The sequence below is a fragment of the Mycobacterium sp. genome, assembly GCF_004298145.1.
Lineage (GTDB): Bacteria > Actinomycetota > Actinomycetes > Mycobacteriales > Mycobacteriaceae > Mycobacterium.
Genome location: NZ_SCRH01000010.1, coordinates 1 through 56,973, shown reverse-complemented (window position 1 = coordinate 56,973; position 56,973 = coordinate 1). Strand labels below are relative to the sequence as shown.

Below are 56,973 nucleotides of genomic sequence, written 5' to 3'. Positions count from 1 at the left end.
ACCTGGGTGACTCGCCGCTGATGTCGCTCGCCCACAAGGCGGTCAAGGTGGTGGCCGACCGGTTGGCCAACGACATCGACGAGGGCGCGGCGCCCACGCTGTACTGCATCAGCGAACCGATCCCGCCGGGCAGCTACGTCGGGGTCAGCGGCAGGTTCGGGCTGCGCGGCGGCCCGGTGCTCATCGGCCGGACCACGCTGGCCTGCGATTACGACGCGGCCGCGCGGCTGGTGGCCTTCGCCGAACACGAGACCGGCACGACACTGGAGGTCTGATCATGGGTGAATTCGACAACATCATCGCCGTCGTCACGGGCGCCGCGCGCGGCCAGGGCCGCAGCCACGCCGTCGCACTGGCCCAGCAGGGCGCCGACATCATCGCCGTCGACATCTGCGCCGACCTCGATGCGATTCCCTATGCCCTGGCCACCGAAACCGAGCTCGCCGAAACCGTGCAGCTGGTCGGGTCCGCGGGCCGCAAGGCGGTTCCGGTGATCGCCGATGTCCGCGACCTCGCGGGGCTGCAGGCCGGGGTGCAGGCGGGCATCGACGAACTCGGCGATGTCGACGTCGTCGTCGCCAACGCCGGGGTGGTGGCGATCGGCGTCACCGAGCCCGAGTCCGAACCGGTGTTCAACACGATCGTCGACACCAACCTCAAGGGTGTGTGGCACACGATGCTGGCGACGGTTCCCTCGATCGTGCGCAAGGGCCGGGGCGGCTCGGTGGTGCTGGTCAGTTCGTCGCAGGGCCTGACCGGCCGCGGCGGTGACGGAAGTGCGGCGATGTTCGCCTACGCCGCGTCCAAGCACGGCGTGGTGGGTCTGATGCGGTCGGCGGCGAATGCCTATGCGCCACATAAGATTCGAGTGAACTCGATTCACCCCAGCGGGGTCGCGACACCGATGATTCTCAACGAGTTCGTGGTGAACCGGATGCTGGAGAATCCCAACCCGGCCCTGTCGCAGACCCTGCTACCCGAGGTGCCGTTGGTGGAGGCGCAAGACGTCACCGAAGCGGTGCTGTGGCTGGCCGGGCCGCGGTCGCGCTATGTGACGGGCGTGGCCATCCCGGTGGACGCCGGCCACGTCGTCATGTGAGCGGCGGCGGGTGACAGCCCCGGACTAGCCCCTGACGACCTTGCCGGCCTTGATGCAGGACGTGCAGACGTTGAGGCGCTGCTTGTTGCCGCCCGGACGGGCGACGACGTGCACCGTCTGGACGTTGGGGTCCCACCGGCGGCTGGTGCGGCGGTGGGAGTGCGACACCGACTTGCCGAAGCCGGGGCCTTTCCCGCAGATGTCGCACACAGCGGCCATTGTTCAAGCTCCTCAGATCTCGGGGGTCCGGCTCGGCGGTTTGACACGTGGCCGGGGCAGCCCGGGTTCAGCCGGGCCCCACTGAGGATACCGATTGTCGCGGCAACCACCAAAACGGTCACCCCCGCTGTCGCCCCCTCTGGCTAGGCTCAATGGGCCGGTTCGGCCCGCCGGCGGGTGGTGGTCACCGGCGGCCGGCGCGCGTGTCGCCGGGCTACGCTGGCGCCCATCGGGTGCCGGGCGCCGGGAGGCACTGACGGGGCACTGAGGGGCGCAGAGGAGGTGGGTAACCCTGGCCACTTCGTGGACCACGCAGGATCGCCTGTTGGACGCGACGACTCTGCGGGACTGGGCGCACACGGTCGTCAGCGACCTGATCACCCACATCGACGAGATCAACCGGCTCAACGTCTTCCCGGTCGCCGACTCCGATACCGGCGCCAACATGCTGTTCACCATGCGTTCGGCGCTGGCGGAGCTGAACGCGCAGGGCGGCTCGGCGTGTACCGCCCGGGCCGCCGCGGCGCTGTCGGCCGGCGCGCTGAACGGCGCCCGCGGCAACTCCGGGGTGATCCTGTCGCAGATCCTGCGCGGCATCGCCGACGTCACCGCGACCGGCGCGGCCGACGCCGGTGGCGAGTTGGCCCGCATCGACGTCGTCGCCCTGGGCGCCGCGCTGCAGCGCGCCGTGGAGCTGGTCATCATCTCGATGGGGGGCGAGGAGGTCCCGGGGACCATCGTCTCGGTGTTGCGCGCCGCCGCCACCGCCGTCCAGCAGTGCGCCCGGACGGGGGACGGGCTCGCGCCGGCGGTCATCGCCGCCGGTGACGCGGCGGTGGTCGCCCTGGAAAAGACTCCCGAGCAGCTCGACGTGCTCGCCGACGCCGGTGCCGTGGACGCCGGTGGGCGCGGTCTGCTGGTCCTGCTGGACGCGTTGCGGACCACCATCACCGGGCAGGCGCCGGCCCGCCCGGTCTACGAGCTCTCGCCGCGGTCGCAGCAAACAGAGGTCTCCACGCCACGCCCGGCGCCCCAATTCGAGGTGATGTACCGGCTGGACGGCTGCGAGCCCGCGGCGGCGAACGCGCTGCGGGACCGGTTGGCGGACCTGGGCGATTCGGTGGGCATCGCCTCCGCGCCGTCGTCGGCCCGGCGCACTTACTCGGTGCACGTGCACACCGACGACGCCGGCGCCGCCGTCGAGGCGGGATTGGCGGCGGGACAACTCAGCCGCATCGTCATCTCGGCCCTGAGCTCCGGTGGCCCCGGATTACCCCCGGGCGGCTGGACGCGGGAACGGGCGGTGCTGGCCGTCGTCGACGGCGACGGCGCCGCCGACCTGTTCGCCGGGGAAGGCGCCTGCGTGCTGCAACGCGACCCCGCCGCGCACGAACCCGTGACCAACATCAGCGCGCACCAGCTGATGCGGGCCGTCGTCGACACCGGCGCCGCACAGGTGATGGTGCTGCCCAACGGCTATCTGGCTGCCGAGGAGCTGGTCGCCGGATGCACTGCGGCCATCGGCTGGGGGATCGACGTGGTGCCGATTCCGACCGGGTCGATGGTGCAGGGGCTGGCCGCGCTGGCCGTGCACGAAACCGGCAGGCAGGCCGTCGACGACGGCTACACCATGGCCCGCGCGGCCGGGGCGGCGCGGCACGGATCGGTGCGCATCGCGACCGAGAGCGCGTTGACCTGGGCGGGTCGTTGTCACCCCGGGGACGGCCTGGGGATCGCGGGAGACGAGGTGCTGATCGTGGCCGCCGACGCGGTCGGGGCGGCGATCGGCCTGCTCGATCTGCTGCTGGCCTCGGGCGGTGACCTGGTGACCGTGTTGCTGGGCGCCGGCATCGACACCGACGCCGTCGGCGACATCCTGGAAGAGCACATGCACGACCACCACCCCGGGACCGAACTGGTGACCTACCGCACCGGCCATCACGGTGACGCGCTGCTGATCGGGGTCGAATAGCGATGGTGTCGCTGAGCGACCGGCTGGACTACGCCGTTGGTGGCAAGGTGGTCGAGCTCCTCGACGAGGTGTTCGGCATCCGGACCGTCGACGACCTGTTGCGCCACTACCCGCGCAGCTACACCGAGGGCGCGAGCCGGTGGGACGCCGACGACGAACGGCCCCCGGCCGGTGAGCACATCACCATCGTCGACACGATCGCCGACACCGAGACGTTTCCGATGAAGAAGACCCCGAAGAAGGTGTGCCACCGCATCACGCTCGGCTCCGGGCGGGCCAAGGTGACCGCGACGTTCTTCAACGCGAACTACATCAAAAAGGACCTGACCAAGGGCGCCAAGGTGATGCTTTCGGGTGAGGTCGGGTTCTTCAGGAACGTCATGCAGCTCACCCATCCCGCGTTTCTCCTCCTCGACACGCCGGACGGGAAGAACCGCGGCACCGTGTCCCTGAAGAGCATCGCCAACGCCTCGCACGCCACCACCGGCGAAGACATCGCCGACGCGTACCAGCGCCACTTCTTCCCGATCTATGCCGCCAGCGCCAAGCTGCAGAGCTGGAACATCTTCGCCTCGGTGCGCCAGGTGCTCGACGTCCTCGACCCGGTGCCCGATCCACTGCCCGAGGACCTGCGCGCGAAATTCGGCCTGATCTCCGAGGATCAGGCGTTGCGCGACATCCACCTCGCCGAAAGCGAGTCCCGCCGGCAGCGGGCGCGCGAGCGCCTGACCTTCGACGAGGCCGTCGGGCTGCAATGGGCGCTGGTGGCCCGCCGCCACGGCGAGCTTTCGGAGTCGGGGCCCCCGGCGCCGCCCCGCCCGGATGGTTTGGCCGCGGAACTGCTGGGGCGGTTGCCGTTCGAGCTGACCGCGGGGCAGCGCGAGGTGCTCGGCGTGCTGTCCGACGGGCTCGCGTCGAATCGCCCGTTGAACCGCCTGCTGCAGGGTGAGGTGGGCTCGGGTAAGACCATCGTCTCGGTGCTGGCGATGCTGCAGATGGTGGACGCCGGCTATCAGTGCGCGCTGCTGGCGCCGACGGAAATCCTTGCCGCGCAACATCTTCGATCGATTCGCGACGTGCTCGGCCCGCTGGCGATGGCGGGCCAGCTGGGTGGCGCCGATCATGGCACCCGGCTCGCGCTGCTCAGCGGATCCCTGACGGCCGCGCAGAAAAAGCAGATCCGGGCCGAGATCGCCGGCGGCGAGGTCGGCATCGTCGTCGGCACCCACGCGCTGCTGCAGGACGCGGTGGAGTTCGACAACCTGGGCATGGTGGTGGTCGACGAACAACACCGCTTCGGTGTCGAGCAGCGAGATCAGTTGCGGGCCAAGGCCCGTCCGAGTGTGACGCCGCACCTGCTGGTGATGACGGCGACGCCGATTCCGCGCACCGTCGCGCTCACCTTCTACGGGGACCTGGAAACCTCGACGCTGCGCGAACTTCCGCGCGGGCGCCAGCCGATCACCAGCAACGTCATCTTCGTCAAGGACAAGCCCGCGTGGCTGGGCCGCGCCTGGCGGCGCATCGGCGAGGAGGTCGCCGCCGGTCGACAGGCCTACGTGGTGGCGCCCCGCATCGACGAGAGCGACGATGCGGGCACGCAGGAGCAGAACGCCAAGGCACCCGAAACCGCCGAAGGTCTCTACGCCCGACTGCGTTCCGGCGAGCTGGCGGACCTGCGGCTGGGGCTGATGCACGGGCGGCTGTCCGGCGACGAGAAGGACGCGGCGATGACGGCCTTTCGCGCCTGCGAGATCGACGTGCTGGTGTGCACCACCGTCATCGAGGTGGGCGTCGACGTCCCCAACGCCACCGTCATGCTCGTGATGGACGCCGACCGGTTCGGCATCAGCCAGCTGCATCAGCTGCGCGGCCGGATCGGCCGCGGCCAGCATCCGAGCCTGTGCCTGTTCGCCAGCTGGGCCTCGCCGGGCTCATCGGCCGGCCGGCGGCTGCGGGCGGTAGCCGGGACGCTGGACGGATTCGCCCTCGCCGACCTGGACCTCAAGGAGCGCCGCGAGGGAGATGTGTTGGGCCGCAACCAGTCCGGCAGGTCGATCACGTTACGGCTGCTGTCCCTGGCGGACCACCTGGAGTACATCGAGGCGGCCCGGGACTTCGCCATCCAGACCTATGCCGAGGACCGCTCGGACCCCGGATTGGCCGTGCTGGCCGCGCGATTCACCGAGACCGACCGCATCGAATACCTGGACAAATCTTGAACCGCAAAGTCTTGTTGTGGTTGGCCGCGGCGGCGACGCTCGCGGTGGTGGTGGCCTACCAGACGGTCGGGTCCTCTGCCACCAGGCACTCCGCCGAATACGCTGCGCGCGCTGATGTTCCGACGGTGCAGCCCGGCGCCGATGTGCTCGCGGGCATTGCGGTCGTGCCGGTGCGGCTGCACCGCTACGACTACCTGCGGGCGGCATTCGGCGACGCCTGGGATGACGACAACGACGCCCCGCTGGGGCACAACGGGTGCGACACCCGCGATGACATCCTGGACCGCGATCTCGTCGACAAGACGTATGTGTCGATCAAGCGGTGCCCGGACGCCGTGGCCACCGGCACGCTGCACGACCCGTACACCGACAAGACCATCGCCTTTGCGCGCGGACCCAAGGTCGGCGAATCGGTCCAGATCGACCACATCGTCCCGCTGGCCTACGCCTGGGACATGGGCGCTCACGGCTGGCCGAGGCCCGAGCGGCTGCGCTTCGCCAACGACCCGGCCAACCTGCTGGCCGTCGACGGACCGGCCAACCAGGACAAGGGCGATTCGCCGCCGGCGCAGTGGATGCCGCCGAACACGGCGTTCGCCTGCCAATACGCCATGCAGTTCATCGCCGTGCTGCGCGGCTATGCACTGCCCGTGGATCAGGCGTCGACCGGCGTCCTGCGTCAGGCCGCCGCGACCTGCCCCGCGGGGTAGCACCCGGCCACGAGCGGCTATGAGCCGCTATGAGCCTTCGTAGCTGTCCGGGTCCGGGCGCAGCCGGGTGCCGTCGTTGAGCCCGTTGATCACATCCATGTGCTCAGCGGCCAACTCGAAGTCGAAGACGTCCATGTTGCTGGCGATGTGCTCGGCCTTGGCCGACCGGAAGACGGCCGCATTGCCCAGCTGCAGGTTCCACCGCAGCAGGACCTGTGACGTGGTCTTGCCGTATTCGCCGGCGACCGAATTCACCGTCGGGTTGTCGATCAACTTGCCCAGCGCCAGCGGCGTGTAGGACTGGGTGAGGACGTTGTGCTCCGCGTTGGTCTTGCGCAGCGCCTCCTGGTTGAGCAGCGGGTGCAGCTCGATCTGGTTGACCACCGGGGTGACGAAGGTGAGATCGATGACCGTCGTCAGGTACTCCTCGTTGAAGTTGGCGACGCCGATCGAGCGGACATGACCTTCCCCGCGGGACTGGATCATGCCGCCGAAGGAGTTCACATAGTTACCCAGCGACGGAGCCGGCCAGTGAATCAGGTAGAGGTCGACGTAGTCCAGCCCGAGCCGTTCCAGGCTGGCGTTGCAGGCGTCCATCGCCCCCTTGAAGCCCTGATCGGGGGTGGCCAGCTTGGTGGTGACGAACAGCTCGGCGCGCGGAATCCCGGACGCGGCGATGGCGCGCCCGACGGCGGCTTCGTTCCCGTAGGCCGCGGCGGTGTCGATGAGCCGGCAGCCGATCTCCAGCGCCGCCGACACGGCGCGTTCGGTCTCGTCGTCAGACAATTCCGCGACGCCCAGGCCCAGGGCCGGCATCGTATTTTCGTCGTTGAGAGCAATTGAGGGTGCGGCGGAGCCCGACTCGCCAGTCAATTCATTCACCTGCCTGTGAGATTAAAGGTCTGAGGTTGTGCATTGAGCCGGGTTCCGTCATCGGGCGAGGAGATCGACGCTGTTTCGGCGCCGTGTTCGAGGCGCTGGGTTCGAAATCGAAACACGTCGAAGTCGCTCGCAATCCGTGAAGGCTTCACCGACATGGGGACCACGATATTACCGAGGGAGCAAATGCAACCTAGTCAACACCTGGGCAGGTGTCCATCCGCGCCCCTCGGTACCGAGTGCGCCACCACGTACAGTTAGTCGCGCGGCGCACCGGAATTGTCGGCCGCTCGGCCGGTCTTCCTCTCGATGCGGCGGGTGGCGGTGGGTGGAATAACCTACGCCGTCGAGCGGGTACCACGTTGTTCAAAAGGGGGTTGCCCATGACCAAGCCTCTGTCTGTCGCGCCAGGCGTTCACACCGGGGCGCCACGCGCATCGGTACCCCTGGCCAGTCGCATCCAGGGCGCCGTCACCAGCGTCGGAGTCAAGGTCATCCCGTGGATCCCGACCGCGGTGCGACGAGGGCTGGTCCGCGGTCGTTCGGTCATCATCGACGGCAACACCCTCGATCCGACCTTGCAGCTGATGTTGTCGGGCCTGCGCGCCGTCGGCATCGACGGGCTGGTGGTCGACGACGACCCGGAGGCGTCGCGCGCCCAGATGCGCGAGTCGACGGTGGGGTTCCCCGGTCCGCAGATCCACGTCGACATCAACGAGTTGTCGCTGCCCGGCCCGGCCGGTGACATCGCGGCGCGGCATTATCGTCCGGCCGACGGCGGAGCGGCGCCCCTGCTGGTCTTCTACCACGGCGGCGGCTGGTCGATCGGTGACCTGGACACTCACGACACGTTGTGCAGGCTGACCTGCCGTGATGCCGGCGTCCACGTGTTGTCGATCGACTACCGGCTGGCTCCCGAGCACCCCGCGCCGGCCGCGATCGAGGACGCGTACGCCGCGTTCACGTGGGCGTACGAGCACGCCGGCGAGCTGGGCGCGACCCCGGGGCGGGTCGCGGTCGGCGGCGACAGCGCCGGCGGTAACCTCGCCGCCGTTGTGAGCCAGCTGGCGCGCGACGAGGGCGGCCCGGCGCCGGTGCTGCAGTGGCTGATTTACCCGCGGACCGACTTCACCGCGCAGACCCGGTCACTGAGCCTGTTCTCGCGCGGCTTCCTGCTGACCAAACGGGACATCGACTGGTTCGGATCCCAGTACCTGCGGCGTTCGGATCTCGACCGGACGGATCCGCGCGTATCGCCGGCGCTGGCCGAATCGCTGGCCGGACTGGCCCCCGCGCTGATCGCGATCGCGGGTTTCGACCCACTGCGCGACGAGGGCGAAAGCTACGCCGAGGCGCTGCGCGCCGCCGGGACCGCGGTCGACCTGCGGTACCTGGGCTCGCTGACCCATGGCTTCGCCAGTCTGTTCCAGCTGGGCGGTGACAGCGCGGTGGCGACCACGGAGTTGATCTCGGCGCTGCGCGCGCACCTGAGCCGGGTCTGAATCGTTGAGCGGCCGGCGCCGGTAACCTAGAGGCGCCTTGTCCGACCGCTTGGTCGCCAGACCGACAACTCGAGTACCGAAAGATCAGGGAACCTGTGGCCGACAAACCCAAACGCCCCCCACGATTCGACATGAAGGCGGCCTCCGGCGGTAAGTCCGGCCGGCTCGTCCAGATCGGCGGTACCGCGTTCGTTGTGATCTTCGCGGTCGCCCTCGTCTTCTACATCGTGACGTCGCATCACAAGAAGGCCGCCGCCACCGGTGCGGGCGACACGGTGCGGGTGACGTCGAGCAAGCTTGTCACCCAGCCCGGCAGCGACAACCCCAAGGCCGTCGTGACGTTCTACGAGGACTTCCTGTGCCCGGCCTGCGGTAACTTCGAGCGCACCTTCGGGCCGACGGTGTCTCGGCTCATCGACGTCGGGGCTATCGCGGCCGACTACTCCATGGTGTCGATCCTGGACAGCTCGAGGAACCAGAACTATCCGTCGCGTGCCGGCGCCGCGGCCCACTGCGTCGCCGACGAATCCCTCGACGCCTTCCGCCGTTTCCACACCGCGCTGTTCACCACCGACATTCAGCCCAGCGAAACCGGCAAGAGTTTCCCGGACAACGCGCGGTTGATCGAAATCGCCCGTCAGGCCGGCGTCGTGGGCAAGGTGCCGGACTGCATCAACAGCGGTAAGTACCTCGACAAGGTCACCGGCGAAGCGGCCGCAGCGCACATCAAAGCCACACCGACCATCAAGATCAACGGCGAGGACTACGACCCGTCGACACCCGATGCGCTGGTCAGCAAGATCAAAGAGATCGTGGGCAACGTCCCGGGCCTGGACGGCGCGGTCGCACCGGCCGCCATGTGACCGGTGCGGTGTCGACAGAATCCGCCGATCCCGGCGGGGATCTGACCCCGGCCCGGGTACCGGCGCTCAGCGCCTGGTGGCTGCTGATCGCCGGGGTGATCGGCCTGGTTGCGTCGATGGCGCTGACGGTCGAGAAGATCGACATCCTGCTCGACCCGTCGTATGTGCCGTCCTGCAACATCAACCCGATCCTGTCGTGCGGCTCGGTGATGATCACGCCGCAGGCGTCGCTGCTGGGATTCCCTAATCCGCTGCTCGGTCTGGTGGCCTTCACCGTGGTGATCGTCACCGGGCTGCTGGTGCTGACGAAAGTGACTCTGCCCCAATGGTATTGGGTGGGACTGACAGTCGGGGTGCTGGTCGGCGCGGTGTTCGTGCACTGGTTGATCTTCCAGAGCCTGTATCGCATCGGCGCGCTGTGCCCGTACTGCATGGTGGTGTGGGCGGTCACCATGTCGCTGCTGGTGGTGGTCGCCTCGATCGCGTATCGCCCGGCCCTGCGGGACCGGCGATCCGGTCTGGCGTGGGTGGTCCACGAATGGCGGTGGTCGATCGCCGCGCTGTGGTTCACCGCGGTGTTTCTCCTGTGCGTGGTGCGGTTCTGGGACTATTGGTCGACGCTGCTGTAGGTATTGGCACGTGACCCGGATCATCGGCGGCGTGGCCGGGGGCCGGCGCATCGCGGTCCCGCCCCGAGGCACCCGGCCCACCACCGACCGCGTCCGCGAGTCGCTGTTCAACATCCTGACCGCGCGCCGCGAGCTGAGCGGCCTCGCGGTGCTGGACCTGTACGCGGGTTCGGGCGCCCTGGGACTCGAGGCGCTCTCCCGTGGGGCCGCCACCGCGCTCTTCGTGGAGTCCGACCCGCGCACCGCGTCCGTCATCGCGCGCAATATCGACACCCTGGCCCTGAGCGGTGCGACGCTGCGCCGGGGAGCGGTGGCGGCCGTGCTGGCGGCCGGGACCGCGTCTGCCGTGGATCTTGTCCTGGCCGATCCGCCCTACGACGTCGGGGCCGCCGAGGTCGAAGCCGTACTGGCGGCGTTGACCGCACATGGCTGGGTGCGCGAGGGCGGCGTTGCGGTGGTGGAGCGTGCGGCCGGCGGTGCGCCGCTCACCTGGCCGGCCGGCTGGTCCGTGTGGCCCCAACGGGTTTACGGCGACACCCGTTTGGAGCTGGCCGAGCGGCTGTGAGTGGACGTGTACCGTCATCGGCTATGAGTGGCGCGGTATGCCCGGGCTCGTTTGATCCGGTGACGTTGGGCCACATCGACGTTTTCGAGCGCGCGTCGGCTCAGTTCGATCAGGTGGTGGTGGCGATCCTGACCAATCCCGCCAAGAAGGGCATGTTCGACCTCGACGAGCGGATCGCGATGATCAACGAATCGACGACGCATCTGCCCAATCTGCGGGTGGAGGCCGGACAAGGTCTGGTCGTCGACTTCGTCCGGTCGCGGGGGATGACCGCCATCGTGAAGGGGTTGCGCACCGGCACCGACTTCGAATACGAGCTGCAGATGGCCCAGATGAACAAGCACGTCGCCGGGGTCGACACCTTTTTCGTCGCGACCGCGCCCCGGTATTCGTTCGTGTCGTCGTCGTTGGCCAAAGAGGTCGCGATGTTCGGCGGTGACGTGTCGGAGCTACTGCCCGAACCGGTCAACCGCCGCTTGCGCGAAAAGCGTTACAGCCGGCCACGTTGAGCCCGGTCGACCGGAATACATCACCTACGCCGGCGCGGAACGTATCTTGAAGATCTGATTCGAAAAGGGGGGGTTCGCGGGGTCGCCTACGTCGATAGGAGAACGGCAGCCATGACGGTAGAGAATCTCTTCGACGTCCCCGAGGCCGCGACCGATCTGATCGCCCTGCTCGCCGACGAGGGAGTCGCGCACTTCTTCATCAATCCCGGAACGGATTCCGCTCCGATCCAGGAAGCGTTGGCGGCCGCGCGCGCGGCCGGCACGCCGAGCCCGCGGGCGGTGTTGTGTGTCCACGAGAGCATCGCATTGGCGGCGGCCATCGGCCATCACATGGCCAGCGGCCGACCGCAGGCGGTCATGGTGCACGTCGATGCCGGGACGCTGAACCTGGGTTGTCAGCTACACAACGCGCAGCGCAACGGGACTCCGGTGGTGGTGTTCGCCGGGCGCACCCCCTACAGCTCGGCGCCGGAGGTGCGCGGCCACCGTGACACCTACATTCATTGGCAGCAGGAGCAACTCGACCAGCCGGCGGTGGTGCGCAACTACGCCAAATGGCACATGGAGGTTCCGCGCGGCCGTGAGCTGGCCCCGATCGTCCGGCGGGCATTCCAGGTCGCGCAATCGAGCCCGTCCGGGCCCGCCTACGTCATGCTGCCGCGCGAAGCCTTGATGGAGCCCGGCAGCCGTGCGTTGCCGCGGCGGCTGCCCCCGGCGATACCGCCGGGCCCGGACCCGGGGGCGCTGGGGCGGTTGGCGGGCATCCTGGTCGCCGGGCAGCGGGTCGTCATCGTCACCTCCAGGACCGCCGCGGAACCGGGGGCCGCGACCGTGCTGGCCCGCATCGCCGAATTGCTCGGTGCGCCGGTGATCGATCAGGGCGACCGCGCCAACCTGCCGCTCGGGCACCCGCTGCACATGGTGGGCGACGCGACCCCGCTGGAAACCGCCGACACCGTGCTGCTGCTGGACTGCGAAGTGCCCTGGGTGCCCGCGCAGTTGGCCCCGCCCGCCGATGCGCGCGTGGTGCAGATCGACGCGGACCCGGTCAAGGCGAGCATGCCGCTGTGGTCCTACCCGGTCGAGATCGCGTTGACCGCCGACACCCGGGTGACGTTGTTGCTGCTCGAGCAGACCCTGCTGCGGCTGGCCACCGACAAGCTACGCGAGAAGTGGAGTGCCCGCCGGCAGACGGCCGAATCCGATGTCGCGCAACGCCGCCGGGATGCGAGCCGCCGGGCCGCATCCGATCGCCCGGCGGACGCACCCGACGCGATGCTGGCCGCGCTGGGCGGCGCGCTGCCGGAAAACGCGGTGGTCGTCCAGGAGGCCGTGACCAATCGGCCCGCCGTTGCCCGACAGATTCAGCGGCCACCGGGGTATTTCTTCGACACGGGCGCACCGGCATTGGGCTGGGCGCTCGGAGGCGCCTTCGGGGTCAAACTCGCCCGGCCGGAGGCGCCCGTCGTCGCGATATGCGGTGACGGTTCGTTCAACTTCGGCGTGCCCACCGCCGCCTTGTGGTCGGCGCATCGCCATGGGGCGCCCTTCGTGACGGTGGTTTTGAACAATCACTCCTATCTGGCCTCCAAGCTGCCCGTGGTGGAGTTGTATCGGGATGGAATATCGGTGCGGGAGAACGATTTTCCCGAGACGCGGCTCACGCCCGACACCGACTACGCCGCCCTTGCGCGGGCCTGCGGAGGCAGCGGACGCGGCGTGACCACGGCGGCCGAGATGCGTGAGGCCATCGGATGGGCGCTCGCGGAGGCCGACGAAGGCCGGTGCACGGTGCTCGACGTGCGGTTGCCGCAAACCTGAGGCGCGTCAGTGGCGATGCGCGGGCTCCTCGGTGTCGGGGGAGCCGCCCATCATGCGCAGCATCGGTAGGCCCCCGGAGGTGACGAACCGGACGATCAGCAGGGCAGCGAGCGCCAGGAAGGCGATGTTGAGCCAGGTCGTGTAGTTCCACCTGATCGACGCCTCCAGCACGGTCGCGTTGCGCTGGGTGGGGATGAGATTGGTTGTGCCGAAGATTAATTCGACCAGGTATCCGGTGGCGACCATCGCGGCGTAGAAGGTGCCCAGCAATGTCAGCATCATTCTGGCGCCGTAATACTTGCGGTAGATGTTCAGGATCGGAAGGATCAACAGGTCGGCGTAGATGAACGCGATGACGCCGCCGAAGCTGATGCCCCCGTTCCACAACACCGCGGCCAGCGGGACATTGCCGATCGAGCACACGAAGGACGCGATCGCCACGACCGGGCCCACGATCGGACCCCACAGCGCCGACCACACCGGATGGTCCACCAAAAAGAAACTCTGCCAGAACTTTTCGGGCACCCAGGCCGCGACGGCACCCGCGATCAGCAAGCCCAGGATGAGGTCGCGCAGGATCGCCAGCCACTCCATCACGAACACGTGCGAGACCGAGGTGAAACCCGCCGGGGAGAAGAGCCGTCGCCAGAACGAGCCATCCCCTTTGATCGACATGTCCATGGCGGCATGGCCTTCCATCGACCCGGCGATTCCGCGCTCGGCCTGCTTGCGGGCGGTGTCGACGAGTCGCGAACGCACGAACAGCCGGAACAAAACGGCGAGCACGACGATCATCAAGGGGCCGCCGACGAACTCCGCGGCGGTGAACTGCCAGCCCATCAGCAGCGCCAGGATGATGCCCAACTCCACCACGAGGTTGGTGGAACCGATCTCGAACGCCATCGCGGCGGTGAAGTCGGCGCCCTTGCGGAACAGCGATCGCGCCAACGCCACCGCGGCGTACGAGCACGACGACGATGCCGCGCCCAACCCGGCGGATACCGCCAGGGTGCGCGGGCGATCGTCACCCATCAGGGCCACGATCGTCGAGCGCCGCACGACGGCCTGCACCACCGCCGAGAGGGCGAATCCCACGATCAGCGCCCACAGGATTTCCCAGGTCATCGACCCCGCAAGCGTCAAGGCGTGCCCGACCGCCGATAGCACCGTCATCACTGAGACCTCCTGCGGTGAGCCGCTGGCGTGAGGTGGGTCCGTTCCGACGTATCGGAGTATACCCCCAGGGGGTATGGTAGCGCGGGCCGCGATAGTGTGGCGACTACTCCCAGCCTAGAATCGCTGGCAAATAGTCGGGCCCGGGCGCGTCGACGCAAAACCCGCACCTGGGCAAACGCCGCAGCGGCGGGGCCCGGCGCCGAATATGGACGAACGATCGCACGCGGCCGTCGCTGCCGCGAAAACAGCGTGAACGGGCGCTTTCGCATGGAATTCACTCATCACGGCCACGCCGGGACCGGCGCGCCGGGGCGTTTGAGGTGCCGGGAACGGGCAAATACCCGACACACCGGCGTCGCCACCGCTGTCACAGAGACATCACCAGGCACACTGGTAACAACAGTTTTGCAGACGCCAGGAGGGTACGGCCGTGTATCGAGTGTTTGAAGCGCTGGATGAATTGAGCGCCATCGTCGAAGAAGCCCGCGGCGTCCCGATGACGGCCGGCTGCGTGGTGCCCCGCGGTGACGTGCTGGAGCTGATCGACGACATCAAGGACGCAATTCCGGGCGAACTGGACGACGCCCAGGACGTGCTGGACGCGCGCGATTCCATGCTGCATGACGCCAAGACGCACTCCGACTCCATGGTTTCCTCGGCGACCACCGAGTCGGACTCGATGCTCAACCACGCCCGGGCGGAGGCTGACCGGCTGCTGTCCGACGCGAAGGCGCAGGCCGACCGGATGGTGGGCGAGGCGCGCCAGCACAGCGAACGGATGGTCGGCGAGGCTCGCGAGGAGTCGATTCGCATCGCCACCGCGGCCAAACGCGAGTACGAGGCCAGCGTCGGTCGCGCCCAGGCCGAAGCCGACCGGCTGCTCGAAAACGGCAACATCTCCTACGAGAAGGCCGTGCAGGAGGGCATCAAAGAACAGCAGCGCCTGGTGTCGCAGAACAGCGTGGTGGAGGCGGCCAACGCCGAGGCCACCCGGCTCGTCGACTCGGCGCACGCCGAGGCCGACCGGCTGCGGGGCGAATGCGACATCTACGTCGACAACAAGCTCGCCGAGTTCGAGGAATTCCTCAACGGCACCCTTCGGTCGGTGGGGCGTGGCCGCCACCAACTGCGGACGGCGGCCGGGACGCACGACTACGCGGTCCGCTAGCGTTTCGCGGCCCGTTCACCGGGCGGGCGCGCCCTGGAATTGTGCGGCCGGCGCCGTAGGATTTCTGATATGACGCGCCAGTACAGCACCTCGTCGACTCGCGGCGCCGCGCCACGGCTGTCCGGGCCGATGATGTTCGACATCACCCGGCTCGGGCGGCGGCCCGGCGCGATGGTGACTCTGCGGAAAACCGTGCCCAGTCCGGCGCGCATCGGCTTGGACATGATCGCGATCGAGGCCGGCGCCCCCCTGGAGTTGGACCTACAAGTTCAGTCGGTGTCCGAGGGCGTGCTGGTGACCGGGACGGTGACCGCGCCCACCGCCGGCGAATGTGCGCGCTGCCTGACCCCGCTCGACGGCCAGGTGCAAGTGCGGCTGACCGAACTGTTCGCCTACCCGGACAGCACCACCGAGGCGACTACCGAGGAAGACGAGGTCGGCCACATCGTCGACGACGCCGTCGACCTCGAGCAGTCCATCGTCGACGCCGTGGGACTGGAACTTCCGTTCTCGCCGGTGTGCACGCCGGACTGTCCGGGGCTGTGCCCCGCATGCGGAGTTTCCCTGGCCGCCGAGCCCGGCCATCACCACGACCGCATCGACCCGCGGTGGGCCAAGCTGGCGGGCATTTTCACGCCCGACGCGGACGAGTCGCGGGGTGAGCGGTGACCTCACGGCAGGCTCTGCTCGACGCCCTGGGGGTTGAGCTGTCCGACGAGCTGCTGTCCTTGGCATTGACGCACCGCAGCTACGCCTACGAACATGGCGGGCTGCCGACCAACGAACGGCTGGAGTTTCTGGGCGACGCCGTGCTGGGCCTGACCATCACCGATGAGCTCTACCACCGCCACCCCGACCGTAGCGAGGGGGATCTGGCCAAGCTGCGGGCCAGCGTCGTCAACACCCAGGCGTTGGCCGATGTCGGGCGAAAGCTGTGCGACGGCGGCCTCGGGGTGCACCTGTTGCTGGGGCGCGGGGAGGCGAACACCGGCGGTGCGGACAAGTCGAGCATCTTGGCCGACGGCATGGAATCGCTGCTGGGTGCGATCTACCTCGAGCACGGGATCGACGTGGCGCGCGAGGCGATTCTGAGATTGTTCGGCCCGCTGATGGATGCCGCACCCACGCTGGGGGCCGGACTGGACTGGAAGACCAGCCTGCAGGAGCTGACCGCGGCCCGCAGCATGGGTGCGCCGTCCTACGTGGTCACCTCCACCGGGCCGGACCACGACAAGGAATTCACCGCGGTGGTCGTGGTGGCGGACACCGAATACGGCTCGGGGGTGGGCCGCTCCAAGAAGGAAGCCGAGCAGAAGGCGGCGGCGGCGACCTGGAAAGCGCTGGAGGCGCTGGACACCGCGGGGACGACGTCCGTTTAGATGGTGCCCGTCTAGATGCCCGAACTGCCCGAAGTCGAGGTGGTGCGCCGCGGCTTACACGCCCATGTCGTGGGCAAGACGATCACCGCCATCCGGGTGCATCACCCGCGGGCGGTGCGCCGCCACGAAGCGGGGCCCGCGGACCTTACCGCCCGGCTGCTGAATGAGCGGATCACCGGCACCGACCGGCGCGGTAAGTACCTGTGGCTGCTGCTCGAAAGCGACGCGGCGCTGGTCGTCCACCTCGGTATGAGCGGGCAGATGCTGCTCGGCGTGGTGCCGCGCGCCGACCACGTCCGGATCTCCGCACTGCTCGACGACGGGACCGTGCTGAGCTTCGCCGACCAGCGCACCTTCGGCGGGTGGATGCTCGCCGACCTGGTCGAGGTGGACGGCAGCGTGGTGCCCGAGCCCGTCGCACACCTGGCGCGCGACCCGCTGGACCCCCGGTTCGACGCCGATGCGGTCGTGAAAGTGTTGCGGCGCAAGCACTCCGAAGTCAAACGGCAGCTGCTCGATCAGCAGGTGGTGTCGGGCATCGGCAACATCTACGCCGATGAGGCGCTGTGGCGGGCCAAGGTGCACGGGGCGCGGATCGCCGCCACGCTGAGTCGCAAGCAGTTGGCCGCCGTCCTGGACGCGGCCGCCGACGTAATGCGTGATGCGCTGGCCAAAGGCGGGACCTCGTTTGATTCGCTGTACGTCAACGTCAACGGCGAATCCGGATACTTCGACCGATCACTGGACGCCTACGGTCGGGAAGGCGAAAGCTGCCGCCGTTGCGGCGCGGTGATGCGCAGGGAGAAATTCATGAACCGCTCGTCGTTCTATTGCCCGAAATGCCAACCGCGCCCGCGACGTTGAGTGGCCTTCGGCGGCGCTGGATCACTCGAAGATACCGCGGTGCAGCGTCCCCGTGGGCAACGTCGGGTCCACGAACCACTCGTGGCTGAACAGCGCGCCGAACACCTGGGGCGGCAATCGCACCAGTAGCCGGAACACGTGGGCGGCCAGACCGGAACGGCCGATCTGAGAACGGTGGGCGGCGAAAGCGTCTCGCTTCTGGCGGGCGAAGCGAAAGACGTTGACCCGGTGCGTGATTGTCGCGCGGGGGGCGTACACGCCGCGGACGATGTCGCGTTCGTAGGGTCCGGGAATGTGCAACAGATGCGCGAGATCGCTGACGCGAAGCAGCATTTCGCGCGGCATCGTCACCTCGAGAACCCGGGGGATCGCGGCGAGTTCGGCGGCCCGCTTGCCGACGTGATGCACCCGCACATGATCGCGGTGGCCGTAGCCGCCGTTGGGCTGGTAGCTGAGCAGCAGATCGGCGTCCTCGTCGCGAAGGATGGTGGCCAGCCGCCCCGCCGCCTCGTCGAGATCCGCCCGCCCGAATCGAATGCGCCCGGGCGGATCCGGGTAGAACAGCGGACCGTAGCCGCTATCGGCGTAGCCGAGGCACTCAACCCGCTGTGCCCCGAGAATCCTTGCGCTTGACAGCAATTCGTCCAGACGGTTGCCGTCGTCGTTATGGACCCGCCCGTCGGTCGCCGTGACCACCACGACGCGGTGCCCGGCGGCGGCCGCCCACGCGAGGGTGCCACCGGTGAGCACGACCTCGTCGTCGGGGTGGGCGTGGAATGCGACGACGGTGGCCATGCAAAGCAGTATGCCCGCGTGTCACGACATGAGCGCCCGGTAGAAATGAGCCATGGCCGAACTATGGGTGGAGCGCACCGGAACTCGCCGCTACACGGGATACAGCTCGCGTGGAGCGCAGGTGCTCGTCGGCTCCGAGGACGTCGACGGCGTGTTCACGCCCGGCGAGCTGCTCAAGATCGCACTCGCGGCCTGCAGCGCGATGTCCAGCGATGTGCCGCTGGCCCGCCGGTTGGGCGACGACTACAAAGCCGTCATCAGGGTGTCCGGCGCCGCCGACCGCGAGCAGGAACGCTATCCGCTGATCGAAGAGACACTGGAGCTGGACCTGTCGGCGTTGGCCGACGAGGACAAAAAGCGCCTGCTGGTGGTGGTCAACCGGGCCATCGATCAGGTGTGCACGGTCGGTCGCACCCTGAAGTCCGGCACCACCGTCACCTTCGAGGTCACCTCCGAGGCCAACAATGTCGGAACCTGACGCGCGGCTCACCGCGTGGGTGCACGGCATGGTCCAAGGGGTCGGTTTCCGCTGGTGGACGCGCTGTCGTGCGCTGGAGTTGGGCCTCACCGGCTATGCGGCCAACCAGGCCGACGGCCGCGTGCTGGTGGTCGCCCAGGGGCCGCGGGAGGCCGGCGAAAAACTACTGGAGCTGCTGCAGGGCGGTGCGACATGGCCCACCCAGCCCGGCCGCGTCGACAAGGTCGTCGTCGACTGGTCGCAGCCGCGGGAGCGTTTCGAGGGTTTCGTCGAGCGCTGACGCGGGCCGCAATGCCTCTTGTTCCCGTGGCTGATGTGACCACTGGGACCAGTGCGTCGCCCACCGAAACCGCGGGCAAATTTCGGGTCGGCCGACACCCCTCGGTGAACCTGCCCGGGGCGGTTTGAACGGTAGTCTGGCTCGCCGTGTACCTCAAGAGTCTGACGCTGAAGGGCTTCAAGTCCTTTGCCTCGCCGACGACTCTGCGTTTCGAGCCGGGTATCACCGCCGTGGTCGGGCCCAACGGCTCGGGCAAATCCAACGTCGTCGACGCCCTGGCCTGGGTGATGGGGGAGCAGGGCGCCAAGACCCTGCGCGGCGGCAAGATGGAGGACGTCATCTTCGCCGGGACCTCGTCGCGCGCCCCGCTGGGACGTGCCGAAGTCACCGTCACCATCGACAACTCCGACAACGCGCTGCCCATCGAATACTCCGAGGTCTCGATCACCCGGCGGATGTTCCGCGACGGCGCCAGCGAATACGAAATCAACGGCAGCAGTTGCCGTTTGATGGATGTACAGGAACTGCTGAGCGACTCCGGGATCGGCCGGGAGATGCACGTCATCGTCGGGCAGGGCAAACTCGACGAGATCCTGCAGTCGCGGCCCGAAGACCGCCGCGCGTTCATCGAAGAAGCCGCCGGCGTGCTCAAGCACCGCAAGCGCAAGGAAAAGGCCCTTCGCAAGCTCGACGCGATGTCGGCGAACCTGGCCCGGCTCACCGACCTGACCACCGAGCTGCGCCGTCAGCTCAAACCGCTGGGCCGCCAGGCCGAGGTGGCCCGTCGCGCCCAGACGATCCAGGCCGATCTGCGTGACGCCCGGTTGCGGTTGGCCGCCGATGACCTGGTCAACCGCAAGGGGGAACGCGAGGCCATCTTCGAGGCCGAGGCCGCCATGCGGCGCGACCACGACCAGGCCTCCTCGCGGCTGGCCCTGGCCTCCGAGGAGCTCACCGCGCACGAAACGGCGGTGGGCGAACTCTCCGGTCGCGCCGAGTCGGTGCAGCACACCTGGTTCGCCCTGTCCGCGCTGGCCGAACGGGTTGCCGCCACGGTGCGCATCGCCAGCGAGCGGGCCCAGCACCTCGACGTCGAGCCCGTCGCGACCAGCGACGCCGACCCCGACGCCCTGGACGCCGAGGCCGAGCAGGTCGCGATCGCCGAGCAGCACCTGCTGGCGGAATTGGGCACGGCGCGCACCCGGCTGGACGGCGCCCGTGCCGAGTTGGTCGAGCGCGAGCGTGAAGCCGCCGAGGCCGATCGGGCCCACATGGCGGCGGTGCGCGCCGAGGCGGATCGGCGTGAAGGCCTGGCGCGGCTGTCCGGCCAGGTGGAGACGATGCGGGCGCGCGTCGAGTCGATCGATGACAGCGTCGCACGCCTGTCCGAACGCATCGAACAGGCCGCCGCCCGCGCGCAGCAGGCCAAGGCAGAGTTCGAAACCGTGCAGGGCCGCGTCGGTGAGCTCGATCAGGGCGAGATGGGTCTCGACGAGCATCACGAGCGCACTGTGGCCGCGTTGCGGTTGGCCGACGCGCGGGTGGCCGAGCTGCAGTCCGCCGAGCGGGACGCCGAACGCCGGGTGGCCTCGCTGCAGGCCCGCATCGACGCGCTCGCGGTGGGGCTCGAACGCAAGGACGGCGCCGCCTGGCTTACCCAAAATCATTCGGGCACCGGGCTTTTGGGTCCGATGGCCAAGCTGGTCAAGGTTCGCTCGGGCTACGAGGCGGCGCTGGCCGCGGTGCTGGGATCGGCGGCCGACGCGCTGGCCGCCGAAAGCTTCGGCGCGGCCCGGTCCGCCGTCGCCGCGCTCAAACAGGCCGACGGCGGCCGCGCCTCGCTGGTGCTGGGTGACTGGCCCGCCGATCACCCTGCGCCGCAGGCCGCCCCGGCGGGGGCGCTGTGGGCGCTCGACTTGATCGATGCTCCCGCGCGGCTGCGGGGGGCCGTCACGGCCATGCTCTCGAGTGTGGCCGTGGTCGACGACCTGGACCAGGCGCTGGCGCTGGTGGCCGTGCATCCCCGATTGCGCGCGGTCACTATCGACGGTGACCTGGTGGGTGCGGGCTGGGTGAGCGGCGGCTCCGACCGCAAGCTGTCCACGCTGGAGGTGACCTCGGAAATCGACAAGGCCGGCGACGAGCTGACCGCCGCGGAAGCCCAGGTGGCTCAGCTGAGCGCGGCGCTCTCCGGCGCGCTCACCGAGCAGGCGGCCCGTCAGGATTCCGCCGAGCAGGCGCTGGCAGCCCTCAACGAATCCGACAGCGCCATCTCGGGGATGTACGAGCAGCTGGGCCGGCTCGGTCAGGAAGCCCGGATGTCGGAAGACGAGTGGAGCAGGTTGCTGCGGCAACGCGAGGAGCTCGAAGCGGGCCGGACTCAGACCGTCGCCGAAGTCACCGAACTGGAAACCCGGCTGCGCAACGCCCAAGAGACCCGGCAGGCGCCGGCGGAAGAACCCGTGAACCGTCAGCAGATCGCGGCCGCCACCGAAAACGCGCGCAGCGTCGAAGTGGAGGCGCGGCTCGCGGTGCGCACCGCCGAAGAGCGCGCGAACGCGGTGCGCGGGCGCGCGGATTCGTTGCGCCGTGCGGCCGCCGCCGAACGGGAAGCCCGGCTCCGGGCCCAGCGGGCGCGCGAGGCGCGACTGCGCGCGGCCGCGGTGGCGGCGGCGGTGGCCGACGCAGGCAGGTTGTTGGCGCAGCGGTTGAACGGGGTCGTCGATGCCGCGTCCACGATCCGCGACGCCCTGGCCGCCGAACGCCAGCAGCGTGCGACGGCGATGGCGGCGGTGCGTGACGAGGTGAACGCGTTGAGCGCCCGGGTGGGGGCCCTGACCGACTCGCTGCACCGCGACGAGGTCGCCAACGCCCAGGCGGCGCTGCGGATCGAGCAACTCGAGCAGATGGTGCTCGAACAGTTCGGCATGGCGCCGGCCGATTTGATCGCCGAATACGGTCCGGAGAATCAGCTGCCGCCGACCGATCTGGAGATGGCCGAATACGAGCAGGCCAAGGAGCGCGGTGAACAGGTCTTCGCGCCCGCGCCGATTCCCTACGACCGGGCCACCCAGGAGCGGCGGGCCAAGCGGGCCGAGCGCGAGCTGGCCGAACTGGGCCGGGTCAACCCGCTGGCTCTCGAGGAGTTCGCCGCCCTCGAGGAGCGCTACAACTTCCTGTCCACCCAGCTCGAGGACGTCAAGGCCGCCCGCAAGGACCTGCTCGGCGTGGTCGACGAGGTCGACGCCCGCATCCTGCAGGTGTTCAGCGAGGCCTACACCGACGTGGAACGCGAGTTCTCCGACGTCTTCACCGTGCTGTTCCCCGGCGGCGAGGGCCGGCTACGGCTAACAGATCCCAACAACATGCTCGCCACCGGCATCGAGGTGGAGGCCCGTCCGCCGGGCAAGAAGGTCACCCGGCTCTCGCTGCTGTCCGGCGGCGAGAAGGCGCTGACCGCGGTGGCGATGCTGGTGGCGATCTTCCGGGCCCGCCCGTCGCCGTTCTACATCATGGACGAGGTGGAGGCCGCCCTCGACGACACCAACCTGCGTCGCCTGATCTCGCTGTTCGAGCTGCTGCGGGCGCGTTCGCAGCTCATCATCATCACGCACCAGAAGCCGACGATGGAGGTCGCCGACGCGCTCTACGGCGTGACCATGCAGGGCGACGGCATCACCGCGGTGATCTCCCAGCGGATGCGCGGCCAGCAGGTGGAGCAACTGGTCACGACCTGAGCGGCGTGGCCGGGCGAAGCGGGTCGGCGCCATCGAGCCGAGGGCCGGTGGCCGGCCGGCACCGTACCGCTTGAAACAATGTCAGCGTGTCCCAAGGTCTTTGGATCGCGCTCGCGGTCATCGCCGTCCTGGTTGTCATCACCGCGCTGGTCGCAGGCCTGCTGCGGTACCGCCGGCGCCGGATCAGCTTCTCGACCCGAACCGAGCCCGGTGCGATCGACCGCTCGGGCGGATACACCGCGTCCTCGGGCATCGCCTTCAGCCAGACACCGACCGCCCAGCCGGCCGAGCGGCTCGACACCACCGGGCTGCCCGCGGTGGGCGACGACGCCACAGTCCCGCGCGACGCGCCGCGGCGCACCATCTCCGACGTCGACCTCCCCGAACCCGAGCCCGAAACCCCGGCGGCCCCCGACATCGAGGAGATCGCGCCGCCCGAGGGCCGCCTGGAGCGGCTCCGCGGCCGGCTGGCCCGGTCGCAGAACGCGTTCGGCCGCAGCGTGCTGGGCCTGCTCGGCGGCGGCGACCTGGACGAAGACGCCTGGCAGGACGTCGAGGACACCCTGCTCGTCGCCGACCTGGGTCCGGTGGTCGCCGAATCGGTGATCTCCGAGCTGCGCAGCCGGCTGGCCGGCAGTGACGTGCGCACCGAGGCCGACGCGAAGGCCGTGCTGCGCGACGTCCTGATCACGGAGCTGCAGCCCGGCATGGACCGGTCGATCCGGGCGCTGCCGCACGCCGACCATCCCTCGGTGCTGCTGGTCGTCGGTGTGAACGGCACCGGGAAGACCACCACCGTCGGCAAGCTGGCCCGGGTCCTGGTCGCCGACGGGCGACGCGTTCTCCTGGGCGCCGCGGACACCTTCCGGGCCGCGGCGGCCGACCAACTGCAAACCTGGGCGGCGCAGGTGGGCGCGGAGGTGGTGCGCGGGGCCGAAGGCGCCGACCCGGCATCGGTGGCGTTCGACGCCGTCGACAAGGGCATCGCCGCGGGCGTCGACGTGGTTCTCATCGACACCGCGGGCCGGCTGCACACCAAGGTCGGGCTGATGGACGAACTCGACAAAGTCAAGCGCGTGGTAACGCGGCGCGCCGCGGTCGACGAGGTGTTGCTGGTGCTCGACGCCACCATCGGGCAGAACGGGCTGGCCCAGGCCCGGGTGTTCGCCGAGGTTGTCGAGATCACCGGCGCTGTCCTGACCAAGCTGGACGGAACGGCCAAGGGCGGCATCGTCTTTAGGGTCCAGCAGGAACTCGGGGTGCCGGTCAAGCTGGTCGGGCTGGGCGAGGGCCCCGACGACCTCGCGCCGTTCGAACCGGCCGCCTTCGTCGACGCGCTGCTCGGCTGACGCCCCTGACGCGGCGCGTGGGACGTTAATCCCGCTGAAACACGACGGCACTATCGCCGAAACAACCATTGCGCAATCTTCTGGATCAGGTCATCGGATGCATGTCTGACGTCCCGTTGCGGCCCGACCGGAGGAGATTGCGAGTGACATACCCGATACTGGGCCAGCCCAACACCGGCGATACCGCCTGGATGCTGGCCAGTTCCGCGCTGGTGCTGTTGATGACGCCGGGTCTGGCGTTTTTCTACGGCGGCATGGTGCGCGCCAGAAGCGTGCTGAACATGCTCATGATGAGCATCAGCGCGATGGGCGTGGTTTCCGTGCTGTGGGTGCTCTACGGCTATTCGGTCGCCTTCGGCGACGACGTCGGCAACTTCATGGGGAAGCCGACGTCCTATTGGGGCCTGAAGGGACTCATCGGCGTCAACGCGGCGGCCGCCGATCCGAGCAAAGGCACTGCGGCAACGGACATTCCGCTCGCCGGCACCCTGCCCGCCACCGTGTTCGTGGCATTCCAGCTGATGTTCGCGATCATCACGGTCGCGCTGATCTCCGGCGCGGTGTCCGACCGCCTGAAGTTCGGCGCCTGGCTGGTGTTCGCCGGCCTGTGGGCGACGTTCGTCTATTTCCCGGTCGCCCACTGGGTTTTCGCGTTCGACGGCTTCGCCTCCGAGCACGGCGGCTGGATCGCCAACAAGCTGCACGCAATCGACTTCGCCGGCGGGACCGCGGTCCATATCAACTCCGGTGTGGCGGGCCTGATGCTGGCCATCGTGCTGGGGAAGCGGCGTGGCTGGCCCACGACGTTGTTCCGGCCGCACAACCTGCCGTTCGTGATGCTCGGTGCCGGATTGCTGTGGTTCGGCTGGTACGGGTTCAACGCCGGATCGGCCACCAGCTCCAACGGCGTCGCGGGGACGACCTTCATGACCACCACGGTCGCGACGGCCACCGCGATGCTCGGCTGGATGCTCACCGAACGCATCCGCGACGGCAAGGCGACGACGCTGGGAGCGGCGTCCGGCATCGTCGCGGGCCTTGTCGCCATCACACCGTCCTGCTCGTCGGTCAATGTCCTGGGCGCGCTGACCGTGGGCCTGGTCGCCGGGGTGGTGTGCGCGCTGGCGGTCGGCCTGAAATTCAAGTTCGGCTTCGACGACTCGCTCGACGTGGTCGGGGTGCACCTGGTCGGCGGCTTGGCCGGCACGCTGCTGGTGGGCCTGCTCGCCGCCCCCGAGGCCCCGGCCATCAACGGCGTGGTCGGGGTATCCAAGGGCTTGTTCTACGGCGGCGGCTGGGCCCAGCTCGAGCGGCAAGCGATCGGCGCGTTCAGCGTCCTCATCTATTCTGGGGTGGTTACGCTGATCCTGGCTTTGATCCTGAAGTACACCATCGGGCTTCGTCTCGACCCAGAGGCGGAAGCCGCGGGTATCGACGAGGCCGAGCACGCCGAGAGTGGTTACGATTTCGCCGTGGCTACCGGCTCGGTTCTCCCGCCCCGGGTCGCTGTGGCGGATACCCGCAACGGCGTGAAGGAGGACCGAGTGGGCGACAAAGTGGAGGCAGAGCAGTCATGAAGCTGATCACCGCGATCGTTAAGCCGTTCACGCTCGATGACGTGAAGGCCAGCCTCGAGGAGGCGGGCGTCCTGGGGATGACGGTCAGCGAAATCCAGGGCTACGGACGCCAGAAGGGCCACACCGAGGTCTACCGCGGTGCCGAATACTCCGTCGACTTCGTGCCCAAGGTGCGGATCGAGGTCGTCGTCGACGACTCCATCGTCGACAAGGTCGTGGACAGCATCGTCAGGGCGGCGCGCACCGGCAAGATCGGTGACGGCAAGGTGTGGGTGAGTCCGGTGGAAACCATCGTGCGCGTGCGCACCGGCGAGCGCGGAACCGATGCGCTGTGACACCTTTCGTCAATTGCTGATTCGACCCGGGCGGGCCGCGCGGGCATGACCCCGAACGGCTCCGATCCGTCCGGGCGCATCGCGGGGACAGGAAGCGCCGGCGGGGCAGTCGATTTGGCCGCCTCGCGGCGCCAACTGCTGTCCGAGGGCAGCAAGCTGCACGCCGCCGAATTGCGACACGCGTGGCTGGATCTGCACGAATCGTGGTTGATGGCCAAGGCGGCCGAGATCGAGATCGACGACGACAGCGGCTTCGCGATCGTCGGCATCGGCGGGTTGGGCCGCCATGAACTGTTGCCGCATTCGGACCTGGATCTAATGCTGTTGCACGACAACAAGTCCGACGATGTGTTGCAGAAAATTGCCGACAGGCTGTGGTATCCGCTGTGGGACGCCAACGTTAGGCTCGACCACAGCGTGCGGACCGTCTCCGGAGCCCTGGGTGTCGCCAACGCCGACATGATCGCGGCCCTGGGCATGCTGGACGCGCGCCACATCGCCGGCGACGCGCGGCTGTCCGAGGAATTGATCGCCGGCGCACGACGGCAGTGGCGCAGCGCGATTCGCTCCCGGATGGACGAACTCGTCGCGATGACGCAGGCCCGCTGGCAGCGCTGCGGGCGGATCGCGCAGCGCGCCGAACCGGACCTGAAATCGGGCCGCGGCGCCCTTCGCGACGTGCAATTGCTGGACGCGCTGGGCGTCGCCCAGCTCATCGACCGCCACGGTATGGCCCGCCCGGAATCGCCGGGGGGCTCGCTGGACGACGCCCACCTGACGCTGCTCGACGTGCGCACCGAGCTGCACCGGGTGTCCGGGCGCGGCCGCGATCAGCTGCTGGCCCAGTACGGTGACGAACTCAGCGCCGCCCTGCACATCGGTGACCGATTCGACTTGGCCCGCAAGCTATCCGATGCCGGCCGTACCATCGCCTACCACGCCGAGACGGGGCTGCGCACCGCCGAGAACGCGCTACCGCGCCGCGGTGTGTCGGCGTTGGTGCGCCGGCCCAAGCGCCGCCCCCTGGACGAGGGCGTCGTCGAATATGCCGGAGAAATCGTGCTCGCCCGCGACGCGCGTCCCGACACCGACGTGGGCCTGGTGCTGCGGGTGGCCGCCGCATCAGCCGACACCGGGTTGCCGATCGGCGCCGCCACGCTGAGCCGCCTGACCGCAGGCGCGCCCGAGATGCCGGTGCCCTGGCCGCGGGAGGCGTTGGACGACTTGCTGGTTGTGCTGTCCGCCGGGCCGACGATGGTGGCCACCATCGAAGCGCTCGACCGCACCGGGCTGTGGGGCCGGTTGCTGCCCGAATGGGACGCGATCCGCGACCTGCCGCCGCGCGACGTCGCGCACAAATGGACGGTGGACCGCCATGTCATCGAGACGGCCGTCAACGCCGCGCCGCTGGCCACCCGCGTGGCACGGCCCGACCTGCTCGCGCTCGGCGCGCTGCTGCACGACATCGGCAAGGGCCGCGGCGTCGATCACAGCGTGCTCGGCGCCGGGCTGGCCCTGGATATCGGGCCTCGGCTGGGGATCTCGTCCGCCGATACCGAGCTGCTCGCGCAGCTGGTCCGCCACCACCTGCTGCTGCCCGTGGTGGCGACCCGATGCGACCTGAACGATCCTAAAACCATTGAGCGCGTGACGAAATCGCTGGACGGAGATCCGGTCCTGCTCGAGGTGCTGCACGCGCTGACCGAAGCCGACTCCAAGGCCACCGGGCCGGGGGTGTGGAGCGAATGGAAGGCGTCCCTGATCGAGGAGCTGGTTCGGCGCTGCCGGCTGGTAATGGCGGGGGAGCCGCTTCCGGAAGCTGAACCGGCCGCGCCCCAATATCTTTCGCTTGCCGCCGATGGTGCCGTCCACGTGGCGATCCAGCCCAGCGGTGGCGAGCGGCTGGACGTGGTGATGGCCGCGCCCGATCAGCGGGGGCTCGTCTCCAAGGCCGCCGCGGTGCTGGCGCTGAACTCGCTGCGCATCCATTCGGCGTCGGCCAGCACCGAGGCGGGTTTCGCGATCGTCGAATTCGTGGTGTCGCCGCTGTTCGGCTCACCACCGGAGGCGGGCCTACTGCGTCAGCAGTTCACCGGCGCGCTGGCCGGTGATGTCGACGTGTTGGGGACGCTGGAGAAGCGCGACAGCGACGCCGGCGGCGCGGGGGCGACGCGGGCCGGCGAGGTTCAGGTCGGGGTGCCCGTGACGCGCTCGACCGCCCCGCCCCGCATTCTGTGGGTCGATACGGCCGGCGTCGGTCAGTTGATCGTCGAAGTCCGCGCCATGGACCGCCTGGGGCTGCTGGCCCTGCTGACCCGGGCGCTCGAGCGCGCGGGAACCGACATCGTCTGGGCGAAGGTCAACACGTTCGGGTCGACGGCGGCCGACGTCTTCTGCGTGACGGCCGCCGACGACGACGGGCACGGCGCGCGAGACGCGGTCGAGCAAAGCCTGCTCGCCGCGCTGGGCGGCCCGGCGGTCGAAGTGCTCGAGGAACCCGTCGGCGACTGACCCCGATGACGACGGCGGTCGGGTAATCATCGCAACTTCTGGGCGAATTCGATGATGTTGCCATCCGGGTCGGCGATGTGGAGCGTCCTTTCATGCCATGGCCGGTCCATCGGTCCGCTGAGGATCTCGACACCGAGGTCGCTCATTCGTTCCGCCTCCTTATCGACGTCGTCGATCAAGAAGCCGATCTCGCTGCACGGCGGTCGACCGCCTTCGCGGCCGATGAGCTCCGGAAGCTTCGACCGTTCGAAAAGCGAGAACTTGGTGTTGGCCATCTCGAACTCGACGTAGCCGTCGCCTTCAATCCGCACCTTGAGCCCGATCACGTCGCGGTAGAACGTCACCGACTTTGTGAGCGATTCGACATATTGGATGACGTAATCCACGCGACGCATGAAATACATGGTATCGACCAATGATTCGGAAACACTGCGCTGCAGCCAGTTTCGCCGTCCCGTAGCGCAACCCGGACCGCAAAACCACTGCGTGTGTTCGGAGTTCGCCCGGCGCGCGCTAGCTCACCTGTCGCCGTCGGCCTCGACCGTATCGAGGCGAACGACCCGCACTTTGCCGTGCGTGAGGCAGGCAGCAAATCCGCGGTATTTGCTATACAGCTCCCACGCGGTGACGTCGTCGTTCGACCGCACCTCGATCTTGTGATCGTCGGAGAATTCGAGATGGAGATCGCCGGTGTCGTCCCAGACGGCACCCGTGCAGATTGACCCGGCGAAATCGAAGAGCGGGCGCAGTTGGTCCGCCGGGTCGTTCGGGTCGATAGCGATTACTTCGGCGGGTGAGGTTTCGATGGCGGGCAGCGTCAGACGCATCGGTGCCGTAATCACCAGCTCGCTGTAGTCCTCGAAATTCAGCACCAGCCCGTCGTGGAACATAATCCTCTGCACCGCACAGCCCTCGAGCCACTGCTCGATCACATTCTGCTCGGCCATGAATCCACTCTGGCCCCAATTTGTCACATGCACAAGCGGGTACGTCATGTGCGCACGGGCGGAAAATACCGCGCCTTGACGCGGCCGCGGCGGCACCGTTTAAGGGGCCCAGCCGGCCGATGGTTCACGCCTGCTCGGCGTTGAGCTGGCGCACGGCATCGATGCGCGCCCGCAGCTGTTCTCGGCTCGCCGCGGCGATCGGGGGGCCGCCGCAGCGGCGCCGCAGTTCGTTGTGAATCCAGCCGTGCGGCTTGCCGGTCCGGTGGTGCGCGATCGAGACGAGGGTGTTCAGCTCCCGGCGCAGCTCCCGAAGCTGGCCGTGCACCGTTGCCGACGGGGCGTCGCCGGTCGGCCCGGCACCCTTGCGCAGGTGGGCCCGCTTGTGCAGCTGCTCGTCCTGACGCTGGTGCAGCAGGGCGCGCATCTGATCGGCATCGAGCAGCCCGGGGATGCCGAGGTAATCCGCCTCCTCGTCGCTGCCGGCCGGAGCGGCGGTGCCGAACGATGACCCGTCGAAGATGACCTGATCGAGTTCCGCGTCGGCACCCAGCGAGGTGAACCCGTTGTCGAGTTCGCTCTTCTCGTTCTGCGCCCGGGTGGCGGGGTCGCCGTCGAGGGGGTCGCCCTCGGATTCCCGGTGCGGCTCGCCCAACACGTGGTTGCGCTGGGCCTCCAGCTCGCTGGCCAGCTGCAGCAGGCTCGGCACCGACGGCACGAAGATGCTCGCGATCTCGCCCTGGCGGCGCGACCGCACGAACCGGCCGACGGCCTGCGCGAAGAACAGCGGCGTCGACGCGCTGGTGGCGTAGATCCCGACCGACAGCCGCGGCACGTCGACGCCTTCGGAGACCATGCGCACCGCGACCAGCCAGCGGCCGGTGCTCGCGGCGTATTCGCTGATGCGCGCCGACGAACCGGGGTCATCGGAGAGCACCAGCGTCGGAGTCTCCGAGGTGATCTTGGTCAGCAGGGCGGCGTAGGCGCGGGCCGCGGTCTGATCCGACGCGATGATCATGCCGCCGGCGTCGGGGATGTGCATGCGCAGCTGACGCAGCCGCTGGTCGGCCGCCGCGATCACCGCGGGCATCCATTCGCCGGCGGGATCCAGCGCGGTGCGCCAGGCCCGCGCGGTCTGTTCGGCGGACAGCGGTTCACCCAACCGCGCGGCGTGCTCTTCGCCGGCGCTGTCCCGCCACCGCGCCTCCCCGGAGTAGGCGAGGAAGACCACCGGCCGGACCACACCGTCGGCGAGTGCTTCGGTGTAGCCGTAGATGTGATCGGCCTGCGAGCGCCGCACCCCGTCGGCGCCGGCCTCGTAGGTCACGAACGGGATGGGGCTGTCGTCGCTGCGAAAGGGCGTGCCCGTCAGCGCGAGCCGGCGGGTGGCGTCGCTGAACGCCTCGCGGATGGCATCGCCCCAGGTCTTGGCGTCACCGCCGTGATGGATCTCGTCGAAGATGACCAGCGTCCTGCGCTGCTCGGTGCGCACCCGGTGCAGCGTCGGATGCGCGGCGACCTGAGCGTAGGTGACCATGACGCCGTGATATTCCGGCGCGGTCCGCGGGTTGCTGTTGGAGAACCTCGGGTCCAGGGCGAGTCCGTGCCGCGCCGCGGCCTGCGCCCATTGCACCTTGAGGTGTTCGGTGGGCACCACGACGGTGACCTGCTCGACGGTGCGCTGCCCGAGCAGTTCGGCCGCCACCCGCAGCGCGAACGTCGTTTTGCCGGATCCGGGGGTGGCCACCGCCAGGAAGTCACGCGGCTGGCCGGCGAGGTAGCGCACCAGCGCCCTGCGCTGCCAGCCGCGCAGCGCCCCGCTGCCGTTGCGGTCGCCGTGGTCGGTGCCGGTGCGCGCCTGGATGCTGCCGGCCGGCATCGACACAGGCCCCCCAATCGTTGCTGTTCGACACGGCCAGCTCGGTTGAGTGGCGGCTGTGAAATCTAGCACGCCAACGCTTTTCGGTGTTGTAACGACTCGACTCGCTAGCGCGCGTGGGTCGCCGTTTCGTGGGCTTGCAGCCAGTCGCGGATGCGTTCGGCGACGTCGGCCCAGCCCGGTTCGAGCATCATATTGTGGCCCATGGAAAAGAATTCCGGCTCGGTTCGATAGGCCCGCGCTGTGGCGCGCACCTCGCGGACGCTGACGAAGCCGTCGTACTCGGCGCCCAGGACCAAGATCGGCGTCGTGACCCGCTTGGTTCGGACACGCCGGATGATCGGATCGGTCATGGCGGCGCGAACGCTCTCGGCCCCGGCCTGTTGCCGGCAGGCTTCGACGACGTCCTCGGGCGTGTCGGCGCAGAACAGGTACTCGCGGGCCAGCGCCGGGGTGGCGAGGAATTTCAGCAGCGTGGGATCGCTCCACGATTCCATCGTCATCGACGGCCGGCGGCGCCAGACGCGCAACGCCAGGGTGAGCACGCCCTGCGGCGGCACCGAGCCCACCAGCACCGCGGCCGGGGCGGTGCGGTCTTCGAGGTAACGCTGGATCACGAAGCCGCCCAGGGAGTGGCCGATCAGGATCGGACCGCCCCCAAGGTCGTCGGCCACCGATCGGACATCCTCGATGTAGTCGGCGATGGAAACCTTCCGCAACGGCTTGGGTGTCGGGCTGATGCCGTGCCCGCGCAGGCTGACCGCGACCGCGCGGTAGCCGGCGTCGGCGAAGAAGTCCAGGAAATGTTGCCAGCACCACGCGCCGTGCCACCCGCCGTGGACGAAGAGCAGGGGCACCGGATGCTCGGCAGTGCAGGACCCTTTGTCGATCAGCTCGAGCATCAGGTCATCCCTTCGCCATCCCCTCGCCGAAACATAAGCCACGACGACGCGCGCCGGCGGGTCTTGGGCGAGATTTTCGTGTCGCGACAGCGAGCCCTCCCGGCCGACCAACGTGACGCTGCTGTCACGTTCGTCGCCGAGCGTGACAGCAGCGTCACGCTCGCGCCGAAGTGCAGTGCCACTAGGCTGGCGGGGTGTTTGAATCGCTGTCCGATCGATTGACCGGTGCCCTCCAAGGGCTACGCGGCAAGGGCCGACTGACCGACGCCGATATCGAGGCCACCGCCCGCGAAATCCGGCTGGCGCTGCTGGAAGCCGACGTGTCGTTGCCCGTGGTGCGCGCCTTCGTCTCCCGGATCAAGGACCGCGCCAAGGGCGCCGAGGTGTCCGGCGCCCTCAACCCGGCGCAGCAGGTCGTCAAGATCGTCAACGAAGAACTCATCGGCATCCTGGGCGGACAGACCCGTCAGCTGGCGTTCGCGAAGACGCCGCCGACCGTCGTGATGCTCGCCGGTCTGCAGGGTTCGGGTAAGACGTCGCTGGCCGGCAAGCTGGCCGCCTGGCTGCGCGGGCAGGGGCACACGCCGCTGTTGGTGGCCTGCGACCTGCAGCGCCCGGCCGCGGTGAACCAGCTGCAGGTCGTCGGCGAGCGCGCCGGCGTGCCGGTGTTCGCGCCGCATCCCGGCGCGTCCCCCGAATCCGGGCCCGGCGACCCGGTCGCGGTCGCCGCGGCGGGGCTCGCCGAGGCGCACGCCAAGCACTTCGACGTCGTCATCGTCGACACCGCCGGCCGGCTGGGCATCGACGACGAGCTGATGGCCCAGGCCGCGGCCATCCGTGATGCCGTCGACCCCGACGAGGTCCTGTTCGTCCTGGACGCGATGATCGGCCAGGACGCCGTCACCACCGCGGAGGCATTCCGCGAGGGTGTGGGCTTCACCGGTGTGGTGCTGACCAAGCTCGACGGCGACGCCCGCGGGGGCGCGGCGCTGTCGGTCCGCGAGGTGACCGGTGTCCCAATCCTTTTCGCCTCCACCGGCGAGAAGCTGGAGGACTTCGACGTCTTCCACCCGGACCGGATGTCCAGCCGCATCCTGGGCATGGGCGATGTGCTGAGCCTCATCGAGCAGGCCGAGCAGGTCTTCGACGCCGAACAGGCCGAGGCCGCCGCGGTCAAGATCGGCACCGGGGAGCTCACACTCGAGGACTTCCTGGAACAGATGCTCGCCATCCGCAAGATGGGGCCGATCGGCAACCTGTTGGGCATGCTGCCCGGAGCCGGGCAGATGAAGGACGCGCTGGCCCAGGTCGACGACAAGCAACTCGACCGGCTGCAGGCCATCATCCGCGGCATGACCCCCGCGGAGCGGGCGGACCCCAAGATCATCAACGCATCGCGGCGGCTGCGTATCGCCAACGGCTCGGGCGTCGCGGTGTCCGACGTCAACCAGCTGGTCGACCGCTTCTTCGAGGCCCGCAAGATGATGTCGTCCATGCTCGGCGGCATGGGCATCCCGGGCATGGGCCGCAAGTCGGCGACGCGAAAGTCCAAGGGCGCGAAGGGCAAGAAGGGTAAGAAGGGCGGACGCGGCCCGACGCCGCCCAAGGCGAGGAACCCGCTCGCCGCCGGGCTGCCGGGCATGCCGGCCGGATTCCCGGACCTGTCGCAGATGCCCGAGGGCCTCGACGAGCTGCCGCCCGGGCTGGCCGACTTCGACCTGTCCAAGCTGAAGTTCCCGGGCAAGTCGTGACGATCGCGAGCGCGGCGGAGCCGGGCGAAGCGGGTCGTCACCATTGGACTAGTGCGATCGCGAGCGCGGCGGAGCCGGGCGAAGCGGGTCGTCACCATTGGACTAGTGCGATCGCGAGCGCGGCGGAGCCGGGCGAAGCGGGTCGTCACCATTGGAATAGTGCGATCGCGAGCGCGGCGGAGCCGGGCGAAGCGGGTCGTCACCATTGGACCGGGCGAAACTAGCCGCCTGGTGCGCATGCACGTGCGGGGCGTGGGCCTGCCCGACGAGACCGAGATCGACCTGTGGATCCTCGACGGCCGCATCAGCACCGAACCGGTCGCCGGCGCGGACACCGTCTTCGAGGGCGGCTGGATCGTGCCCGGACTGGTCGACGCCCACTGTCACGTCGGCCTCGGCCATCACGGCGAGATCCCGCTCGATGAGGCGATCACCCAGGCCGAGATCGAACGCGACGTCGGGGCGTTGTTGTTGCGGGACTGCGGCTCGCCCACCGACACGCGCAGCCTCGACGACCGCGACGATCTGCCCCGCATCATCCGCGCCGGAAGGCATCTGGCCAGACCCAAGCGTTACGCGACGGGCTTCTCGCGCGAGCTGGAAGACGAGTGGCAGCTGCCGGAGGCGGTGGCCGAGGAGGCGCGCCGCGGCGACGGCTGGATCAAGCTCGTCGGCGACTGGATCGATCGCGGCGTCGGCGACCTCGCGCCGCTGTGGTCCGACGACGTGCTCAAGGCCGCGATCGAGACGGCCCACGCGCACGGCGCCCGGGTCACCGCGCACGTCTTCAGTGAGGGCGCGCTGCCCGGCCTGATCAACGCCGGCATCGACTGCATCGAGCACGGCACCGGGCTTACCGACGACACCATCGAGCTGATGGTCGAGCGCGGAACGGTGTTGGTCCCCACGCTGGTCAACATTGTCGAGAATTTCCCCGGGATCGCCGAGGCCGCCGCGAAGTATCCGGCCTACGCCGCCCACATGCGCGACCTGCATGCGCGGGGCCTGTCGCGGATCGCGGCGGCCCGGGAAGCGGGCGTGCCGATTTACGCCGGAAGTGACGCCGGCACCATGGTGGCGCCCGGCCGCATCGCCGACGAGGTCGAAGCGCTCAAGGGCATCGGGATGAGCCCGACGCAGGCGCTGGGGGCGGCGTGCTGGGACGCGCGTCGCTGGCTTCACCGGCCCGGGCTCGACCACGGCGCCTCGGCGGACTTGTTGTGCTTCTCTCGCGATCCCCGGTCGGGGCCCGCCGTGCTGAACAGTCCCGATCTGATCGTGCTGCGCGGGAAAATTTTCCGTTCACCGGCGTAGCGAGCGCCGCGTCGCCGTCACCATCGCCGCTCGGTGACGCACACTAACCAGCAGGTTTGGTATTTTCGCGGCCGTGTCGAAAAGATTGCGAGTGATTGCTATCTATGTTAGCGTTCCGGCAACCCCACGACTTGGAGGACGCCATGCCCTACGACGTGATCATTCGCGACGGATTGTGGTTCGACGGCACCGGCGCCGCACCGCTGATCCGCACGCTCGGCATCCGCGACGGTGTCGTCGTGGCCGTATCGGCCGAGGCGCTGGACGAGACCGGTTGCCCCGAGGTGATCGACGCGGCCGGCAAGTGGGTCGTGCCCGGCTTCATCGATGTGCACACCCACTACGACGCCGAGGTGCTGCTGGATCCCGGCCTGCGCGAGTCGGTGCGCCACGGTGTCACCACGGTGCTGCTGGGCAACTGCTCGCTCTCGACGGTCTACGCCGATTCCGAGGACGCCGCCGATCTGTTCAGCCGGGTGGAAGCGGTGCCGCGCGAATACGTCTTCGGCGCGTTGAATTCGGCCAGGACGTGGTCGACGGCGGCGGAATACGTCAACGCGATCGACGCCCTGCCGCTCGGCCCCAATGTCGGCTCGCTGCTTGGTCATTCGGACCTGCGCACCTCGGTGCTCGGACTGGAACGGGCCACCGACGCCACGGTCAGGCCCACTGACGACGAGCTGAAGAAGATGGCGGCGCTGCTCGACGAGGCCCTCGACGCCGGGGTGCTCGGCATGTCCGGGATGGACGCGGCCATCGACAAGCTCGACGGCGAACGGTTCCGGTCCCGCGCCCTGCCGTCCACCTTCGCGACGTGGCGGGAACGGCGCAGGCTGATCAAAGTCCTGCGCAAGCGCGGCCGGATCCTGCAGAGCGCACCGAATCTGGAAAACCCGATCCTGTCGCTGATGTTCTTTTTGACCAGCAGCCGAATCTTCGGGCGCGGCAAGGGAGTCCGGATGAGCATGCTGGTGTCCGCGGACGCCAAGTCGATGCCGCTCGCCGTGCACACGTTCGGGTTCGGCACCCGGGTGCTCAACAAGTTGCTGCGGTCCAGTGTGCGGTTCCAGCACCTGCCGGTGCCCTTCGAGTTGTATTCCGACGGAATCGATCTGCCGGTGTTCGAAGAGTTCGGCGCGGGCACCGCGGCGCTGCATCTGCGTGATCAGTTGCAGCGCAACGAACTTCTGGCCGACGAGGCCTACCGCCGGCAATTCCGGCGCGAATTCGACCGCGTCAAGCTCGGTCCGTCGCTGTGGCACCGCGACTTCCACGACGCGGTCATCGTCGAATGCCCGGATAAGTCGTTGATCGGCAAGAGCTTTGGTGCGATCGCCGTCGAGCGGGGCCTGCACCCGCTCGACGCGTTCCTCGACGTGCTGGTCGAGAACGGCGAACGCAACGTCCGGTGGACCACCATCGTGGCCAACCACCGGCCCAAGGAGCTCAACAAGCTCGCCGCCGACCCCAGCATCCACATGGGCTTCTCCGACGCCGGTGCGCACCTGCGCAACATGGCCTTCTACAACTTTCCGCTGCGCATGCTCAAGCGCACCCAGGACGCGCACCGGGCGGGCGCGCCGTTCCTGTCGACCCAGCGGGCGGTGCACCGGCTCACCGGTGAACTGGCCGAGTGGTTCGGCATCGATGCCGGCACGCTGCGTCACGGCGACCGCGCGGACTTCGTGGTGATCGACCCGGCCGGTCTCGACGAATCGGTCGACGGCTACCACGAAGAGGAGGTGCCTTTCTACGGTGGCCTGCGCCGCATGGTCAACCGCAACGACGACGCCGTCGTCGCCACCGGAGTGGGCGGCGCGGTCGTGTTCGGCGGAGGCCGCTTCCGCGACGGCTACGGCAAAACGGTGAAGTCGGGCCGCTACCTGCGGGCGGGCGAGTGCGCCCGTCGGCGACAGGGCGTCCTGAGCCACGGCACCTGACATGGCCAGAACCCAGCAACAGCGCCGCGAGGAAACCGTCGGGCGCCTGCTCGACGCGTCCATCGCCACCATCATCGAGATCGGTTACGCCCGGGCGTCGGCGGCGGTGATCACCAAGCGGGCCGGGGTGTCGGTCGGGGCGCTGTTCCGGCACTTCGAAACCATGGGCGATTTCATGGCGGCCACGGCGTCCGAGGTGTTGCGTCGACAGTTGGAGTCGTTCACCGAGCGAGTCGCGGAAATACCGGCGACGCCGGCCTCCGGGGCGGCGCTCGAAGCGGCGCTGGTGATCCTGCGCGACATCACCAGTGGCCCGTCCAACGCCGTGCTCTACGAACTTCTCGTCGCCGCCCGCACCGACGAAAAGCTCAGGGAGACTTTGCAACACGAGCTGGGGCAGTATGCGGCGAAGATCCACGACACCGCCCGGGCGCTGCCGGGTGCCGACAGGTTCCCGGCCGACACCTTCCCGGTGTTCGTGGCGCTGATGACCAACGTGTTCGACGGGGCCGCCGTGGTGGAAGGGGTGTTGCCCCAGCCGGAGATCGCGGCCCAGCGGATTCCGGTGTTGATGGCGCTGCTGACCGCTGCCCTGCCGGACTAAGTGGCTCGCGGTGCTAAAGCGAGCCGATGCCGGACTGCGGGCTTTGCGCGAATCCCCAGTCGAACAACGTCGCCGCCTGATCCCAGTACGACGGTCCGCCCTCTTTGATCAGCCCGTACATCATGGCGATCACCAGTCGGCGCCCGCCGCGCGCGGCGGCCCCGACGAAGGTCTTGCGGGCGGCGTTGGTGAACCCGGTCTTGCCGCCGATCGCGCCGGGGTAGCGCTGCAGCAGTTCGTCCTGGTTGGTGATCGGGTGGTCGCCGTTATCGCCGGGGAACATGGCCGAGGGCTCGGCGGTGATCTGCGCGAACACCGGGTTGGCCATCGCCGCGCGGAAGATGACGGCCAGGTCGTGCGCCGTCGATGAGCCCGACCCGGCCGGCCCGTCCAGACCGGACGGCGTCGCCGCGTGGGTGTTGGTGGCGCCGAGGGAGGCCGCCTTGGCGTTCATCTTGGCGACCGCGATGTCCGGGCCGCCCAGCATGTGGGCCAACGTGTTGGCGGCGTCGTTGCCCGAGACCAGCAGCAGGCCGTCGAGGAGCTGGCGCGCCGTATAGGTGCGGCCCGGTTTGATGCCGACGCAGTTGCACTCGACCTGGGTGTCGGCGACGTCGGCGACCACGGTGGAGTCCAGGCTCACCGAATCCAGGACCACCTGCGCCAGCAGCGTCTTGATGGTGCTTGCCGGTGGATGGGCCACGTTCTGGTCGCGGCCGGCCAGCACCTGACCACTGTCCAGGTCGGCGATGATCCAGGTCTGCGCCGGGCCGTCGGGAATGGGGATCGAGCCGACCGGCTGGCTGCTGTCGGCCCGGGACGTGGGGACGGTGGCCCCGCACGCACCGACGACGAGCAGCGCCGCGGCCGCGGCCGTGAGCTTGCGCATGGGCGCAAAGTTTAACTTCCGGGCCTGCGTGATGCCTATTTCGTGAGCGCATCGACTACGCCCAGGTGGCTCCGCAGGGCGTGAGAGCGCTTGGCGGTGTTCATCTGTATCTGACCCAGTCGGGTCTGCCGCCGGCCCTGCTGGCCAGCGTGTACCTGCGGGTGTCGCTGATCAACGGGTGCGCCTACTGCATCGACATGCACTCGCGGGAATTGCGCGAATTGGGTGTCTCAACCGAAAAGATCGCTTTGGTTCCGGTTTGGCACGAAGCGGGTGAGCTGTTCGACAGCCGCGAGCAAGCGGCCCTGGCGTGGGCGGAAACCGTCACCCGGATATCGGCCACCGGCGCACCCGACAGCGCATACGCATCGGTATGGGAGCACTTCGACGACAAGGAACTGGTCGACCTGACGATCGCGATCGGGCTGATGAATGCCTACAACCGGTTGGCGATCAGCTTCCGCGCCCCACCGGCGGTGGTTAACACGAAACACGCTGAAACACAGGGAGATTGACGAGGCTATACCATGCGTCGGCGCACCCGGGCGAGGCGCCGCGGTGCCGACCACCACTCCGGTGTTGAATCGATGCATGTTGAGCCTGGCCGAAATCTCCGACCGCCTCGAGATCCAGCAGCTTCTGGTGGATTACTCCACCGCCATCGACCAGCGGCGATTCGACGACCTGGACGAGGTGTTCACCCCCGACGCCTACATCGACTACACGGCGCTCGGCGGCATCGAGGGCCACTATCCGGAGGTGAAGAAGTGGCTGTCCGAGGTGCTGCCCAACTTCCCGGTGTATGCGCACATGCTGGGCAACTTCTCGGTGCGCGTCGACGGGGACACGGCGTCGTCACGGGTGATCTGCTTCAACCCGATGGTGCTCGGCGGCGACAAGGATCAGGTGCTGTTCTGCGGGCTCTGGTACGACGACGAGTTGGTGCGCACGCCGCAGGGCTGGCGGATGACGCGGCGGGTGGAGACCAAGACCTTCCAGAAGGTGATGTGAGCGAATTTCAGATCACCACCCCTGGTCTGGCACAATGGGCGGCTGTCCGCCGAGCGATCACGCATCGCCGGTTGGTCAGAAACGCGAGGCAAAACCGGATCCGGGCATCCCGCCCGGATCGCTGAATTGCAGCGTGACACACACAGGAGAAATCGCTTAACCATGGCTGTGAAGATCAAGCTCACCCGGCTTGGCAAGATCCGCAATCCCCAGTACCGCATCGCCGTCGCCGACGCACGGACCCGGCGCGACGGCCGCTCCATCGAGGTCATCGGCCGGTATCACCCGAAGGAAGAGCCGAGCCTCATCGAGATCAACTCCGAGCGTGCCCAGTACTGGCTGTCTGTGGGTGCGCAGCCCACCGAGCCCGTCCTCAAGCTGCTGAAGATCACCGGCGACTGGCAGAAGTTCAAGGGTCTGCCGGGCGCCGAGGGCCGCTTGAAGGTCAAGTCGGCCAAGCCCAGCAAGCTGGAGCTGTTCAACGCCGCGCTGGCCGAGGCGGAGGGCGGACCGACCACCGAGGCCGCGAAGCCGAAGAAGAAGTCCCCGGCCAAGAAGACCGCGAAGGCCGCCGAGGCCGAGTCGGAAGCCGCCCCGGAGGCCACTGCTGAGACCGCTGCCGAGGCCAAGCCGGCCGAGACGCCCACCGAGGGCGGCGGGCAGGCCGAGTCGACGACCGAGAGCTGACCGCGGCGATGAGCACCGTTGTCGTTGACGCTGTTGAGCACCTGGTGCGCGGGATTGTCGACAACCCCGACGACGTCCGGGTGGACATGGTGACCAGCCGCCGGGGCCGGACCGTCGAGGTCCACGTGCACCCCGACGACTTGGGCAAGGTGATCGGCCGCGGGGGCCGCACGGCGACCGCCTTGCGCACGCTGGTCGCCGGTATCGGCGGTCGCGGCATCCGCGTCGACGTGGTGGACACCGACCAGTAGGCCGGCGCTGCTCATGGAACTCTTTTGGAGTTGACCGTCGGGCGCGTGGTGAAAGCCCACGGCGTCAGCGGCGAGCTGGTGGTCGAGATCCGCACCGACGATCCGGCCGCCCGGTTCTCGCCGGGTAACACGTTGCGCGCCAAGCCGTCTCGTGGCGGTGCGGAGCGCAGCTGTGTCGTCGAGAGCGCGCGCGAGCACGGCGGGCGGCTGCTGGTGCGGCTGGCCGGTGTCGCGGACCGCGACGCCGCCGACGCGCTGCGCGGCACCGTGTTCGTCGTCGATTCCGATGACCTGCCCGACATCGACGAGCCGGACACCTACTACGACCATCAGCTCGAAGGCCTGCGCGTCCGTACCGCCGGCGGCGAACAGGTCGGCGTCGTCGCCGAGGTGCTGCACACCGCGGCCGCCGAGCTCCTGGCGGTGCGGTGCGAGACAGGTGTGGCCGGCGACGAAAGGCGGGAAGTATTGGTGCCGTTCGTGACCGCGATCGTCACCTCGGTGTCGCTGGACGACGGCATCATCGAGATCGATCCGCCCGAAGGCCTGCTGGATCTCTAGGGGCCCTCGGAAGATGAGAATCGACGTCGTCACGATCTTTCCGGCCTATCTGGACCCGCTGCGGCAATCCTTGCCGGGCAAGGCGATCCAGTCCGGTCTGGTCGATCTGGCTGTGCACGACCTGCGGCGGTGGACGCACGACGTGCATCGCTCGGTCGACGACACCCCCTACGGCGGTGGCCCGGGGATGGTGATGAAGGCGCCGGTGTGGGGCGACGCACTCGATGAAATCTGCTCCGGTGAAACACTTTTGGTTGTTCCCACGCCAGCCGGTGCCCTGTTCACCCAGGCCACCGCCGCGCGCTGGAGCGCCGAGAAGCACCTGGCGTTCGCGTGCGGCCGCTACGAGGGCATCGACCAGCGGGTCATCGAGGATGCCGGGCGGCGGATGCGGGTCGAAGAGGTCTCGATCGGCGACTATGTCTTGCCGGGCGGGGAGTCGGCCGCCGTGGTGATGATCGAGGCCGTGCTGCGGTTACTCGACGGAGTCCTGGGCAATCCCGCGTCGCGCCATGATGATTCGCACTCACCGGCGCTGCACCGCCGCCTGGAGGGCCCCAGCTATACCCGGCCGCCGAGCTGGCGCGGGCTAGAGGTCCCCGAGGTGTTGCTCTCCGGTGACCATGCGCGAATCGCCGCATGGCGCCGGGAGATCTCGCTGCAGCGCACCCGCGAACGCCGCCCGGAGCTACTTGAGCCCGACGACGATGCGGTCCGCTAGAGGCCGCGCGCCGGCGCGTCGATGCGGCCCTCGGGAAATATCGTCTTGACCGCCCGGGTGATGGTGTCCCGCGCGGTGGCGTCGTCGGAGGGCTGCAACGACTGCACCACCATGATGTAGCGGCGATCGGCCCCGATCACGCCCGTCGACAGATGCATCCAGTCGCTGCCGATGCAGCACATCCAGCCCTGTTTGACCGCGACCGGTTCCGCGTACAGGCCGTCGGGAATGCCGAACCGCTGCGGGTACCCGTCGAGACCGTTCGGGGTGGACTGGGCCAGGTCGTTCACGATGATCTTGGCCTCGTCGGCGGGCAGGCCCCCCGACCCGTCCAGCAGCATCTCGTAATAGCGGATCAGGTCGGTCACCGAGCTCATCGTGTTCCACCAGCGTCCGTCGCTGGGCGGGGTGGTGGACGCCAGGCCGTAGCGGGCCGCCACCTCGGAGACGATGGCGGCCCCACCACCTTGGCCCCAGAACCTCTCGGCCGCGCCGTCGTCGGAGGACTGCAGCATGATGTCGAGCGCCTGGCGGTCGTCGGCGCTCAGGGCGGTCTTCCCCTCGGCCCCGCGCAGCAGCAGATCGTCGGCGATGAACAGCTTGGCCACCGACGCGGTGCCCACGATCTGGCCGTTGCCGTTGGAAACCAGCTGGTGGGTGCTGCGATCGAGGATGGCCACCGACAGGGCGGCGCCGCTGGCGGCGCCCTCGTCGACGGCCCGCTGGACGCGGGCCTGCAGCTGCGCGAATCCTCCGCCCGGCAGCGCCTGGGGTGGCTGCGGGGGCGTGGCGGCCTCGAGCATCAGCGCGGCAGACTGCGGTGGCGTAGGTGGTGGGGGTGGCGTCGGTGGTGGCCGCTGGGGGATGACCCGGACGGGTGGGCTGATCGGGACGCTGTACACCTTCGCCTGAACCAGCGCCTCGGAACCGGCGGCAATCAGCAACGTCACCGCCGCGGTGGCGGTGACCAGCGTCAGCGGCCGTGCTCGCATTCGTCTCCTCCGGCGTGACTTGGACCCAGTGGCCAGGGTGGGATCGCTCCCGGCCACCTGCACCCGGCATCGCGCAGGGTGCGGGCAGCGCGTTCTGACCCCAGTCATATGTACCATTCACCAGCGCGTTCGGCTCGTCGCGAACCGCCGACTTCGGGGGATTTTCGCGGCACGCGCACTGTCTGGCACAATTGACCAGTTGTCTCCAGCGGTTGCAGGCCGGCTGCGCCCCTTCCCGCCTGCTGCGAGATACGCCAGAAAGCCCGAACCATCGGCTCGGCGAGCGTCTCACACCTGCGTGTGTGTAGCTGCCGTCGGCCGCGACCTCAAGGAAGTGTCTCTCAGATGAACCGGCTGGACTTCATCGATCAGGCGTCGCTGCGCGACGATATCCCGGTTTTCGGCCCGGGCGACACCATCAACGTGCACGTCAAGGTCATCGAGGGCGCCAAGGAGCGCATCCAGGTGTTCAAGGGCGTGGTGATCCGCCGCCAGGGTGGTGGCGTCCGCGAGACCTTCACCGTGCGTAAGGAGAGCTACGGCGTCGGCGTCGAGCGGACCTTTCCGGTGCACTCGCCCAACATCGACCACATCGAGGTGGTGACCCGTGGCGATGTCCGCCGCGCCAAGCTGTACTACCTGCGTGAGCTTCGCGGTAAGAAGGCCAAGATCAAGGAGAAGCGCTGAGCCGGGACGCCTTGGCGGCGCTGCTGATTCGCCCCGCCGGTTGGGTAAGCGGATCGCTCGCCGGCTTGCCGGGCCGCAACCTGCGCTGGCTACGCTGATCTCGTGACCGACACCGCGGATTCCTCCGACCCCCAGTCTCACGCTGGCGAATCAGATCCGAAGGTCTCTACGCGCAATCCGGGGACGCGCCCCGACGACGCCGATACGGCGGGCGGACCGGGTTCTGAGGCAGGGCCGACGGGGGAGGCGCCCGACCCGGGCGAGCCCGAGCGCGCCAAGCACTCCGCGCTGCGCGAATTCGCCCTCCTGGCGGTGATCGCCATCGTGCTCTACTACGTGATGTTGACGTTCGTCGCGCGGCCCTACCTGATTCCGTCGGAATCCATGGAGCCCACGTTGCACGGATGCACGGGCTGCGTCGGCGACCGGATCATGGTGGACAAGGTCAGCTATCGGTTCGGCGCACCGAGCCCCGGTGACGTCATCGTCTTCAAGGGCCCGCCGCCGTGGAACCTCGGATACAAGTCGATCCGGTCGAACAACACCGTGCTGCGCTGGGTGCAGGATGCGCTGTCCTTCATCGGCTTCGTGCCGCCGGACGAGAACGACCTGGTCAAGCGTGTAATCGCGGTCGGGGGGCAGACGGTCCAGTGCCGGGCGGAGACCGGGCTCACGGTCGACGGCAAGCCGCTCAAGGAGCCGTACCTCGATCGCAACACCATGGCGGCCGACCCGTCGGTGTACCCGTGCCTGGGCAGTGAGTTCGGGCCGGTCGCTGTTCCGGCCGGACGGCTGTGGGTGATGGGCGACAACCGGACACACTCGGCGGATTCGCGCGCCCACTGCACGAGCGTGCCGGCGGAGGCGCTCAAGGGTGTGCTGTGCACGGGCGATCCGACGTCGGGAACCGTGCCGGTGTCCAACGTCATCGGCAAGGCGAGGTTCATCGTGTGGCCGCCGTCCCGGTGGGGTGGCGTGGAATCGGTGAACCCGCAGCAGACTCGGTAGCCATGGCCACGACGTGGCCGCCGCGGACGGTGATCCGGAAATCGTCAGGGTTGCGCACCCTGGAGTCGGCGCTGCACCGCAGCGGGCTGGGCCCCGTCGCCGGCGTTGACGAGGTCGGCCGCGGCGCCTGCGCCGGCCCGCTGGTGGTCGCGGCTTGTGTGCTCGGGCCGGGGCGAATGGAAAGCCTTGCCGCGCTTGATGATTCCAAGAAACTCACCGAGGCCGCTCGGGAGAAGTTGTTCCCGCTGATTCGCCGCTATGCGCTGGCCTACCACGTGGTGTTCATCCCGCCGGCCGAGGTGGACCGGCGCGGCGTGCATGTCGCCAACATCGAGGGGATGCGCCGCGCCGTCGCCGGGCTGTCCGTGCGGCCCGGGTATGTGCTGAGCGACGGTTTCCGGGTGCCCGGTTTGGCGGTACCGTCGCTGCCGGTCATCGGTGGCGACGCGGTCGCCGCGTGTATCGCGGCGGCCAGCGTGCTGGCGAAGGTCAGTCGGGACCGGCTGATGGTCGCGATGGATTCCGATCACCCCGGTTACGGCTTCGCCCTGCACAAGGGCTACGGCACGCCGGCGCACAGCACGGCGCTGGCGCAGCTGGGCCCCTGCCCCGAGCATCGTTATTCATTCATCAACGTGCGGCGCGTCGCGAACGGGTCGGGCGCCAAGCTGGTGGCGGACTGCGCGCCGGACCCACCGCTGCGGCGCGACGGACATCGGTGAGGAAAGATGGGATCAGGATTGCCGGACCATCGTGTGGGAGAAGGACGTCTGAGCAGATGAGTGCAGAAGATCTCGAAAAGTATGAAACCGAGATGGAGCTCTCGCTGTACCGCGAATACAAGGACATCGTCGGCCAGTTCAGCTACGTCGTGGAAACCGAACGGCGCTTCTATCTGGCCAACAGCGTGGAGATGACGCCGCGCAACGCCGACGGCGAGGTCTACTTCGAGCTGCGGCTGTCTGACGCCTGGGTGTGGGACATGTACCGGCCGGCACGGTTCGTCAAGCAGGTGCGGGTGGTCACCTTCAAGGACGTCAACATCGAAGAGGTCGAGAAGCCCGAACTGCGGCTACCCGAATAGCCGCCATTCAGGTGTTCGGCGGAAGCTCAGTCGCTGCGGGCTCGGGCAGCTCACCGCGCTGGTCGATGACCGCGCGTGCGACCTCGGCCAGCTTGATGTTCAGCGCCTGGGAGTGGCCGCGCAGCAGGTCGAACGCCTCGTCCTCGGACATGTCGTGCAGCATCATCAGCATGCCGACGGCCTTGCCGATCTCGCGGTTGCTCAGCAGCCCGCGCCGCAGGCTGGCGGCGTCTTCCCCCTTGGCGATCGCGTTGATCGCGACGCTGGCGAACGCCGCCAGCACCGCCGCTCGCCCGGCGGACTCGGCGTCGAACATGTTCGGGGTGTCGCTGAACAGATTGAGCGCCGCCCCCTTGCGTTTGTCGACCAGGAGACGAAACCCCATCGCCCCCCGCACCGGAGTCTCCGCGACCAGGACCGACGCCAGCTTGGGCCACAGCGACGGCGTGGTCAGGTCCGGGTCGATCTGGGGCGTCTCCTCCTCGATCGCGTCGATGCACGGGCCGTCGCCGGCACGCCGTTCCAGCTCGTCGATGTGCTGCGCCAGCCGGTCACTGGCGCCGACGGTGACGTATCGCTCGTTCTCACGCACCAACAGGCTGGCGTGGTCGCAGCCACGGATCGCCAGGGTGGCGGCGACGCAGATGGCGGCGTACATCTCGCTGGCGTCCGAGCCCCGATAGATGATCTCGGCCAGAGCCGCGAAAACCATCGCGGGGTCGGCTTTCCCCCCGCCCGTCGGGAGCGCGTCCGCGCCGGCGTTCGGGTCGTCCGCCATGCTGTTGCCTCGTTTCCTGCCGTGTCGGCCGGCGTGGCCTGTCGATCGCCGTAGATTATCGGCCGCAAACCCCACCCTTACACGCGGTTTGGTCCGGTGCAGCGAATCGGTGGGCGTCCCGCCGGTCGCCGTTGACCCCGGTCACCTTTCCCGGGCAGAGTTTCGGCTGGCAGCGGAAGGGAAGGACGTCTAAATGGGTATGACCGTCGCGGTGACCGGACCCACCGGGGAGATCGGGATCTCCGCGGTGACGGCGCTGGAGCGCGAACCCGCCGTCGACGCCATCATCGGGATGGCTCGCCGGCCGTTTGACCCGTCGTCACGCGGCTGGCTGAAGACCACCTATCAGCGGGGCGACATTTTGGACCGCGAGGCCGTCGACGCCCTGGTCGCACAGGCCGACGTGGTGATCCATCTGGCCTTCATCATCATGGGTTCGCGCGACGAGAGCGCCCGCGTCAACTTGCAAGGCACCCGCAACGTCTTCGAAGCGACGGTGGCCGCCCAGCGGCCGCGGCGCCTGGTGTACACCTCGTCGGTGGCGGCCTACGGCTACCACTCCGACAACCCCGTCCCGCTGACCGAGGACGTGCCGGTGCGGGGGTCCGCCGAGCACTACTACTCCGCGCAGAAGGCCGCATGCGAGGCGATGCTCGCCGACATCACCCAAGATTCGCCGCTGGAGGTCTTCGTCCTGCGGCCGTGCGTGGTCGCCGGGCCCAACGCCACCGCCCTGGCCGACGCCATGCCGTGGAATCGGCTGCCAGGCCCGCTGCGCGCCATCGTCAAGGCGCTCATGGCCGTTCCGATATTGAGGCCGGTGGTGCCGGATCCGGGTTTCCCGCTGCAACTGGTTCACCACGACGATGTCGCGTCCGCGATCGCGCTGGCGGCGACCGCCCCGGCACCGCCGGGCGCCTACAACATCGCCGGCGACGGTGTCGTGTCGGTGGCCGACGTGGCCAAGGCGCTCGGCGGGCGGCCGGTGCGGGTTCCCGCCGTGGCGGCCTCGGCCGCCTCGGCGGCGATTTCGCGGGTGCCGCGGGTGCCGTCCATGCTGGAATGGCTGCACACCGCGCGAACGTCGCTGGTCATGGACACCACCAAGGCCAAAACCCAACTGGGCTGGCGACCCGTCCACTCCTCGGCGCAGGCCTTGGCGGCGCTGGCCGCCGCGGTCTGAGGCGGGTCTGAGACGGGGGAGCGCGCCGCCGGCCCGCAAGGCGGTAATTTGATGCTGTGAGGTCTCACCGTTCGGCCGTGTCCCGGCCTGCCCCTGCCGATTACGACGAACACGCGGTCACCGTCACGCCGCGCAAGCGCGAGGCGGCGGGGGTTCGGGCGGTGCTGGTCTCGCTGCAGCGGGGGTTCGAGCAGATGGGCGCGCTGCGCACCGCGGCGGCGCTGGCTCGGCTCAACCAGCGCAACGGCTTCGATTGCCCCGGCTGCGCGTGGCCCGAGGAGCACGGTGGACGCAAGTTGGCCGAGTTCTGCGAGAACGGCGCCAAGGCCGTCGCCGAGGAGGCCACGAAACGTACCGTCACACCGGAATTCTTCGCCCGGTACTCGATCGCGGAGCTGTCGGCAAAGCCCGAGTATTGGCTGTCCCAGCAGGGCAGGCTCGCCCACCCCATGGTGTTGCACCCCGGTGACGACCACTACCGCCCGATCGGCTGGGACGCCGCCTACCGGTTGATCGCCGAGGAACTGGGCGGCCTGGACAGCCCCGATGAGGCGGTGTTCTACACCTCCGGCCGCACCAGCAACGAGGCCGCATTCTGCTACCAGCTGCTGGTCCGGTGCTTCGGCACCAACAACCTCCCGGACTGCTCCAACATGTGTCACGAGTCCTCGGGCTCGGCGCTCACCGAGTCGATCGGAATCGGAAAGGGTTCGGTCACCGTCGAGGACGTCGAGCTCGCCGACCTGATCGTCATCGCCGGGCAAAACCCGGGCACCAACCACCCGCGGATGCTGTCGGTGTTGGAGAAGGCAAAGGCCCACGGCGCCAAGATCATTGCGGTGAATCCGCTGCCCGAGGCCGGATTGATCCGGTTCAAGGATCCGCAGAAGGTGCACGGTGTCGTGGGGCATGGCATCCCGGTCGCCGACGAATTCGTGCAGATCCGTCTCGGCGGTGACATGGCGCTGTTCGCCGGGCTGGGCAGGCTGCTGCTGGAGGCCGACGAGCGCGCTCCGGGAACCGTCGTCGACACCGCATTCGTCGAGGCGCATTGCGCCGGGTTCGACGAGTACCGGCGCCGGACCGTCGACATCGACCTCGACGACGTGTTCGCCGCCACCGGCATCGAACGCCAGCAGCTCGAACGTGTCGCCGCCATGCTGAGGGCGTCGCGGCGGACGGTGGTGTGCTGGGCGATGGGCCTGACGCAACACACCCACGCGGTCGCCACCATCGGCGAGATCACCAACCTGCTGCTGCTGCGCGGCATGATCGGCAAGCCAGGCGCGGGAGTCTGCCCCGTCCGTGGGCATTCCAACGTGCAGGGCGACCGCACGATGGGCATCTGGGAGCAGATGCCCGAGGAGTTTCTGGCCGCCCTGGATCGCCGGTTCGGCATCACCACCCCCCGCAAGCACGGGTATGACACCGTGGCCGCGATCCGGGCGATGCGCGACGGGCGGGCGAAGGTGTTCGTGGGTATGGGTGGCAACTTCGCGTCGGCCACCCCCGATACCGTTGTCACCGAGGCCGCGTTGCGTAATTGCGCGCTGACCGTGCAGATCTCGACCAAACTTAACCGCAGCCACCTCGTGCACGGGAACACCGCGCTGATCCTGCCGACACTCGGGCGTACCGACCGTGACATTCGTGGTGGGCGGAAGCAAGTTGTCTCGGTTGAAGATTCGATGTCAATGGTGCATTTGTCACGCGGCAGCCTGCGTCCGCCGAGCGACCAGGTGCGCAGCGAGGTGGAAATCGTCTGTCAGCTGGCCCGTACGATTCTTGGTGCAGCGCACCCGGTTCCGTGGGAGGGCCTGGCGGCCGACTACGACACCATCCGCGATGCGATCGCCGCGGTGGTCCCCGGCTGCGCCGATTACAACCGCAAGGTGCGTCAGCCCGACGGGTTCCAGCTTCCGCACCCGCCACGGGACGCACGCGAATTCCACACCAGCACAGGCCGGGCCAACTTCGCCATCAACCCGCTGCAGTGGGTGCCGGTTCCCCCGGGACGGCTGGTGCTGCAGACAATGCGCAGCCACGACCAGTACAACACCACGATCTACGGGCTCGATGACCGTTATCGCGGGGTGAAGGGCGGGCGTCGCGTGGTGTTCATCAACCCCGCCGACATCGAAGCACTGGGCCTGACCGCGGGCGGGCGGGTCGACTTGGTGTCGGAGTGGACGGGCGCCGACGGTAAACTCCAGGAGCGGTACGCGAAAGACTTTCTGGTGGTTGCGTATTCCACTCCGGTCGGCAATGCCGCGGCCTACTACCCGGAGACCAATTCGCTTGTTCCGCTGGATCACACGGCGGCGAAATCGAACACCCCGGTGTCGAAAGCCGTCATCATCCGGGTTGAGCCAGCCGCGGCCGGGTCGCCCGTCGCCGGCGGTGAAATCGCGTCGTGGGGCACGTAACATCGCGTCGGCGGGTGACGCACCTGACCGCCGAGAAGGCGATCACCCGGCCGGAAACACTGGTTGTCGAGGAGCCTTTGGAGATCCGGGTCGACGGGGCGGCGGTCACCGTGACGATGCGCACACCGGGATCGGATATCGAGCTCGCGCAAGGGTTTTTACTCACCGAAGGGGTTATCGGCGGCCGCGACGACGTGCACAGTATCCGCTATTGCGCCGGACGTGGCGATGACGGCGCGAACACCTACAACGTTCTGGACGTGATGCTGGCGCCGGGTGTTCCCAAACCGGACCTCGATGTCACCCGCAATTTCTACACCACCTCGTCGTGCGGGGTGTGTGGCAAGGCTTCGCTGGACGCGGTGCGGTTGGTCAGCCGGTTCACACCGGGAGCCGATCCCGCCGCCGTCGCGGCGAGCACGTTGAAGGCGATGCCCAACCAACTTCGTTCCGCGCAAAAGGTTTTCGAAAGCACCGGGGGGCTGCACGCGGCGGCGCTGTTCGGGGTCGACGGCGAGATGCTGGTGGTGCGCGAGGACATCGGCAGGCACAACGCGGTCGACAAGGTGATCGGCTGGGCATTGGAGCATCAGCGGATACCGCTGGAAGCCTCGGTGCTGCTGGTCAGCGGGCGGGCGTCGTTCGAGCTGACCCAGAAGGCCGTGATGGCAGGGATTCCGGTGCTGGCCGCGGTGTCCGCGCCGTCGTCGCTGGCGGTGTCGCTGGCCGAGGAGTCCGGCCTCACGCTGGTCGCGTTCTTGCGGGAGGACTCGATGAACATCTACACCAGGGCCGACCGCATCACGTAGTCCCGTTCGGGTGCCGTGCCGTCGGCTGTGCATAAACGTCGCACTGGGGATAACCGGCCGCTGCGGACGCCCGCAGGTCGTGGTGGCGGCCCGCCCCGTCGGGGCCGCGGGGCACGGTGGCCCGCATGACAACCGAAACGACGATGACCCGGATCCAGCTGGGGGCGATGGGTGAGGCCCTCGCCGTGGATCATCTGACGCGGGCGGGATTGTGGATCCTGCACCGCAACTGGCGCTGCCGCTACGGCGAACTCGACATCATCGCCTGCGACGACACCGGCACGGTGGCGTTCGTCGAGGTCAAGACCCGCACCGGCGACGGTTACGGGGGGCTGGCGCATGCCGTCACCCCGCGCAAAGTCCGGCGGCTGCGCAGGCTCGCCGGACTGTGGCTGGCCGGCCAGGATCGGCGTTGGGCGGCGATCCGCATCGATGTGATTGGCGTACGGGTCGGACGCCGCCGCACCCCCGAGATCACCCACCTGCAAGGAATCGGCTGATGGCGCTGGGGCGCGCATTCTCCGTCGCGGTACGCGGCGTGGACGGAGAGATCGTGGAGATCGAAGCCGACATCACTTCTGGACTCCCGGGCGTGCACCTGGTGGGTCTGCCCGACGCCTCGCTGCAGGAGTCGCGCGACCGGGTCCGGGCCGCGGTCGCCAATTGCGGCAACGACTGGCCGATGGCGCGGCTCACGCTGGCGTTGTCGCCGGCGACGCTGCCGAAGATGGGGTCCGTGTACGACATCGCCCTGGCCGCGGCGGTGCTGTCGGCACAGCGAAAGAACCCGTGGGACCGGCTGGAGAAAACGGTGCTGCTCGGCGAGCTGTCACTGGACGGACGGGTCCGGCCGGTGCGCGGAGTGCTGCCCGCGGTGCTCGCCGCCAAACGCGACGGATGGCCGGCCGCGGTGGTCCCGGTGGACAATCTCGCCGAGGCCAGCCTGGTGGACGGCATCGATGTGTGGGGCGTGCGGACCCTGCGGCAACTGCAGAAATGGCTCGGCGGCACCGGCGCCCTGGACAACCGGATCCACGCGGACGACACCGCCGAGGAACCGGTGGTGGATCTGGTCGACGTGGTCGGGCAGACGCAAGCGCGGTTCGCGGTGGAGGTCGCCGCCGCCGGGGCGCACCACCTGATGCTCACCGGACCGCCGGGAGTGGGCAAAACGATGCTCGCGCAACGTCTTCCGGGCCTGCTCCCGCCGTTGATGGAGGGCGAGTCGCTGGAAGTCACCGCGATCCACTCGGTGGCCGGGTTGCTGTCGGGGGACACGCCGTTGATCACCCGGCCGCCGTTCGTGGCGCCCCATCACAGTTCCAGCGTCGCGGCGCTGGTCGGCGGCGGCTCCGGGATGGCCCGCCCGGGCGCCGTCAGCCGGGCCCATCGCGGGGTGCTCTTCCTCGACGAGTGCGCCGAGATCCGGGTCAGCGCGTTGGAGGCCCTGCGAACACCGTTGGAGGACGGTGAAATTCGCCTCGCCCGCCGCGACGGGGTGGCATGTTATCCGGCCCGATTCCAGCTCGTGCTGGCCGCCAACTTGTGCCCGTGCGCGCCGGCCGATCCGCAGGACTGCATGTGCCCCGCGGCGACCAAACGCCGTTACCTGGGCAAGTTGTCCGGGCCGCTGCTGGACCGGGTGGACCTGCGGGTGCAGATGGATCCGGTGCGGGCAAAGGCGTTCTCGGGTCGCGACGGCGAATCCACGGCACAGGTTCGTCAGCGGGTGGCGGCCGCGCGTGAGGCCGCCGCGCGGCGCTGGCTGCCGCACGGCGTCCGCACCAACGCCGAAGTCAGCGGGGCCCTGCTGCGCCGAAAGTTCCGTCCCAGCAACGCGGCGATGGAGCCGCTGCAAAGGGCGCTGGATCGCGGGCTGCTCAGCATCCGTGGCCTTGATCGCACGTTACGTGTCGCGTGGAGCTTGGCGGACCTGGCCGGCCGCACGTCGCCCGGGCTCGACGAGGTCGCCTTGGCGCTCAGCTTCCGCCAGCCCGGGGCGCAGCGATGAGCGCGACGGCCAACCGGCTGCCCGGGTCACCAGCGCACCATCGTCAGCCAATCGGTGTGCCCGCCCCGCAGTACGATCGCGACGCTCACCAGGATCGCGAACGCGCGGGCGAATTGTGCCATGGCACGCCCGCTTTCGCCCCGGTGCTCCATCTCGCGCAACGCGACGCAGGCGAGACCGATGCTGATGACGGGGATGGGAAAGCCGATCCAGCTGACCAGGCTCAGCACGAATGCCGCGACCGCCCAGGGGTTTTTGGGGCGCTCGGAGGCCGGGCACGCCATCGACTGGTCGAGGATCATGGTTCGCTCCGTTCGGTGCGGGCCGGCGTGCGGCGGCCGGCGGCTGACGACAACACGTTCGCGCGAGCGGCTGGTCGGATCCTTGGGGAATCCTTGGAGCTGGGAGCGCGACGATGAGCGCGACGGCCGACGGTGCCACGCTGGGCGCGTGGGCCTATCTGTCCCGGGTGGCCGAACCGCCCTGCGCCGGGCTCGCCGCCCTGGTGCGACGTGTCGGCCCGGTCGAGGCGGCCGAGCGGGTCCGGCGGGGATCGGTCGACGACGACCTGGCCCGACACACGGAGGCCAGGCGCGAGATCGACAGCTCAGCTGCCGATCTCGAGATGATCGCCCGGCGGGGCGGGCGGTTGATCACCCCCGATGACGACGAGTGGCCGCTGCTGGCGTTCGCCGCGTTCCACGGTGCCGAACCACGACGGCGCGGCGGTCCGCCCGTGGTTCCGCCCGTGGTGTTGTGGGCGCAGGGGCCCGCCCGACTCGATGAGGTCGCGCAGCGGGCGGCCGCGGTGGTCGGGACGCGCGCTGCGACGACGTATGGCGAGCAGGTGGCCGGCGAACTGGCGGCCGACCTGGCGCAGCGTGACGTCGCGGTCGTCTCCGGCGGCGCCTACGGCATCGACGGTGCCGCACACCGGGCCGTGTTGGACTGCGACGGGATCACCGTGGCGGTCCTCGCCGGCGGGCTCGACGTCCCCTACCCGAGCGGTCACACCGCGCTGCTGCACCGCATCGGCCAGCACGGGCTGGTTTTCACCGAATACGCGCCCGGCGTCCGCCCGGCGCGCCACCGGTTCCTGACCCGCAATCGTCTGGTGGCCGCCGCCGCCGGCGCCGCGGTGGTGGTGGAATGCGCAGCGGGGCGGCGAACACCGCGGCCTGGGCGCGGACGCTGGGGCGAGTGGTGGCCGCGGTGCCCGGGCCCGTGACGTCGTCGGCGTCGGCGGGCTGCCATGCGCTGCTGCGCGACGGCGCCGAGCTGGTCACCCGAGCCGACCACATCGTCGAACTCATCGGCCACATCGGCGAACTGGCCTCCGACGAGCCGCGCCCGGTCACGCCTCTCGACGGCCTCAGCGACACCGAGCGCCGGGTATACGAGGCGTTGCCGGGCCGCGGCGGCGCCACGGTCGACGAGATCGCGGTCGCGTCGGGGCTGATGCCCGAGCAGGCGCTGGGGCCACTGGCGATGCTCGAGCTGGCCGGGTTGGTGCGCCGCCAGGACGGGCGCTGGCGAATCGTGCGCGCTCAGGGGGCCGTGGCGGCGGTGCCGCCCGCGTGAACGGGATCAGGCGGAGAACCGCCCGCGCGGGGGAAGCGCAACCGCCCAGCTTGTTGCACAGTGACCGGATGCGCGCAATGGCCCGGCCCATTTGCCAGTCAGACTGCGGGAGTACTGAGGCTCGTTTGGTCGACGGGGGCCTGGAGCCGACAGGAGAACATTGGTCGACCCGTCACGCCGTCTGTTCAACCAGTTGGTACGGGAGGCGGCGTTGAACGGTCTCGTCGACGCTGACGGTGAAGACGTACGAGCCCAGCTTCTCCAACCGAAGTACCGGAACGTTGACTGCGAAGGCAACCGACCGGGTTTCGTCGGCCCCATGACGGTTCGATCTGCCAATGTTGAATTTGAATTGAGCGCGGAACGGTTCGTATTCGTCCAAACCCTTTTGAACCTCAACCGCACACCCGTCCGAGTCCAGTAGTTCAATGTCGACCGTGTGCTCTTGGTCGCTCGCCGCCCGCGGTACTTCGACGATAATTCCGAGGCCCACCGAGACCGTGAAGGGTACCGAGTGTCCGGCCGGAACGCGGACCTGATCTATGCCTCCTGCCGAGATGTACAACAAGTTGTTCTGCACCTCAGCGTGGTTACACAAAATCGCTGTCAACTCCATGTCGAGAACAGTACGCAGAAAGGCTTACCGCAGTGGGCAATTGGCTGCATCGATCGCCAAGCCGCCCCGTGACTGAAAGACGGGTAACTCAACGATTTCGCTGACTGCTGCTTTTCTGCGGTTCAAAGGCCAGATGTCGATCCGCGTTCACGGTTGACTGCAGCAGTGGTGACCAGGGCAAGCGCCGGCGCGCCAGGTCCACATATCCGTAGCGCGGAAGACGCCTGAATTCATCGACTTCTCCCGACGGCCCGGATGCTTACCTGGCAGTGCGACGAGGCTGGCTCGGCGCTTAGCTCGACCTCATTGCCGATCAGGGCAAAGCCGAGCCCAGGCCGGGTTCCCAGGGGCCGTCGCACGTTGGCGGTTCACCGGAAGTCCGCCCCTGGCCATTCTGCGACACCGTTCGGTTCCCGAAGCCAGTGGAAACTTCGGTTGATGCGCAACCAAATTCTGCAAAATTCACCCGAGCCAATACGACACGCGCATAATAGCAGTCATCGAGGTCAATACTCCCTGGGCGCAGTTAAGAGTCATCTGACTTTGGGTGTCGTCACTCAAACAACTCGGTGAGAAGGCTATGGATTTTGCTGAGCTGCCACCAGAGGTCAATTCCACGCGCATGTATAGCGGTCCCGGGGCGGGGCCGCTTCTTTCGGCCGCGGCGGCTTGGGACGCGCTGGCCGCGGCGCTGACGTCCACCGCCAGCGGCTACATCTCGGTGGTGTCGGAGCTCGCCGGCCAGGTGTGGTTGGGACCGGCATCGCTGGCGATGGTGGCCGCAGCGGCCCCCTATGCGGAGTGGCTGGCGACCACGGGTACTCAGGCCGCGCAAACCGCCGCCCAGGCGTATGCCGCGGCAGCGGCCTACGAGGGGGCGTTCATCGCGACGGTGCCCCCGCCGGCGATCGCCGAGAATCGGGCGGAGCTGGCGGCGTTGGTCGCGACCAATTTCCTGGGTCAGAACACGCCGGCGATCATGGCTACCGAAGCGCTGTACATGGAGATGTGGGCCCAAGACGCCGCCGTCATGTACGGATATGAGGCCGCCTCGGCGGCCTCGAGCGTTCTTGCCCCGTTCGGGGAGCCGCCGCGGACCACCAACCCTGCCGGGCAGGGAGCTCGCGCCGGCGCGATGGTCCGGGCCGTCAGCGACTCCACCAGCGCCCGGATCCAATCCCTCACGCAACTGAGCTCGCCCACCGCCTTGCAGCAGGCTGGTCCGACGCAGCAGGCTGCTTCGACTGCGGTCTCTCAGCAGTCTGCCTCGACTGCGGCGTCCCAGCAGGCCAGCTCATTCGCGGTGTCTCAACAGCTCAGCGCGTCTGCGATGTCTCAGCAATCCGCGTCGAACGCTGTCTCCTCGCAGCCGGGCGCGACAACGGTGTCTCAGCAGGCGGTGTCGACGACGTTGTCCCAGCAGCTTGGTTCGACCACTGTCTCGCCACAGTCAGCGCCGAGCGCCGTCTCCCCGCAGCCGACCACGACCGCCACCTATCAGGTGGCCTCACCCGCTGCGTCGAACCAGCCGGCCGCCACCGCCGTGACGCAGCAGGCGGCGTCGACCACGCTGACTCAGCAGGTCGGTTCGTCCGCGACCACTCAGCAGCTCAGTTCGAGTGCCGTGACGCAGCAGGCGGCGTCGACCACGCTGACTCAGCAGGTTGGTTCGTCCGCGACCACTCAGCAGCTCAGTTCGAGTGCC

General features: G+C 68.7%; 55 protein-coding genes and 1 pseudogene (1 of these 56 only partly in view). 43 read left to right on the top strand and 13 right to left on the bottom strand.

All coding sequences use genetic code 11. The annotated features are described in order from the left end of the window. Both EPN51_RS03385 and EPN51_RS03380 read left to right on the top strand, forming a co-directional pair. Positions 1–275, top strand: partial view of an SDR family NAD(P)-dependent oxidoreductase gene (locus EPN51_RS03385; RefSeq protein ID WP_293037126.1) — the final stretch only. The gene continues 628 nt to the left of window position 1, outside the view; 275 of the gene's 903 nt are visible here — the last part of the coding sequence; the start codon falls outside the window, past its left edge; its stop codon occupies positions 273–275. 2 nt (positions 276–277) lie between these two features. Beyond that, a complete protein-coding gene (locus EPN51_RS03380; protein WP_293037123.1) occupies positions 278–1,099 on the top strand; it encodes a mycofactocin-coupled SDR family oxidoreductase in 822 nt (273 codons plus the stop codon). 24 nt (positions 1,100–1,123) lie between these two features. On the opposite strand, the gene rpmB is transcribed toward EPN51_RS03380, so the two are convergent. Next, a complete protein-coding gene (rpmB, locus tag EPN51_RS03375; protein ID WP_064950728.1) occupies positions 1,124–1,318 on the bottom strand; it encodes a 50S ribosomal protein L28 in 195 nt (64 codons plus the stop codon). Between the two features lie 325 nt (positions 1,319–1,643). On the opposite strand from rpmB, the gene EPN51_RS03370 reads away from it, so the two are divergent. From EPN51_RS03370 to EPN51_RS03360, 3 genes are read left to right on the top strand one after another with little or no spacing between them, the layout of a single operon-like run. After that, entirely contained in the window at positions 1,644–3,290 is a 1,647-nt protein-coding gene (locus EPN51_RS03370) for a DAK2 domain-containing protein (RefSeq protein ID WP_293037107.1), read from the top strand. Between the two features lie 2 nt (positions 3,291–3,292). Then, positions 3,293–5,512, top strand: a complete 2,220-nt coding sequence (gene recG / locus EPN51_RS03365; protein ID WP_293037105.1) for an ATP-dependent DNA helicase RecG — start codon at positions 3,293–3,295, stop codon at positions 5,510–5,512. Beyond that, on the top strand, positions 5,509–6,222 hold the full coding sequence (locus tag EPN51_RS03360; RefSeq protein WP_293037102.1) for an HNH endonuclease family protein: 714 nt from the start codon (positions 5,509–5,511) through the stop codon (positions 6,220–6,222). Before recG ends, EPN51_RS03360 begins: the two co-directional genes overlap by 4 nt. 27 nt (positions 6,223–6,249) lie before the next feature. Here EPN51_RS03360 and EPN51_RS03355 read toward each other — a convergent pair whose 3' ends face one another. After that, positions 6,250–7,095, bottom strand: coding sequence for an aldo/keto reductase (locus EPN51_RS03355; RefSeq protein ID WP_293037190.1), 846 nt, complete (start codon positions 7,093–7,095; stop codon positions 6,250–6,252). A 389-nt stretch (positions 7,096–7,484) separates the two neighbouring features. Between EPN51_RS03355 and EPN51_RS03350 the strand changes: the two genes are divergently transcribed. The 6 genes from EPN51_RS03350 to EPN51_RS03325 all read left to right on the top strand — a co-directional run bounded on the left by EPN51_RS03350 (position 7,485) and on the right by EPN51_RS03325 (position 12,990). Continuing rightward, the gene (locus tag EPN51_RS03350; protein WP_293037099.1) at positions 7,485–8,603 is read left to right on the top strand and encodes an alpha/beta hydrolase; all 1,119 of its coding nucleotides are present in this window, start codon (positions 7,485–7,487) and stop codon (positions 8,601–8,603) included. A gap of 95 nt (positions 8,604–8,698) precedes the next feature. Beyond that, positions 8,699–9,466 (top strand): DsbA family protein, encoded by a 768-nt coding sequence (locus tag EPN51_RS03345; RefSeq protein WP_293037096.1) that lies wholly within the window; start codon positions 8,699–8,701, stop codon positions 9,464–9,466. Continuing rightward, on the top strand, positions 9,463–10,095 hold the full coding sequence (locus EPN51_RS03340; RefSeq protein ID WP_293037094.1) for a vitamin K epoxide reductase family protein: 633 nt from the start codon (positions 9,463–9,465) through the stop codon (positions 10,093–10,095). The genes EPN51_RS03345 and EPN51_RS03340 overlap by 4 nt, the downstream gene beginning before the upstream one ends. A 10-nt stretch (positions 10,096–10,105) precedes the next feature. Then, entirely contained in the window at positions 10,106–10,660 is a 555-nt protein-coding gene (gene rsmD, locus EPN51_RS03335; protein WP_293037091.1) for a 16S rRNA (guanine(966)-N(2))-methyltransferase RsmD, read from the top strand. A 23-nt stretch (positions 10,661–10,683) separates the two neighbouring features. Further along, positions 10,684–11,169: a pantetheine-phosphate adenylyltransferase gene (gene coaD, locus EPN51_RS03330; protein ID WP_293037088.1), complete on the top strand. Its 486-nt coding sequence runs from the start codon at positions 10,684–10,686 to the stop codon at positions 11,167–11,169. Between the two features lie 111 nt (positions 11,170–11,280). After that, on the top strand, positions 11,281–12,990 hold the full coding sequence (locus tag EPN51_RS03325; RefSeq protein ID WP_293037085.1) for a thiamine pyrophosphate-requiring protein: 1,710 nt from the start codon (positions 11,281–11,283) through the stop codon (positions 12,988–12,990). A gap of 6 nt (positions 12,991–12,996) precedes the next feature. Here EPN51_RS03325 and EPN51_RS03320 read toward each other — a convergent pair whose 3' ends face one another. Beyond that, on the bottom strand, positions 12,997–14,163 hold the full coding sequence (locus EPN51_RS03320) for a permease (RefSeq protein WP_293037082.1): 1,167 nt from the start codon (positions 14,161–14,163) through the stop codon (positions 12,997–12,999). 433 nt (positions 14,164–14,596) lie between these two features. Here EPN51_RS03320 and sepIVA point away from each other — a divergent pair, with 433 nt between their 5' ends. The 4 genes from sepIVA (at position 14,597) to mutM (ending at position 17,577) form a co-directional block, all read left to right on the top strand. Further along, a complete protein-coding gene (gene sepIVA / locus EPN51_RS03315; RefSeq protein WP_293037079.1) occupies positions 14,597–15,334 on the top strand; it encodes a cell division protein SepIVA in 738 nt (245 codons plus the stop codon). Positions 15,335–15,403: 69 nt separating this feature from the next. Beyond that, entirely contained in the window at positions 15,404–16,003 is a 600-nt protein-coding gene (locus EPN51_RS03310; protein ID WP_293037076.1) for a DUF177 domain-containing protein, read from the top strand. Further along, positions 16,000–16,713: a ribonuclease III gene (rnc, locus tag EPN51_RS03305; protein ID WP_293037073.1), complete on the top strand. Its 714-nt coding sequence runs from the start codon at positions 16,000–16,002 to the stop codon at positions 16,711–16,713. The genes EPN51_RS03310 and rnc overlap by 4 nt, the downstream gene beginning before the upstream one ends. 15 nt (positions 16,714–16,728) lie before the next feature. Continuing rightward, positions 16,729–17,577 (top strand): DNA-formamidopyrimidine glycosylase, encoded by an 849-nt coding sequence (gene mutM / locus EPN51_RS03300; protein ID WP_293037071.1) that lies wholly within the window; start codon positions 16,729–16,731, stop codon positions 17,575–17,577. 21 nt (positions 17,578–17,598) lie between these two features. Here the strand turns inward: mutM and EPN51_RS03295 are convergent, their stop codons facing one another. Beyond that, a complete protein-coding gene (locus EPN51_RS03295) occupies positions 17,599–18,372 on the bottom strand; it encodes a PIG-L family deacetylase (protein WP_293037068.1) in 774 nt (257 codons plus the stop codon). Between the two features lie 52 nt (positions 18,373–18,424). Between EPN51_RS03295 and EPN51_RS03290 the strand changes: the two genes are divergently transcribed. The 7 genes from EPN51_RS03290 to EPN51_RS03260 all read left to right on the top strand — a co-directional run bounded on the left by EPN51_RS03290 (position 18,425) and on the right by EPN51_RS03260 (position 28,639). Next, positions 18,425–18,850, top strand: a complete 426-nt coding sequence (locus EPN51_RS03290) for an OsmC family protein (protein ID WP_293037065.1) — start codon at positions 18,425–18,427, stop codon at positions 18,848–18,850. Next, a complete protein-coding gene (locus EPN51_RS03285; RefSeq protein WP_293037062.1) occupies positions 18,837–19,130 on the top strand; it encodes an acylphosphatase in 294 nt (97 codons plus the stop codon). The genes EPN51_RS03290 and EPN51_RS03285 overlap by 14 nt, the downstream gene beginning before the upstream one ends. 146 nt (positions 19,131–19,276) lie before the next feature. Next, a complete protein-coding gene (gene smc, locus EPN51_RS03280; protein ID WP_293037059.1) occupies positions 19,277–22,867 on the top strand; it encodes a chromosome segregation protein SMC in 3,591 nt (1,196 codons plus the stop codon). Positions 22,868–22,953: 86 nt separating this feature from the next. After that, complete coding sequence (ftsY, locus tag EPN51_RS03275) at positions 22,954–24,216, top strand: signal recognition particle-docking protein FtsY (RefSeq protein WP_293037056.1); 1,263 nt, start codon at positions 22,954–22,956, stop codon at positions 24,214–24,216. A gap of 101 nt (positions 24,217–24,317) precedes the next feature. Next, the gene (locus EPN51_RS03270; protein ID WP_293037053.1) at positions 24,318–25,793 is read left to right on the top strand and encodes an ammonium transporter; all 1,476 of its coding nucleotides are present in this window, start codon (positions 24,318–24,320) and stop codon (positions 25,791–25,793) included. Beyond that, positions 25,790–26,128: a nitrogen regulatory protein P-II gene (gene glnB / locus EPN51_RS03265; RefSeq protein WP_293037050.1), complete on the top strand. Its 339-nt coding sequence runs from the start codon at positions 25,790–25,792 to the stop codon at positions 26,126–26,128. Before EPN51_RS03270 ends, glnB begins: the two co-directional genes overlap by 4 nt. 45 nt (positions 26,129–26,173) lie before the next feature. Then, complete coding sequence (locus EPN51_RS03260; protein ID WP_293037047.1) at positions 26,174–28,639, top strand: [protein-PII] uridylyltransferase; 2,466 nt, start codon at positions 26,174–26,176, stop codon at positions 28,637–28,639. A gap of 26 nt (positions 28,640–28,665) precedes the next feature. Here EPN51_RS03260 and EPN51_RS03255 read toward each other — a convergent pair whose 3' ends face one another. The 4 genes from EPN51_RS03255 to EPN51_RS03240 all read right to left on the bottom strand — a co-directional run bounded on the left by EPN51_RS03255 (position 28,666) and on the right by EPN51_RS03240 (position 32,364). Then, entirely contained in the window at positions 28,666–29,034 is a 369-nt protein-coding gene (locus EPN51_RS03255; RefSeq protein ID WP_293037044.1) for a VOC family protein, read from the bottom strand. A 123-nt stretch (positions 29,035–29,157) separates the two neighbouring features. Continuing rightward, positions 29,158–29,586 carry a DUF6188 family protein gene (locus EPN51_RS03250; protein WP_293037041.1) on the bottom strand — a complete coding sequence of 143 codons (429 nt, stop codon included), beginning with the start codon at positions 29,584–29,586 and terminating at the stop codon, positions 29,158–29,160. A 124-nt stretch (positions 29,587–29,710) separates the two neighbouring features. Continuing rightward, positions 29,711–31,468 carry a DEAD/DEAH box helicase gene (locus EPN51_RS03245; RefSeq protein WP_293037038.1) on the bottom strand — a complete coding sequence of 586 codons (1,758 nt, stop codon included), beginning with the start codon at positions 31,466–31,468 and terminating at the stop codon, positions 29,711–29,713. A 101-nt stretch (positions 31,469–31,569) separates the two neighbouring features. Further along, positions 31,570–32,364, bottom strand: coding sequence for an alpha/beta fold hydrolase (locus EPN51_RS03240; RefSeq protein ID WP_293037035.1), 795 nt, complete (start codon positions 32,362–32,364; stop codon positions 31,570–31,572). A gap of 194 nt (positions 32,365–32,558) precedes the next feature. On the opposite strand from EPN51_RS03240, the gene ffh reads away from it, so the two are divergent. The 4 genes from ffh to EPN51_RS03220 all read left to right on the top strand — a co-directional run bounded on the left by ffh (position 32,559) and on the right by EPN51_RS03220 (position 37,973). Then, complete coding sequence (gene ffh, locus EPN51_RS03235) at positions 32,559–34,115, top strand: signal recognition particle protein (RefSeq protein ID WP_293037032.1); 1,557 nt, start codon at positions 32,559–32,561, stop codon at positions 34,113–34,115. 237 nt (positions 34,116–34,352) lie between these two features. Further along, on the top strand, positions 34,353–35,429 hold the full coding sequence (locus EPN51_RS03230) for an amidohydrolase family protein (protein ID WP_293037187.1): 1,077 nt from the start codon (positions 34,353–34,355) through the stop codon (positions 35,427–35,429). Positions 35,430–35,533: 104 nt separating this feature from the next. Next, a complete protein-coding gene (locus EPN51_RS03225) occupies positions 35,534–37,369 on the top strand; it encodes an amidohydrolase family protein (RefSeq protein WP_293037029.1) in 1,836 nt (611 codons plus the stop codon). A gap of 1 nt (position 37,370) precedes the next feature. Continuing rightward, the gene (locus tag EPN51_RS03220) at positions 37,371–37,973 is read left to right on the top strand and encodes a TetR/AcrR family transcriptional regulator (protein ID WP_293037026.1); all 603 of its coding nucleotides are present in this window, start codon (positions 37,371–37,373) and stop codon (positions 37,971–37,973) included. Between the two features lie 13 nt (positions 37,974–37,986). Here EPN51_RS03220 and EPN51_RS03215 read toward each other — a convergent pair whose 3' ends face one another. Next, complete coding sequence (locus EPN51_RS03215) at positions 37,987–38,862, bottom strand: D-alanyl-D-alanine carboxypeptidase family protein (RefSeq protein WP_293037023.1); 876 nt, start codon at positions 38,860–38,862, stop codon at positions 37,987–37,989. 80 nt (positions 38,863–38,942) lie between these two features. Between EPN51_RS03215 and EPN51_RS03210 the strand changes: the two genes are divergently transcribed. From EPN51_RS03210 to trmD, 6 genes are all read left to right on the top strand, one after another. Beyond that, positions 38,943–39,377, top strand: coding sequence for a carboxymuconolactone decarboxylase family protein (locus EPN51_RS03210; protein ID WP_293037020.1), 435 nt, complete (start codon positions 38,943–38,945; stop codon positions 39,375–39,377). A 76-nt stretch (positions 39,378–39,453) separates the two neighbouring features. Then, the gene (locus EPN51_RS03205; protein ID WP_293037185.1) at positions 39,454–39,873 is read left to right on the top strand and encodes a nuclear transport factor 2 family protein; all 420 of its coding nucleotides are present in this window, start codon (positions 39,454–39,456) and stop codon (positions 39,871–39,873) included. Between the two features lie 162 nt (positions 39,874–40,035). Further along, the gene (gene rpsP, locus EPN51_RS03200) at positions 40,036–40,560 is read left to right on the top strand and encodes a 30S ribosomal protein S16 (protein WP_293037018.1); all 525 of its coding nucleotides are present in this window, start codon (positions 40,036–40,038) and stop codon (positions 40,558–40,560) included. An 8-nt stretch (positions 40,561–40,568) separates the two neighbouring features. Continuing rightward, complete coding sequence (locus EPN51_RS03195) at positions 40,569–40,811, top strand: RNA-binding protein (RefSeq protein WP_003878715.1); 243 nt, start codon at positions 40,569–40,571, stop codon at positions 40,809–40,811. 24 nt (positions 40,812–40,835) lie between these two features. Then, positions 40,836–41,372: a ribosome maturation factor RimM gene (rimM, locus tag EPN51_RS03190; protein ID WP_293036779.1), complete on the top strand. Its 537-nt coding sequence runs from the start codon at positions 40,836–40,838 to the stop codon at positions 41,370–41,372. 13 nt (positions 41,373–41,385) lie between these two features. Then, positions 41,386–42,093: a tRNA (guanosine(37)-N1)-methyltransferase TrmD gene (trmD, locus tag EPN51_RS03185; RefSeq protein WP_293036776.1), complete on the top strand. Its 708-nt coding sequence runs from the start codon at positions 41,386–41,388 to the stop codon at positions 42,091–42,093. On the opposite strand, the gene EPN51_RS03180 is transcribed toward trmD, so the two are convergent. Then, entirely contained in the window at positions 42,090–43,085 is a 996-nt protein-coding gene (locus EPN51_RS03180) for a hypothetical protein (protein ID WP_293036774.1), read from the bottom strand. The two genes, trmD and EPN51_RS03180, sit on opposite strands and share 4 nt — an antisense overlap. Before the next feature lie 345 nt (positions 43,086–43,430). Here EPN51_RS03180 and rplS point away from each other — a divergent pair, with 345 nt between their 5' ends. The 4 genes from rplS to EPN51_RS03160 all read left to right on the top strand — a co-directional run bounded on the left by rplS (position 43,431) and on the right by EPN51_RS03160 (position 45,864). Next, positions 43,431–43,772, top strand: coding sequence for a 50S ribosomal protein L19 (gene rplS, locus EPN51_RS03175; protein ID WP_293036771.1), 342 nt, complete (start codon positions 43,431–43,433; stop codon positions 43,770–43,772). 102 nt (positions 43,773–43,874) lie between these two features. Next, positions 43,875–44,780: a signal peptidase I gene (gene lepB / locus EPN51_RS03170; protein ID WP_293036768.1), complete on the top strand. Its 906-nt coding sequence runs from the start codon at positions 43,875–43,877 to the stop codon at positions 44,778–44,780. Positions 44,781–44,782: 2 nt separating this feature from the next. After that, positions 44,783–45,502: a ribonuclease HII gene (locus EPN51_RS03165; protein WP_293036765.1), complete on the top strand. Its 720-nt coding sequence runs from the start codon at positions 44,783–44,785 to the stop codon at positions 45,500–45,502. Between the two features lie 56 nt (positions 45,503–45,558). Beyond that, positions 45,559–45,864 (top strand): DUF2469 domain-containing protein, encoded by a 306-nt coding sequence (locus EPN51_RS03160; RefSeq protein WP_003875077.1) that lies wholly within the window; start codon positions 45,559–45,561, stop codon positions 45,862–45,864. 7 nt (positions 45,865–45,871) lie between these two features. Here the strand turns inward: EPN51_RS03160 and EPN51_RS03155 are convergent, their stop codons facing one another. Then, positions 45,872–46,642: a GAF and ANTAR domain-containing protein gene (locus EPN51_RS03155; RefSeq protein ID WP_293036349.1), complete on the bottom strand. Its 771-nt coding sequence runs from the start codon at positions 46,640–46,642 to the stop codon at positions 45,872–45,874. Between the two features lie 193 nt (positions 46,643–46,835). Between EPN51_RS03155 and EPN51_RS03150 the strand changes: the two genes are divergently transcribed. From EPN51_RS03150 to EPN51_RS03130, 5 genes are all read left to right on the top strand, one after another. Continuing rightward, a complete protein-coding gene (locus tag EPN51_RS03150; RefSeq protein WP_293036346.1) occupies positions 46,836–47,825 on the top strand; it encodes an NAD-dependent epimerase/dehydratase family protein in 990 nt (329 codons plus the stop codon). Between the two features lie 56 nt (positions 47,826–47,881). Beyond that, positions 47,882–50,251: an FdhF/YdeP family oxidoreductase gene (locus EPN51_RS03145; RefSeq protein WP_293036343.1), complete on the top strand. Its 2,370-nt coding sequence runs from the start codon at positions 47,882–47,884 to the stop codon at positions 50,249–50,251. Then, positions 50,239–51,060, top strand: coding sequence for a formate dehydrogenase accessory sulfurtransferase FdhD (gene fdhD, locus EPN51_RS03140; protein ID WP_293036340.1), 822 nt, complete (start codon positions 50,239–50,241; stop codon positions 51,058–51,060). The genes EPN51_RS03145 and fdhD overlap by 13 nt, the downstream gene beginning before the upstream one ends. A gap of 125 nt (positions 51,061–51,185) precedes the next feature. Further along, positions 51,186–51,560 carry a YraN family protein gene (locus tag EPN51_RS03135; RefSeq protein WP_293036338.1) on the top strand — a complete coding sequence of 125 codons (375 nt, stop codon included), beginning with the start codon at positions 51,186–51,188 and terminating at the stop codon, positions 51,558–51,560. Further along, positions 51,560–53,071: a YifB family Mg chelatase-like AAA ATPase gene (locus EPN51_RS03130; protein ID WP_293036335.1), complete on the top strand. Its 1,512-nt coding sequence runs from the start codon at positions 51,560–51,562 to the stop codon at positions 53,069–53,071. Before EPN51_RS03135 ends, EPN51_RS03130 begins: the two co-directional genes overlap by 1 nt. A gap of 26 nt (positions 53,072–53,097) precedes the next feature. On the opposite strand, the gene EPN51_RS03125 is transcribed toward EPN51_RS03130, so the two are convergent. Then, on the bottom strand, positions 53,098–53,373 hold the full coding sequence (locus EPN51_RS03125) for a DUF4190 domain-containing protein (RefSeq protein ID WP_293036333.1): 276 nt from the start codon (positions 53,371–53,373) through the stop codon (positions 53,098–53,100). Between the two features lie 113 nt (positions 53,374–53,486). Between EPN51_RS03125 and dprA the strand changes: the two are divergent. Then, positions 53,487–54,652: pseudogene (gene dprA, locus EPN51_RS03120) on the top strand (DNA-processing protein DprA). A gap of 172 nt (positions 54,653–54,824) precedes the next feature. Here the strand turns inward: dprA and EPN51_RS03115 are convergent. Continuing rightward, positions 54,825–55,268, bottom strand: coding sequence for a hypothetical protein (locus tag EPN51_RS03115; RefSeq protein ID WP_293036330.1), 444 nt, complete (start codon positions 55,266–55,268; stop codon positions 54,825–54,827). Between the two features lie 580 nt (positions 55,269–55,848). Between EPN51_RS03115 and EPN51_RS03110 the strand changes: the two genes are divergently transcribed. After that, positions 55,849–56,973, top strand: a 1,125-nt coding sequence (locus EPN51_RS03110) for a PPE domain-containing protein (protein WP_293036327.1), incomplete at its 3' end; no start/stop codon positions are given.

Excerpts from the sequence above, each read along its gene's own strand:
- EPN51_RS03380 (WP_293037123.1), top strand. The coding sequence starts at position 278 with ATGGGTGAATTCGACAACATCATCGCCGTCGTCACGGGCGCCGCGCGC.
- rpmB (WP_064950728.1), bottom strand. The coding sequence starts at position 1,318 with ATGGCCGCTGTGTGCGACATCTGCGGGAAAGGCCCCGGCTTCGGCAAG.
- recG (WP_293037105.1), top strand. The coding sequence starts at position 3,293 with ATGGTGTCGCTGAGCGACCGGCTGGACTACGCCGTTGGTGGCAAGGTG.
- EPN51_RS03350 (WP_293037099.1), top strand. The coding sequence starts at position 7,485 with ATGACCAAGCCTCTGTCTGTCGCGCCAGGCGTTCACACCGGGGCGCCA.
- coaD (WP_293037088.1), top strand. The coding sequence starts at position 10,684 with ATGAGTGGCGCGGTATGCCCGGGCTCGTTTGATCCGGTGACGTTGGGC.
- EPN51_RS03325 (WP_293037085.1), top strand. The coding sequence starts at position 11,281 with ATGACGGTAGAGAATCTCTTCGACGTCCCCGAGGCCGCGACCGATCTG.
- EPN51_RS03320 (WP_293037082.1), bottom strand. The coding sequence starts at position 14,163 with ATGACGGTGCTATCGGCGGTCGGGCACGCCTTGACGCTTGCGGGGTCG.
- EPN51_RS03310 (WP_293037076.1), top strand. The coding sequence starts at position 15,404 with ATGACGCGCCAGTACAGCACCTCGTCGACTCGCGGCGCCGCGCCACGG.
- mutM (WP_293037071.1), top strand. The coding sequence starts at position 16,729 with ATGCCCGAACTGCCCGAAGTCGAGGTGGTGCGCCGCGGCTTACACGCC.
- EPN51_RS03295 (WP_293037068.1), bottom strand. The coding sequence starts at position 18,372 with ATGGCCACCGTCGTCGCATTCCACGCCCACCCCGACGACGAGGTCGTG.
- EPN51_RS03290 (WP_293037065.1), top strand. The coding sequence starts at position 18,425 with ATGGCCGAACTATGGGTGGAGCGCACCGGAACTCGCCGCTACACGGGA.
- EPN51_RS03285 (WP_293037062.1), top strand. The coding sequence starts at position 18,837 with ATGTCGGAACCTGACGCGCGGCTCACCGCGTGGGTGCACGGCATGGTC.
- EPN51_RS03270 (WP_293037053.1), top strand. The coding sequence starts at position 24,318 with ATGTCTGACGTCCCGTTGCGGCCCGACCGGAGGAGATTGCGAGTGACA.
- glnB (WP_293037050.1), top strand. The coding sequence starts at position 25,790 with ATGAAGCTGATCACCGCGATCGTTAAGCCGTTCACGCTCGATGACGTG.
- EPN51_RS03260 (WP_293037047.1), top strand. The coding sequence starts at position 26,174 with ATGACCCCGAACGGCTCCGATCCGTCCGGGCGCATCGCGGGGACAGGA.
- EPN51_RS03255 (WP_293037044.1), bottom strand. The coding sequence starts at position 29,034 with ATGCGTCGCGTGGATTACGTCATCCAATATGTCGAATCGCTCACAAAG.
- EPN51_RS03250 (WP_293037041.1), bottom strand. The coding sequence starts at position 29,586 with ATGGCCGAGCAGAATGTGATCGAGCAGTGGCTCGAGGGCTGTGCGGTG.
- EPN51_RS03240 (WP_293037035.1), bottom strand. The coding sequence starts at position 32,364 with ATGCTCGAGCTGATCGACAAAGGGTCCTGCACTGCCGAGCATCCGGTG.
- EPN51_RS03230 (WP_293037187.1), top strand. The coding sequence starts at position 34,353 with ATGCACGTGCGGGGCGTGGGCCTGCCCGACGAGACCGAGATCGACCTG.
- EPN51_RS03225 (WP_293037029.1), top strand. The coding sequence starts at position 35,534 with ATGTTAGCGTTCCGGCAACCCCACGACTTGGAGGACGCCATGCCCTAC.
- EPN51_RS03220 (WP_293037026.1), top strand. The coding sequence starts at position 37,371 with ATGGCCAGAACCCAGCAACAGCGCCGCGAGGAAACCGTCGGGCGCCTG.
- EPN51_RS03215 (WP_293037023.1), bottom strand. The coding sequence starts at position 38,862 with ATGCGCAAGCTCACGGCCGCGGCCGCGGCGCTGCTCGTCGTCGGTGCG.
- EPN51_RS03205 (WP_293037185.1), top strand. The coding sequence starts at position 39,454 with ATGTTGAGCCTGGCCGAAATCTCCGACCGCCTCGAGATCCAGCAGCTT.
- rpsP (WP_293037018.1), top strand. The coding sequence starts at position 40,036 with ATGGCTGTGAAGATCAAGCTCACCCGGCTTGGCAAGATCCGCAATCCC.
- EPN51_RS03195 (WP_003878715.1), top strand. The coding sequence starts at position 40,569 with ATGAGCACCGTTGTCGTTGACGCTGTTGAGCACCTGGTGCGCGGGATT.
- trmD (WP_293036776.1), top strand. The coding sequence starts at position 41,386 with ATGAGAATCGACGTCGTCACGATCTTTCCGGCCTATCTGGACCCGCTG.
- EPN51_RS03180 (WP_293036774.1), bottom strand. The coding sequence starts at position 43,085 with ATGCGAGCACGGCCGCTGACGCTGGTCACCGCCACCGCGGCGGTGACG.
- rplS (WP_293036771.1), top strand. The coding sequence starts at position 43,431 with ATGAACCGGCTGGACTTCATCGATCAGGCGTCGCTGCGCGACGATATC.
- EPN51_RS03165 (WP_293036765.1), top strand. The coding sequence starts at position 44,783 with ATGGCCACGACGTGGCCGCCGCGGACGGTGATCCGGAAATCGTCAGGG.
- EPN51_RS03160 (WP_003875077.1), top strand. The coding sequence starts at position 45,559 with ATGAGTGCAGAAGATCTCGAAAAGTATGAAACCGAGATGGAGCTCTCG.
- EPN51_RS03155 (WP_293036349.1), bottom strand. The coding sequence starts at position 46,642 with ATGGCGGACGACCCGAACGCCGGCGCGGACGCGCTCCCGACGGGCGGG.
- EPN51_RS03150 (WP_293036346.1), top strand. The coding sequence starts at position 46,836 with ATGGGTATGACCGTCGCGGTGACCGGACCCACCGGGGAGATCGGGATC.
- EPN51_RS03135 (WP_293036338.1), top strand. The coding sequence starts at position 51,186 with ATGACAACCGAAACGACGATGACCCGGATCCAGCTGGGGGCGATGGGT.
- EPN51_RS03130 (WP_293036335.1), top strand. The coding sequence starts at position 51,560 with ATGGCGCTGGGGCGCGCATTCTCCGTCGCGGTACGCGGCGTGGACGGA.
- EPN51_RS03125 (WP_293036333.1), bottom strand. The coding sequence starts at position 53,373 with ATGATCCTCGACCAGTCGATGGCGTGCCCGGCCTCCGAGCGCCCCAAA.
- EPN51_RS03115 (WP_293036330.1), bottom strand. The coding sequence starts at position 55,268 with ATGGAGTTGACAGCGATTTTGTGTAACCACGCTGAGGTGCAGAACAAC.